This window comes from Gaoshiqia sp. US2 (genome assembly GCF_059705485.1).
Genome location: NZ_AP048550.1, coordinates 1326012 through 1383682 on the forward strand (window position 1 = coordinate 1326012; position 57671 = coordinate 1383682).

The 57671-nt window shown below is 46.6% G+C and carries 47 protein-coding genes and 1 pseudogene (2 of these 48 cut by a window edge); 21 read left to right on the forward strand and 27 right to left on the reverse strand.

Going from position 1 to position 57671, the window contains the following annotated elements; translation table 11 throughout:
- From katG to AC6H3C_RS05120, 4 genes and pseudogenes are all read left to right on the forward strand, one after another.
- Nucleotides 1–2052, forward strand: the 3' portion of a protein-coding gene (gene katG, locus AC6H3C_RS05105; protein ID WP_497519599.1) for a catalase/peroxidase HPI. The gene continues 162 nt to the left of window position 1, outside the view; the window shows 2052 of its 2214 coding nt (coding positions 163–2214); the start codon falls outside the window, past its left edge; its stop codon occupies nt 2050–2052.
- 555 nt (nt 2053–2607) lie between these two features.
- The gene (locus AC6H3C_RS05110; RefSeq protein ID WP_497519600.1) at nt 2608–3090 is read left to right on the forward strand and encodes a VOC family protein; all 483 of its coding nucleotides are present in this window, start codon (nt 2608–2610) and stop codon (nt 3088–3090) included.
- Nucleotides 3091–3143: 53 nt separating this feature from the next.
- Nucleotides 3144–3815: an HAD family hydrolase gene (locus AC6H3C_RS05115; protein ID WP_497519601.1), complete on the forward strand. Its 672-nt coding sequence runs from the start codon at nt 3144–3146 to the stop codon at nt 3813–3815.
- A gap of 118 nt (nt 3816–3933) precedes the next feature.
- A pseudogene (locus tag AC6H3C_RS05120) lies at nt 3934–4149 on the forward strand (DUF4172 domain-containing protein); the annotation flags it as partial.
- Between the two features lie 242 nt (nt 4150–4391).
- Here AC6H3C_RS05120 and sucD read toward each other — a convergent pair.
- Both sucD and sucC read right to left on the reverse strand, forming a co-directional pair.
- Nucleotides 4392–5273 carry a succinate--CoA ligase subunit alpha gene (gene sucD / locus AC6H3C_RS05125; RefSeq protein ID WP_497519602.1) on the reverse strand — a complete coding sequence of 294 codons (882 nt, stop codon included), beginning with the start codon at nt 5271–5273 and terminating at the stop codon, nt 4392–4394.
- A 41-nt stretch (nt 5274–5314) separates the two neighbouring features.
- The gene (gene sucC, locus AC6H3C_RS05130) at nt 5315–6448 is read right to left on the reverse strand and encodes an ADP-forming succinate--CoA ligase subunit beta (protein WP_497519603.1); all 1134 of its coding nucleotides are present in this window, start codon (nt 6446–6448) and stop codon (nt 5315–5317) included.
- Between the two features lie 272 nt (nt 6449–6720).
- Here sucC and AC6H3C_RS05135 point away from each other — a divergent pair, with 272 nt between their 5' ends.
- Both AC6H3C_RS05135 and AC6H3C_RS05140 read left to right on the forward strand, forming a co-directional pair.
- Nucleotides 6721–7332 (forward strand): SIS domain-containing protein, encoded by a 612-nt coding sequence (locus AC6H3C_RS05135; RefSeq protein ID WP_497519604.1) that lies wholly within the window; start codon nt 6721–6723, stop codon nt 7330–7332.
- Between the two features lie 67 nt (nt 7333–7399).
- Nucleotides 7400–7942 carry a hydrolase gene (locus tag AC6H3C_RS05140; protein WP_497519605.1) on the forward strand — a complete coding sequence of 181 codons (543 nt, stop codon included), beginning with the start codon at nt 7400–7402 and terminating at the stop codon, nt 7940–7942.
- A gap of 24 nt (nt 7943–7966) precedes the next feature.
- On the opposite strand, the gene AC6H3C_RS05145 is transcribed toward AC6H3C_RS05140, so the two are convergent.
- Nucleotides 7967–10546: a T9SS type A sorting domain-containing protein gene (locus AC6H3C_RS05145; RefSeq protein ID WP_497519606.1), complete on the reverse strand. Its 2580-nt coding sequence runs from the start codon at nt 10544–10546 to the stop codon at nt 7967–7969.
- A gap of 277 nt (nt 10547–10823) precedes the next feature.
- On the opposite strand from AC6H3C_RS05145, the gene AC6H3C_RS05150 reads away from it, so the two are divergent.
- Nucleotides 10824–11198, forward strand: a complete 375-nt coding sequence (locus AC6H3C_RS05150; protein ID WP_497519607.1) for a carboxypeptidase-like regulatory domain-containing protein — start codon at nt 10824–10826, stop codon at nt 11196–11198.
- 126 nt (nt 11199–11324) lie between these two features.
- On the opposite strand, the gene AC6H3C_RS05155 is transcribed toward AC6H3C_RS05150, so the two are convergent.
- The 8 genes from AC6H3C_RS05155 to AC6H3C_RS05190 all read right to left on the reverse strand — a co-directional run bounded on the left by AC6H3C_RS05155 (nt 11325) and on the right by AC6H3C_RS05190 (nt 21237).
- Nucleotides 11325–11798: an FKBP-type peptidyl-prolyl cis-trans isomerase gene (locus AC6H3C_RS05155; protein ID WP_497519608.1), complete on the reverse strand. Its 474-nt coding sequence runs from the start codon at nt 11796–11798 to the stop codon at nt 11325–11327.
- A 20-nt stretch (nt 11799–11818) separates the two neighbouring features.
- Nucleotides 11819–12376 carry a c-type cytochrome gene (locus AC6H3C_RS05160; RefSeq protein ID WP_497519609.1) on the reverse strand — a complete coding sequence of 186 codons (558 nt, stop codon included), beginning with the start codon at nt 12374–12376 and terminating at the stop codon, nt 11819–11821.
- A 58-nt stretch (nt 12377–12434) separates the two neighbouring features.
- Complete coding sequence (locus AC6H3C_RS05165; protein WP_497519610.1) at nt 12435–13613, reverse strand: quinol:cytochrome C oxidoreductase; 1179 nt, start codon at nt 13611–13613, stop codon at nt 12435–12437.
- Between the two features lie 6 nt (nt 13614–13619).
- On the reverse strand, nt 13620–14138 hold the full coding sequence (locus AC6H3C_RS05170; RefSeq protein WP_497519611.1) for a DUF3341 domain-containing protein: 519 nt from the start codon (nt 14136–14138) through the stop codon (nt 13620–13622).
- A complete protein-coding gene (gene nrfD / locus AC6H3C_RS05175) occupies nt 14131–15501 on the reverse strand; it encodes an NrfD/PsrC family molybdoenzyme membrane anchor subunit (protein ID WP_497519612.1) in 1371 nt (456 codons plus the stop codon). Before nrfD ends, AC6H3C_RS05170 begins: the two co-directional genes overlap by 8 nt.
- A gap of 16 nt (nt 15502–15517) precedes the next feature.
- Entirely contained in the window at nt 15518–18493 is a 2976-nt protein-coding gene (locus tag AC6H3C_RS05180) for a 4Fe-4S dicluster domain-containing protein (RefSeq protein ID WP_497519613.1), read from the reverse strand.
- 22 nt (nt 18494–18515) lie between these two features.
- On the reverse strand, nt 18516–19868 hold the full coding sequence (locus AC6H3C_RS05185) for a cytochrome c3 family protein (protein WP_497519614.1): 1353 nt from the start codon (nt 19866–19868) through the stop codon (nt 18516–18518).
- A 253-nt stretch (nt 19869–20121) separates the two neighbouring features.
- A complete protein-coding gene (locus tag AC6H3C_RS05190; RefSeq protein ID WP_497519615.1) occupies nt 20122–21237 on the reverse strand; it encodes an AI-2E family transporter in 1116 nt (371 codons plus the stop codon).
- Nucleotides 21238–21357: 120 nt separating this feature from the next.
- Between AC6H3C_RS05190 and AC6H3C_RS05195 the strand changes: the two genes are divergently transcribed.
- The gene (locus AC6H3C_RS05195; protein WP_497519616.1) at nt 21358–22110 is read left to right on the forward strand and encodes a LytR/AlgR family response regulator transcription factor; all 753 of its coding nucleotides are present in this window, start codon (nt 21358–21360) and stop codon (nt 22108–22110) included.
- Nucleotides 22111–22115: 5 nt separating this feature from the next.
- Entirely contained in the window at nt 22116–22880 is a 765-nt protein-coding gene (locus AC6H3C_RS05200; RefSeq protein ID WP_497519617.1) for a LytR/AlgR family response regulator transcription factor, read from the forward strand.
- A gap of 8 nt (nt 22881–22888) precedes the next feature.
- Here AC6H3C_RS05200 and AC6H3C_RS05205 read toward each other — a convergent pair whose 3' ends face one another.
- Both AC6H3C_RS05205 and cmk read right to left on the reverse strand, forming a co-directional pair.
- Nucleotides 22889–23740, reverse strand: a complete 852-nt coding sequence (locus AC6H3C_RS05205) for a 4-hydroxy-3-methylbut-2-enyl diphosphate reductase (protein ID WP_497519618.1) — start codon at nt 23738–23740, stop codon at nt 22889–22891.
- A 74-nt stretch (nt 23741–23814) separates the two neighbouring features.
- A complete protein-coding gene (cmk, locus tag AC6H3C_RS05210) occupies nt 23815–24546 on the reverse strand; it encodes a (d)CMP kinase (RefSeq protein ID WP_497519619.1) in 732 nt (243 codons plus the stop codon).
- Between the two features lie 103 nt (nt 24547–24649).
- Between cmk and AC6H3C_RS05215 the strand changes: the two genes are divergently transcribed.
- Entirely contained in the window at nt 24650–25522 is an 873-nt protein-coding gene (locus AC6H3C_RS05215) for a hypothetical protein (RefSeq protein WP_497519620.1), read from the forward strand.
- Nucleotides 25523–25540: 18 nt separating this feature from the next.
- Here the strand turns inward: AC6H3C_RS05215 and AC6H3C_RS05220 are convergent, their stop codons facing one another.
- The 6 genes from AC6H3C_RS05220 to AC6H3C_RS05245 all read right to left on the reverse strand — a co-directional run bounded on the left by AC6H3C_RS05220 (nt 25541) and on the right by AC6H3C_RS05245 (nt 29737).
- A complete protein-coding gene (locus AC6H3C_RS05220; protein ID WP_497519621.1) occupies nt 25541–26044 on the reverse strand; it encodes a YkgJ family cysteine cluster protein in 504 nt (167 codons plus the stop codon).
- The gene (locus tag AC6H3C_RS05225; RefSeq protein WP_497519622.1) at nt 26016–26933 is read right to left on the reverse strand and encodes a DMT family transporter; all 918 of its coding nucleotides are present in this window, start codon (nt 26931–26933) and stop codon (nt 26016–26018) included. The genes AC6H3C_RS05220 and AC6H3C_RS05225 overlap by 29 nt, the downstream gene beginning before the upstream one ends.
- A 12-nt stretch (nt 26934–26945) precedes the next feature.
- On the reverse strand, nt 26946–27635 hold the full coding sequence (locus tag AC6H3C_RS05230; protein ID WP_497519623.1) for a DUF6048 family protein: 690 nt from the start codon (nt 27633–27635) through the stop codon (nt 26946–26948).
- Nucleotides 27586–28044 (reverse strand): DUF6452 family protein, encoded by a 459-nt coding sequence (locus AC6H3C_RS05235; RefSeq protein ID WP_497519624.1) that lies wholly within the window; start codon nt 28042–28044, stop codon nt 27586–27588. Before AC6H3C_RS05235 ends, AC6H3C_RS05230 begins: the two co-directional genes overlap by 50 nt.
- Before the next feature lie 77 nt (nt 28045–28121).
- Nucleotides 28122–28997, reverse strand: coding sequence for a cation diffusion facilitator family transporter (locus AC6H3C_RS05240; RefSeq protein WP_497519625.1), 876 nt, complete (start codon nt 28995–28997; stop codon nt 28122–28124).
- 167 nt (nt 28998–29164) lie between these two features.
- On the reverse strand, nt 29165–29737 hold the full coding sequence (locus AC6H3C_RS05245) for an RNA polymerase sigma-70 factor (RefSeq protein WP_497519626.1): 573 nt from the start codon (nt 29735–29737) through the stop codon (nt 29165–29167).
- A 652-nt stretch (nt 29738–30389) separates the two neighbouring features.
- Here AC6H3C_RS05245 and AC6H3C_RS05250 point away from each other — a divergent pair.
- From AC6H3C_RS05250 to AC6H3C_RS05290, 9 genes are all read left to right on the forward strand, one after another.
- Nucleotides 30390–31385, forward strand: coding sequence for a FecR family protein (locus AC6H3C_RS05250; RefSeq protein ID WP_497519627.1), 996 nt, complete (start codon nt 30390–30392; stop codon nt 31383–31385).
- Nucleotides 31386–31509: 124 nt separating this feature from the next.
- Nucleotides 31510–34923, forward strand: a complete 3414-nt coding sequence (locus tag AC6H3C_RS05255) for a TonB-dependent receptor (RefSeq protein WP_497519628.1) — start codon at nt 31510–31512, stop codon at nt 34921–34923.
- Nucleotides 34924–34963: 40 nt separating this feature from the next.
- The gene (locus AC6H3C_RS05260; RefSeq protein WP_497521255.1) at nt 34964–36241 is read left to right on the forward strand and encodes a RagB/SusD family nutrient uptake outer membrane protein; all 1278 of its coding nucleotides are present in this window, start codon (nt 34964–34966) and stop codon (nt 36239–36241) included.
- 35 nt (nt 36242–36276) lie between these two features.
- Nucleotides 36277–37401, forward strand: coding sequence for a SusE domain-containing protein (locus AC6H3C_RS05265; protein ID WP_497519629.1), 1125 nt, complete (start codon nt 36277–36279; stop codon nt 37399–37401).
- Between the two features lie 9 nt (nt 37402–37410).
- Nucleotides 37411–38553 carry a SusE domain-containing protein gene (locus AC6H3C_RS05270; RefSeq protein WP_497519630.1) on the forward strand — a complete coding sequence of 381 codons (1143 nt, stop codon included), beginning with the start codon at nt 37411–37413 and terminating at the stop codon, nt 38551–38553.
- A 69-nt stretch (nt 38554–38622) separates the two neighbouring features.
- Nucleotides 38623–39753, forward strand: a complete 1131-nt coding sequence (locus AC6H3C_RS05275; protein WP_497519631.1) for a glycoside hydrolase family 76 protein — start codon at nt 38623–38625, stop codon at nt 39751–39753.
- Between the two features lie 130 nt (nt 39754–39883).
- Nucleotides 39884–40255 carry a hypothetical protein gene (locus AC6H3C_RS05280; RefSeq protein ID WP_497519632.1) on the forward strand — a complete coding sequence of 124 codons (372 nt, stop codon included), beginning with the start codon at nt 39884–39886 and terminating at the stop codon, nt 40253–40255.
- 21 nt (nt 40256–40276) lie between these two features.
- Nucleotides 40277–42406, forward strand: coding sequence for a GH92 family glycosyl hydrolase (locus AC6H3C_RS05285; protein WP_497519633.1), 2130 nt, complete (start codon nt 40277–40279; stop codon nt 42404–42406).
- A gap of 105 nt (nt 42407–42511) precedes the next feature.
- A complete protein-coding gene (locus tag AC6H3C_RS05290; protein ID WP_497519634.1) occupies nt 42512–43942 on the forward strand; it encodes a glycoside hydrolase family 125 protein in 1431 nt (476 codons plus the stop codon).
- A gap of 129 nt (nt 43943–44071) precedes the next feature.
- Here AC6H3C_RS05290 and AC6H3C_RS05295 read toward each other — a convergent pair whose 3' ends face one another.
- The 8 genes from AC6H3C_RS05295 to nadB form a co-directional block, all read right to left on the reverse strand.
- Nucleotides 44072–44998, reverse strand: coding sequence for a glycoside hydrolase family 43 protein (locus AC6H3C_RS05295; RefSeq protein ID WP_497519635.1), 927 nt, complete (start codon nt 44996–44998; stop codon nt 44072–44074).
- 279 nt (nt 44999–45277) lie between these two features.
- Complete coding sequence (locus tag AC6H3C_RS05300; RefSeq protein WP_497519636.1) at nt 45278–47392, reverse strand: peptidylprolyl isomerase; 2115 nt, start codon at nt 47390–47392, stop codon at nt 45278–45280.
- Between the two features lie 91 nt (nt 47393–47483).
- The gene (locus AC6H3C_RS05305; RefSeq protein WP_497519637.1) at nt 47484–48758 is read right to left on the reverse strand and encodes a hemolysin family protein; all 1275 of its coding nucleotides are present in this window, start codon (nt 48756–48758) and stop codon (nt 47484–47486) included.
- 4 nt (nt 48759–48762) lie between these two features.
- A complete protein-coding gene (gene lptC / locus AC6H3C_RS05310) occupies nt 48763–49344 on the reverse strand; it encodes an LPS export ABC transporter periplasmic protein LptC (protein WP_497519638.1) in 582 nt (193 codons plus the stop codon).
- A complete protein-coding gene (locus AC6H3C_RS05315) occupies nt 49334–50938 on the reverse strand; it encodes a tetratricopeptide repeat protein (RefSeq protein ID WP_497519639.1) in 1605 nt (534 codons plus the stop codon). Before AC6H3C_RS05315 ends, lptC begins: the two co-directional genes overlap by 11 nt.
- A 346-nt stretch (nt 50939–51284) precedes the next feature.
- Nucleotides 51285–52010 carry a type III pantothenate kinase gene (locus AC6H3C_RS05320; protein WP_497519640.1) on the reverse strand — a complete coding sequence of 242 codons (726 nt, stop codon included), beginning with the start codon at nt 52008–52010 and terminating at the stop codon, nt 51285–51287.
- Nucleotides 52007–52852, reverse strand: coding sequence for a carboxylating nicotinate-nucleotide diphosphorylase (gene nadC / locus AC6H3C_RS05325; protein ID WP_497519641.1), 846 nt, complete (start codon nt 52850–52852; stop codon nt 52007–52009). Before nadC ends, AC6H3C_RS05320 begins: the two co-directional genes overlap by 4 nt.
- Nucleotides 52849–54420: an L-aspartate oxidase gene (gene nadB, locus AC6H3C_RS05330; protein WP_497519642.1), complete on the reverse strand. Its 1572-nt coding sequence runs from the start codon at nt 54418–54420 to the stop codon at nt 52849–52851. Before nadB ends, nadC begins: the two co-directional genes overlap by 4 nt.
- 328 nt (nt 54421–54748) lie before the next feature.
- Here nadB and AC6H3C_RS05335 point away from each other — a divergent pair, with 328 nt between their 5' ends.
- Both AC6H3C_RS05335 and AC6H3C_RS05340 read left to right on the forward strand, forming a co-directional pair.
- Entirely contained in the window at nt 54749–55912 is a 1164-nt protein-coding gene (locus AC6H3C_RS05335) for an efflux RND transporter periplasmic adaptor subunit (protein ID WP_497519643.1), read from the forward strand.
- A gap of 1 nt (nt 55913) precedes the next feature.
- Nucleotides 55914–57671, forward strand: partial view of an efflux RND transporter permease subunit gene (locus AC6H3C_RS05340; RefSeq protein WP_497519644.1) — the 5' portion only. It continues 1467 nt past the right edge of the window; 1758 of the gene's 3225 nt are visible here — the first part of the coding sequence; it begins with the start codon at nt 55914–55916; its stop codon lies off the right edge, out of view.

Below are 57671 nucleotides of genomic sequence, written 5' to 3' on the forward strand. Positions count from 1 at the left end.
GATTTCAATTACGCTGAAGAATTCAGAAGTTTGGATCTGGCAGCGTTAAAAAAAGACCTTCACCAGTTAATGACCGATTCGCAGGACTGGTGGCCCGCAGATTTTGGGCATTACGGACCGCTTTTCATCCGTATGGCCTGGCACAGCGCGGGCACCTACCGTACGGGCGACGGACGCGGCGGCGGCGGAACCGGTCAGCAACGGTTTGCACCGCTTAATAGCTGGCCCGACAATGTCAACCTCGATAAGGCGCGTCGGCTGCTCTGGCCGATCAAGCAAAAATACGGACGAAAAATTTCGTGGGCCGACCTGATGATCCTTACAGGTAATGTTGCCTTGGAATCCATGGGATTTAAAACCTTTGGTTTTGCCGGTGGTCGCGAAGACGTATGGGAACCGGAGGAGGACGTGTACTGGGGATCTGAAAGCAAATGGCTGGAAGGCAATGAACGGTACTCCGGTGAACGCGATCTTGAAAATCCGCTTGCTGCTGTGCAGATGGGATTAATCTATGTAAATCCGGAAGGACCTGAAGGAAACCCCGATCCAATTGCCGCGGCGAAAGATATACGCGAAACCTTTGCCCGCATGGCTATGAACGACGAAGAAACCGTTGCCCTGATTGCCGGTGGCCATACCTTTGGCAAAACCCACGGGGCCGGCGACGCCGCCCATGTTGGACCTGAACCCGAAGCTGCCGGCATCGAAGAACAGGGTTTAGGCTGGAAAAGCACATTTGGGACAGGAAAAGGAGGCGACGCAATTACCAGCGGCCTGGAGGTGACCTGGACCACCACCCCCACGAAGTGGAGCAACAACTTCTTTTGGAATCTGTTTGGCTATGAATGGGAACTCACCAAGAGCCCGGCGGGGGCGCATCAGTGGCAGCCAAAACATGGTTCGGGTGCGGGCACAGTGCCTGATGCCCACGATAAGTCGAAGCGTCGTGCGCCGGCCATGCTGACTACCGATTTGGCCCTGCGGTTCGACCCGGCTTACGAAAAAATATCAAGGCGCTTTATGGAAAATCCGGATCAGTTCGCGGATGCTTTCGCCCGGGCCTGGTTTAAGCTTACTCACCGGGATATGGGACCAAAAGCCCGTTATTTGGGTCCTGAAGTTCCTGCGGAAGAGTTGATTTGGCAAGATCCCATACCTGCTGTAGACCATGAACTCATTGATGAAAAAGATATTGCAACGCTAAAAGCGAAGGTATTAAGCTCTGGTTTGCCGGTAGCGCAACTCGTGTCGGTTGCCTGGGCATCGGCATCCACATTCCGTGGTTCCGACAAACGAGGAGGCGCCAACGGCGCCCGTATTCGTCTTGCTCCTCAGAAAGATTGGGAAGTAAACAGTCCGGCCCAACTAAAAAATACGCTGGGTATCCTTGAGGGGATTAAAAACGAATTCAACCGCGCCCAAACCGGCGGTAAAAAAGTTTCTTTGGCCGACCTGATTGTATTGGCAGGTTGCGCCGGTGTTGAAAAAGCGGCAAAAGATGCAGGTTTTGTTGTCAACGTTCCCTTTACCCCCGGGCGTATGGATGCATCGCAGGAGCAAACGGATGTTGAATCGTTTGCCGTATTGGAACCTGCCGCCGATGGGTTCAGAAACTATTTGAAGAAGAAATACACGGTTTCAACCGAAGAGTTGCTGGTTGACAAAGCACAACTGCTTACCCTTACGGCTCCTGAAATGACCGTACTGGTTGGCGGGTTGCGGGCGCTGAATGCCAACTGGGACCATTCGGAACTTGGGCTCTTCACCAATCGCCCGGAAACGCTGACCAACGATTTCTTTGTCAACCTGCTCGATATGGGCACCGTTTGGGTACCGGTTTCGGAGTCAAATGAGGTATTTGAAGGCCGTGATCGGACGACAGGAGCCGTGAAGTGGACAGGAACCCGGGTCGATCTGATCTTTGGATCGAACTCCGAGCTCAGGGCGCTTGCCGAAGTTTATGGAAGCGCTGATGCCGGGCAGAAGTTTGTCAGGGACTTTGTAGCTGCCTGGGACAAAGTGATGAACCTGGATCGTTTCGATCTGGCCTGACCAATCGCCATTAACAGCGGCAAAGCTGAAAAAATAGGATCTAAGCAAAAGGTTGTCTGAAAAGGGCAACCTTTTTTTGTCAGAACCAGGGTTGAGACCTCTTCCGATTAAGGTTTAATTGCCCGGGGGGTCCGTTTTGCTGAACTTGTTTCTGCATCTGTTGCATATGCAGCCCAGGCGGAGGGAGTGTGGCGCCAGATCCAATTATCCGGGAAACTCATTTGTATTATGCGGAAAATGCGTTTGTGTTTTGCGGGAAATACAATCGTATTATCCGGTTATTCCGAAAGATTCTCCCGTTGCTGCCAATTTACACTCTGACAGGCATTCATGAACTGCCGGTTCGGAAACCGTCGCACCCGATTAGGGTTAACCGTTTGTTTTTTAAATTGATTCCAAATTAGCCGCGCAGTAAAATTTATTACGTCAGGTTTTGTAATTTGGAGGAGGACGAAACCGGAAAATTCCGGCCAGGTTGTTTGATTTGAGGCAATTGATATAAAGAATTCTGTTACATAGATAAATAAATTCTTACGTTCTCAAAAAAAGTCAATTATGATAAAATTTGCTCATACGAACATTATTACAAACGACTGGAAAAAACTTGCAGACTTTTACATAAACGTATTTGACTGCAAGCCACTTTTACCTGAACGAGATTTAAAAGGCAACTGGCTTGACAAAGCTACGAATGTTGAAAATGCTCATTTAGTTGGTATTCATTTGGCGCTACCTGGTTATGAAAACAACTTACCAACACTTGAAATATTCCAATATGACAACAACCTTGACAATCTGGAAGGATTTACAAATAGAAAAGGATTGGGGCACATGGCATTTAAAGTGGACGATGTGCAGGAAACACTAAACAGTCTTATTCAAAACGGTGGGACGCAATTAGGAGAAGTCGTTGAAACAGAAGTCAGCAATGCCGGGTATTTAACTTTTGTTTATGCGAAGGATATTGATGGAAATATAATTGAAATACAAAACTGGAAAGACCATCGGACAATGAAAAACGTAGATAGAAATAAATGATATACCAATCAAAACACTGGAGAGGATATAACGATTTTTAACAAAAAAGGATTATGAAAAACGGAGGCGTAATTTTTGATTTTAATGGAACGTTATTTTGGGATTCTGAATATCAGGAAATCTCGTGGGATAAATATTTAGAGAGCCATAATATTAACCTGACAATGGCTCAAAAAAAAGAATATATACATGGAAGAAACGGGAAAGATACACTTGAGTTTTTATTTAACCGAAAATTAGATGATTTGGAAGTTGAACAATATACCGAAGAAAAAGAACGTATTTATAGAGCTGAATGTCTTAAACACGAAATGAAACTTGCACCTGGAGCTATAAAACTTTTAAATTATTTGAAAGCACAAGAAATACCAATTGCAATTGCAACAGCCTCAGGAAAAACAAATGTGGATTTCTTTATCAATAAATTAAACTTACTTGATTATTTCGCTGAGGAGCATATTATCTACAATGATGGAAAAATAAAAGGGAAACCTCATCCCGACATATTTGAGAAGGCAATCTGCAAATTGGGTGTAACCAATTCGGAATCAATTATCTTTGAGGATTCTTTTTCCGGCATTCAAGCGGCCATTAATTGCAATGTGGCAAATGTTATCATTGTAAACTCCACAAAAGAGAATTATTCAGAATTCAAATTTCCGATAATAGAACATTTTGACGAATTTGACCGAAATCTTCTGACTTGTTCTTGTATGGAAAAATAAAATACGAAACACGCGGTATAGCTAATGGCAGGAGCATTGTGCCAAAATTTAAAGGTATGACACCTTATGCTCTCGCGGTGGAAAAACACACTAATCGCCGCATGATAGTTTTTCTGCTAAAGAAGAAGCCACACTTACCGCCTTAACCTTAGACGTAGTAAAATCATCAGACATAGAAGGCGAATGGCTCAATTATGAACAAGTACGTTCGTCGATTGCAAGGCGTTTGGGTATCAACACAGCAGGACTCGTGCCGAGCAACCGCCACATCGAAGCAGTGGTAGAAATGATGCTCGATGCCACTGGCTATAATAGAAAATTGCCGGGACAGTAGGTTATTCACGGGTTGTGGCTCGTATCAAGCGCAGTGTATCTTGCTAGATAATCGCTCCGCATTCCCTAACCGAGTAAAGAGGAATTGAAACAACTGATAGAAAATAAAGAATAGAAATGATTCCCGGTTGAACTACACCCGTCGGGATCAGGACGTTCAGGTTGAACGGCATCTGAAAAAAAAATCCCGCCATTGGGCAGGATTTTTTCATATCCGGAATACCCGGTGTATGTTCAATCTGGTTAAACAGTCGTTTTTGCCAGTTTTTCTTTTAACAAACGGGGTATTTCTGAGGGTTCTTTGGCTACCGGAACACCGGCGTTGGTAAAAGCTTTGATTTTTTCCTCGGCTGTACCCGACCCGCTGGAGATAATGGCTCCGGCATGGCCCATCCGTTTGCCCGGGGGCGCTGTTTGTCCGGCAATAAACGAGACAACCGGTTTGCTCACATGTTTGGCAATGTAGTCGGCGGCCTGTTCTTCGGCGTCGCCGCCAATCTCTCCGATTAGTACAATGGCCTCGGTTTCGGGGTCGTTTTCATACATCTCCAGTAAATCGAGGTAATAGAGTCCGGCCACCGGGTCGCCGCCAATTCCAACCACGGTGCTTTGTCCCATACCGTTCAGGCTGAGCATATTCACTACTTCGTAGGTCAGTGTGCCGCTGCGCGACATCAGGCCGATGTTTCCCTTTTTGAAAATCATACCCGGCAAAATGCCGATCAGGGCCTCGTCCGGGGTAATCAAACCCGGGCAGTTGGGGCCAATCAGCCGGGTGCCGTTTTGTTTCAGGATGGGTGTTATCCGGATCATATCCAGGATGGGTACTCCTTCGGAAATGGCCACCACCAGCCCGACTCCGGCATACGAAGCTTCCAGAATGGCATCGGCGGCGAAAGGGGCCGGCACAAAAATAATGGAAACATTGGCCCCGGTAGCCTGTACCGCTTCTTCAACCGTATTGAAAACAGGGATGCCAAGAATGTGCTCGCCGCCTTTACCCGGCGATGTTCCGGCAACGACCCGCGTACCGTATTCTTTCATCCGTTTGGCATGAAACTGGCCGTCGCGGCCGGTAATTCCCTGCACCAGCAGTTTGGTATCTTTATTTACGAGAATGCTCATAACTTTGTAATTATAAATGATGATTGATGATTGTGCCCGGGTTAACGTTTACTGAGTTCAATGGCTTTCTGGGCAGCTTCGCTCATTGTACTCACGGTTGGCAAGCCGGTCTGGCTGAGCAAAGCAAGGCCTTCTTCGGCATTGGTTCCACTTAAGCGCACCACAATGGGGATGTCGGTCCGAATCTGGTTCAGCGCTTCAATTAAACCGCGGGCCACATCGTCGCAGCGGGTAATTCCTCCGAAAATATTAATCATCACCGATTGAACGTTTTTATCGGCCAGCAGGATGTTCATGGCATCCACCACTTTTTGCGGGTTCGAACTGCCTCCGATATCCAGAAAATTTGCCGGGTTTCCGCCATACAGTTTGATCATATCCATCGTGGCCATGGCCAATCCGGCTCCATTCACCATACAGCCGATGTTTCCGTCTAACTTGATGTAAGACAGTCCTTTCTCTTTGGCGTCAATTTCTTTCAGTTCATCTTCATCCGCTTCGCGCATGGCCAGGATTTCCGGCTGACGGTACAGGGCGTTGTCATCAAAATTCATCTTCCCGTCGATGGCCAGAATTTGCCCATCAGGAGTTAGCACCATCGGGTTAATTTCGGCCAGGGTCGAGTCGGTTTCGATAAACAGCTTGTACAGCTTGCTGAACATATCGGCTGCTTTCCGGGCCAGTTTGGCATCGCCGAACAATTTGAGGGCGATGTTCCGGGCCTGAAAATCCAGTAAGCCGGTCAGCGGGTTAATAGAAAACTTGTGGATGAGTTCCGGACTGGTTCTAGCCACTTCCTCAATTTCTACTCCGCCCTCGGCGCTGACCATCAGGGTTACCGATTTCGAGTTCCGGTCGTTAATCAGCCCCACGTAGTATTCTTTTTCAATATCAACCGCATCGGCAACAATCACCTTCTCCACGGTGTAGCCCTTGATATCCATTCCCAGGATTTGTTCAGCGGCCTGAACGGCAGCCTCTTCGGTTCGGGCCAACTTAACACCGCCCGCTTTTCCGCGCCCTCCGGCTAATACCTGCGCTTTAATCACAACCAGGCGATCCAGGTTTTTTACTGCCTCTTTTACTTCCCCTACTGAGTGGCAGAGTACGTGTTTCGGTACGGGAAGGCCATATTTTTTGAAGATTTCTCTGGCTTGGTATTCATGTATCTTCATAATTAAAAATAATTAGATTAAAGGTTAGTATCCTTACCTGTTAAAAGTATTAAAACATGCAGATAAATAGAAATATTCATCTCGTCTTTTCGGCCTATTTTAAAACATATCAACAACCGTCTTCCCGAATTGTTTGTACAATAGTTCAATAAAGAGTGGACATGATAAATTCGTAGTTGTGAAGTTTAATACCGGCCCTGGTATAAATTGGTAAAATGCTTGAAATCCCTAAAAAATGGAGTAGTTTTGCACAAATTTCTAATCCGTAAAACATGATTGAGGAAGTTCAGAAACTAATTAAACACGAAGCTGAAGCCATTCTTAACATCCCTGTTTCGGGTGATTTTGAGAAGGCCGTTAACCTGATTGAAAAACGTGTTCATAAGCTAAACGGGAAGCTGGTTGCCAGCGGGATGGGCAAAGCGGGACAGATTGCCCTGAATATTGCCACCACCTTTAGCTCAACCGGAACGCCGGCTGTTTTTTTACACCCCAGCGATGCCCAGCACGGTGATTTGGGAGTTATTCAGCCCAACGATATTTTGCTTTTAATTTCCAACTCGGGCAAAACCCGGGAAATCCTTGAGTTGGTCGATTTGGCCGATAACCTGTATAAAGATTTACCCATTATTGTGATCACCGGGAACCCCGAGGGGGAACTGGCTCGATTGGCCGACGTTACCTTATTCACCGGAAACCCGGCCGAAGTCTGTATCCTTGGTCTTACGCCAAGCACATCGACCACCACGATGACCGTGATTGGCGACGTTTTGGTGGTGTTAATGATGAGACGGATTGGTTTTTCCAACGAGGAATATGCCAAACGTCACCACGGTGGTTACCTGGGCGATAAATCGCGCAGCCAGTCGCGGCTGAAAGGATGAGGAAGGGGATTGAAAGGATTGAGGGACAGGTTCATATAATACATGAGAAAAATCAAGAAAACAGATTATGCGCATTACACGGGAAAATACGGTAGGATTGGTCATTGACATTCAGGAGCGCCTGCTCCCGGCAATGGCAGAGCAGGAATATTTAATCAGTAACTGTAAAATACTGGTTGAAGGCTTGCAGTTGTTAGGCATTCCGCTGATTGTTACTCAGCAATATACCAAAGGTTTAGGGGAGACGGTTGAGCCGATTCGTTCAATCATTAGCGATTTTGACCCCATTGAAAAAAGCGCGTTCAGTTGTTGCGACGAAGCTACGGTTGTTGACAGGCTGAAGGCAAAAGACGCTAAACAGGTCATTATCTGCGGGATTGAAAGCCATGTATGCGTTTTGCAAACAGCCATCGACCTGAAAGATGCCGGCTATGTGCCTGTTGTCGTGCTCGATTGCGTTTCATCACGCTCGATGGATAACGTGGATCTGGCCGCGGAACGATTTCGCTACGAAGGCATTCTGATGACTTCGTATGAGTCCGTTTTATTTGAATTGACCCGTTCGTCAGCTGCTGCCGAGTTCAAAGCCATTTCAAAACTGGTGAAATAGGGAGCTCGTTGGTTTTGGGCCAGGTTACTGAGCAACTAACACCAGCTTTTTTGAGATAAATACCCCGTTGATATGGGCCCGGAGAAAGTACATTCCGGCCGGATGCCCGCTTAGGTCCAGATCAATGCGGTTCGATTCGTGAGAAAACGAAGCAGTCTTGGTAAATAGCTGTTGGCCGGTAAACGAATAAACAGCCAGTTCGGCCTGACCTCCTTCCATACTGGCAACAGTCAGGTGAAAAATACCCCGCGACGGATTGGGGTAAACCTCAATGGAATTGCTGAGCAGCTTAATCACCAGGTCGCCATAATCGCCGTTATGTCCGTCAACCTGAAGGTAATACCTTTTCGCGGGGTTAACCCGCAAGTTTTCAATGGCGGCAGCGTTCCCTCCGCTCAACGAATGATCACTTGCAGCCATGAACAGGTAATCAGAGGTTTTCCCGGATAACAGATCGGCTGCCGATGAGGCTTCGTAAACGGCAATCTGGCTGTCGAAACCTTCCGTTTCGATAGTTACCAAACCACTCGACAGCCCCTGAAAGGTGAACCAAACGGAATTATCGAGCGCCTTGATGCCTGTTGGAGGGCACCAGTTGTTTTCGACCAGACAACCCGATGTTGCGGGAGCAGGCTCTTTATCTTCAACCGTTCCGCATTCGTTTGAGAAACCTGCGTTTCGCCCCGGATACAGCGTGACGGCATGTGCCACATCATCATTAACCGGCATGTTGACATGGAGCAAAACAGCAGTGGTCTCGGAACAATCGCCATGACTCCCGGTAACGGTCACATAAGTATCAAATGGGCCATAGGGCCTGACTTCATCTTTCAGCGTCAGGCTTAAGATATGGCCGGTGATCTCAATCGTAAAATGATCTTCGGCACTCACTTCAAATTCAAAAAAAGAAGCGCCTTCGGCAACGAACTCATAGTTTTTCAGTTCGTGACCGCATAAAAACAACTCGCCTGAGAGCCCTGAAAAGGCAACCGGTAAGGTTTGGTATGCCTGCACCAGGTTTTCGTAGGAAACGAAATCAGAACCATTGTTATTTGAGGCAAGCAGCGAAATGCTGTAAAGCCCTTCTTCGGTAAAACGAACTACCGGATGCTGCGAATTTTTCGTTGTTCCTTCAATAAACTCAAAGGTTGCCGGCTGTATCTGCCATTCCCAGCCGGTTGGATTATTTTTTGTTCCGTCGGTCAGGTATACCGGCGTATTTAAACAGGCAACCGACACATCGGCCGTAAAACCGGCATCAGGAACACTGTAATAGTTCCAGCCGTCGAGCTGAAGTGTTCCGGTATTGTCGGGGTCTAACCAGGCCTTCAATTGCATGGTCGTGGTCGCGCTGTTGTTCCACGAAACAGAAAATTTGCCAAATAAAGAGCCGTTATCATCGCCGCCGTGAAGCTGACCGATGATGCGTTTGTTTTCGTCAAACAGCGGGGCGCCCGACGAACCGCCTTCGTCGACCCCGGCATCATATTTCACTTCCCAATGGGTATGCGGTTGTGATATGGAGTTGTCGTCCCAGCGTACGGTGTAGTTGTAGCTAACCGGAGAACTGTAATCCAATGCAATACATTTGGTGCTTCCCTGGGGGTGATGGATACAGGTACCCGAGGCGGCTGTATTCCCGCCCGCATTCCAGCCGCCCAGGTACGGATGATACGATTCGGGTGGATATTCTGAAAGTCGCAGCAGGGTAAAATCGGAAGCCGTATTGGTGCTCACCAGGCTGGAACCTGAGAGTGTCTGAAACTTTGAACCGTCGTTGCCGGTGCAGGTAGAGGTCTCGTAATTAAAATAGGTGACCAGCGTGTTTGCCGAGCTTTGGGACGAAATACAATGATTGGCTGTGAGAAAATAGGGTGTTCCGTCTTTACGCACGTTATTGACCAGAGCACCGGAGCAATAATAGGAATATCCATTATCACGGAAGGTCATTAAACAAACCGACTGTTTCTCGGTTTGCCAGTCGGCCCCTTCGGGACAATTAATTTGAATCCTCGAATTCAAGGATGCCTGCACATCGCGGTATGCCGTTGATACCGAACCGATTACCAAGCCGCCGGTATAAGCCGTGTTGTTGGGTTCGTTGTATTCGATCACCAGGCTGTTTCCCTGAAATTCGGCCAGCGCCAGATGATTGCCGTCCTGATGATTGGCGCGGGTAAATGCCCCCATCAGTTGGCTGCGATCGGAATTATACACGTAGACTCCGGCCCCTTCGGGCAAGTCAAACGTTTTGAAAAATATGCCCAGCGACCGGGCGCCCGGGCAACTAATTTCATATTGCCAGGCAGTCACCAACTGAAGTCCTGTTTTTACTCCTTGCTCCCGGATATCGATTTCCAATTCGTGTGCAATCCCGTACCTGTTCGAAATACCCAACCGGACATCTTCTTCGAGGTAAAAATCCGCTCTCACCGAATCCAACACACTGAAAGGGATGGCTTTGGCCGATTTTGTCGTGAACCGGAAACTGGCAGGCAGGCTCCCGTCCGAAATTTGTCCCATTGCGTTCCCGCTCATCAGCAAAAGCAGCATGTAAAAAACAGATATCTTATGAATAACGCTAAACGTTTCTAATTTTCTCATACATTATAACCTTCTTCTTCCGGATAAAGCCCGGAATAAATTTAGGGTGACTCCCCGGTTTTTCCCTCGTTTCGAAATCATTTCGTGGATAGAAAAAGAGTCTGTCCGGATTACTTCTAAAAAAAACAATTGAGCAGCAAAAAAAGATGACAAGCTACCAATTTTTGCAATGGTACAAAAATATTGCGATCGTCCTTCTTGCTAACAATTATTTAACATGGAAAACGCAACTATTTTTCGGTATCAGCTGTCTATCATGATAGAAAACAGAACAGCTATGAGGGTTATCATCCTTTTTTTAAGTTTATTACTTTTCCCATTTACACCAACCTTGGCAGGCAAGGCCGTGACAAAAAATATCAGCGGGAAAGTAATTGATAAAGAAACGTTAAAACCGCTTTCCGGCGTATGCGTTTTATATGCCGATGACAGCCGCAGTATCGGAACCATTACCAATATCGACGGCGAATTCAGAATGTGGAACTTACCTGACACGAATAAAGAGCTGGTCATTAGTTTTGACGGGTATCAAACCCTGACCGTTAATTTGAATCAGGTAGAGGATCTTTCGGAACCACTGATCATTGAACTTCTGGAGAATGAAAAGGACATGAAAGTCGTCACCATCAATCAGCGAAAAAAGATCAGGTGATCGACATAAGGCTTGGGCATACCGTGAATTTTGATCTCTCTCCCTTACTTTCAGCGTGTAGCTGATTTTGTACAAAAGAGATGATTGTATGATTTGCCGGCGATTCCCGGATCTTCACGACTTTGCTTATTCCGGTAGTTCTTCGGGAAGAGCTTCCCTGACCGAGATAATTTTTCCTGAAAACACGAGGTCTTTTCCGGCCATGGGATGGTTGAAATCCATCGTAACCTGATCATGTTCTATCCGGATGATTTTGCCGTAAAGCTGATTACCCTGCCGGTCGCCCATTGGAAAGACGTTTCCAACCTGCACAACCTCATCATCAATGCGGCCGTCTTCTTCGGCGAAAGTTGATACCGGCAAATCCACAATAGCTTTGGGATCGACCGGGCCGTAGGCTTCATCGCGTGTGGCATGAAAATGGAACGAATCGCCCGGCGACAACCCCAGCAGCTTACGTTCAAAGATATCCAGGAGCAACTGGTATCCAAAGAGGAACTCTTGCAGTTGTTCACCCGAAACATCCTGTAAAATCATTCCGTTTGCTGCATTGGCAACGGTATACTGAACGCGTGCTATGGTATTTCTTCTGATTTTCAAGGGTTAAAAATAGAAAGGGGTTAGTTGTTTTTTGCCAATTCTCTTACGTAATGAACAATCTTCCACCGGTTCTCGGGGGCAATTTGTCCGCCATGCGGACCCATTAGCCGGGAAGCCGATCCGAGAGTGATGACATGATAAATTTCGCCGTCGGGTTTTTCTTTCAGGTAATCATCAACCAACGAACGTGGTTTGGCCAGAAACATTCGGCTGGTAAACAAATGCCCGTTTCCATCGCCCGTCTCCCCATGACAGTTCATGCAAAATATTTCGTACTGCCTTTTTCCCTCGGTCAAAACTTCGGGTGTCAGTTCAAGCGGGTTCCCGATCTCTTTTCCGGCCCTTTCCTGTTCTTCCAGCGAGCCTGCTTCGTACGGATAGGGTTTGAATCCCCGGGGAATCGTCCCTTCAGCCGGCAGGCGCATGGTACTCCCGTCTTCGAAAACAGGATTTTCGGAGTAGGTTTTATAAGCAGGCGAGTAGGCCATGTCGGGGAAATAGGTATAACCGGGGCGGTTCTTATTTTTGGTACAAGCCGCTGCTAAAATCGCCAAAAGGATAAACAAGTATCGTTTCATTTCTAAAAATTTCAAAGTTAGTTCAACAACCAATGTCTGACATTTAATATCTAACCTCTTAATACTGCGTATGGTATTCAAGACTTTCTTTATAAAAGGGATGCTTGGCAGGTACCAGCGGAGCTTTCGTCAACGAGCGGAAAACGACCAGCAGGAACAGCCCGGCATATCCGATTGTCATACCGATCTCCGGCAATCCGATTCCCGCTTTTTCGCCGCCAACGACTCCCGGCATAATCAATTGGTACAAGTCGAGCCAGTGTCCGATAAAGACCACAACAGCTACCGGCAACAGAATCAACGAACCGCGTTTTGAATTTCGGGTCATCAAAGCAAAAAACGGGATAATAAAATTCAGGATTAGATTGATATAGAAGACATTGCTGAAATGTTTGTGCCTTTCGTAAAAATAAATGGTTTCTTCGGGAATGTTGGCATACCAAATTAGCATGTATTGAGAAAACCACAGATAAGTCCAGAATATGCTGAAGCCAAACAGGTATTTTCCGAGATCGTGAATGTGTTCGCGGTTGATGTGTTTCATGTAACCCATCCGTTGCAAGATAAACAGGATGATAATCAAAACGGCGGTGCCGCTTGCCAGCATACTTGAAAAAACATACCAGCCATACAGCGTACTAAACCAGTGTGCATCGATCGACATCAGCCAGTCCCAGGCCGAAGTCACACTGGTAACGGCGAGGGCAACAATAAAAATCGCGGAGAGGACCCTCATTTTTCGGTAGTATTTTAAATCGCCGTGCAGGTCTAACCGAACGGAGTTTTTCCGGATGAAATAAGCCAGCGCTGTCCAGACGACAAAATAAACCAGGAAACGGCCGTAAAAGAACGGCACATTCAGATAAGCCACTTTTTTTAATAAAATTTCATCCAGGTGGTCTTCGTGAGTCCATTCGTAGAGCAGATGTACTCCGCCAAACACAAAAAGCAATAACAGGAGCAATCCGGCAACCGGAATAAAAGTGCTCATCGCTTCGCCGATACGCTGAATACTGGCGTGCCAGCCGGATTCGGCAATGGTATGCGCCGCCACAATGAATAAACCGATCAGTCCGATGGCCAGGAAATAGTAGGTGTTCAGCAGCAGATTTGCGGCTATCCGTTCGCCACTGGTTCCGGTAAAATAACTGATTGCCAGCGAAAGAATACCAATCCCGATCATCGCCAGGGTGATGGTGGAAAATTTTTTGGTCAGTGTGAATGATTGATTCTCCATGGCATGTTATGCTTTTAATGTGATTCCTTTGGCGCCGGCTTCGGCAAGCGCTGTTTCAATTTCTCTGATATGTTCTTCGGGGCTGTTGTGGTCCACTTTTACCACGACCAGAAACCGGTCGTCGGTGCTTCGTTCATCGTGAAGCGTTGGCTTGGCCCCTGGCCCGAGTTTACTTGTGACCAAAAAGGCAATGACCATTGCAAAAGCCGCAAAAAGCACTGTTACTTCAAAGGTGACCGGGATAAATGAAGGTACTGCGAAAAAAGGTTTCCCTCCAAAGTTGAGCGGATAGGCTGAGGTAAAAATCCAGGTCTGGAATCCAAATCCGGTGACTGCACCGATAGCTCCCGCCCAAAAAGCAACCCGAGTCAGGCGCGACCGCCGTATGTCGAGCATCTTATCCAGCCCATGGACAGGGAAGGGGGTCAGTACATCAATAATTTGCAAGCCTTTGGTCTTTAGTTGCCCGATGCCCTTCAACAAATCTTCCTCATCCAGGTAATAAGCCGTCATATATTTATTCATGGTCGTTCAGTTTTTGTTTTTCGCCCGAAGATTTTAAAACACTTTTTATTTCCGATACGGCAATTACCGGAAATACCCGGATAAACAGCAGAAATAAAGTAAAGAACAGCCCCAGCGTACCGACATACAGACCGACTTCAACAATGGTTGGTTTATACATGGTCCAGCTCGAAGGAAGGAAATCGCGATGCAAAGAAGTGACAACGATCACAAAACGTTCGAACCACATCCCGATATTCACAAAAATGGAAATGACGAAGGTGAAGATCACGTTGCGTCTTAGCTTTCTGAACCAGAATAGCTGAGGGGTGATCACATTACAGGTCATCATGATCCAGTAAGCCCAGGCATAAGGACCGAAGGCGCGGTTGAAAAAAGCGTAAGTTTCGAATTCAACCCCCGAATACCAGGCAATGAAAAACTCGGTCAGGTAAGCAATGCCTACAATCGAACCGGTTAAGATGATGATTTTGTTCATCGACTCAATGTGGTTCACCGTGATGTAATTTTCCAGGTTCAAGGCTTTCCGTGCCACAATTAACAGGGTGAGCACCATGGCAAAACCCGAAAAAATCGCTCCCGAAACAAAATACGGCGGAAAAATGGTGGTGTGCCAGCCGGGTATCACCGAGGTGGCAAAGTCGAAACTCACGATGGTGTGAACTGATAATACCAAAGGTGCAGCGAGGCCGGCGAGGATTAAGCTGACGGTTTCGTGTCGCGACCAGTGCCTGGCCGAGCCGGTCCATCCGAAGCTTAAAAAACCATAGATGGCTTTCCTTATCTTAGTTTTGGCCCGGTCGCGTACGGTGCCCAGGTCGGGTATCAGCCCAACATACCAAAAAATTAGGGAAACAAAGAAATAAGTAGAGATGGCAAAAACGTCCCACAACAAGGGCGAGTTAAAGTTAACCCAAACGTCGCGGGTGTTTGGATAGGGGAAAATGAAAAAACCCAGCAACAGTCTTCCCATGTGAATCAAGGGGAAAAAGCCGGCGCACATCACGGCAATTAAGGTCATGGCCTCGGCCGAACGATTGATACTGGTCCGCCATTTTTGTCGAAAAAGCAGGAGAATCGCCGAGATAAAAGTTCCGGCATGGCCGATACCGACCCACCAGACAAAATTGGTGATTCCCCATCCCCAGCCTATGGTTTTGTTCAGGCCCCATTCGCCGATCCCGTAAAAAACAGTCCGGTAAGTGGCCCAGGCGCCAAACAAGGCTGCCAGTCCGGCCAGTATTATTCCGATATACCAATATTTGGAAGGTTGTCCGGCCATGGGTGACAAAATATCATCGGTCACCTGTTTGTAGTTTTTATTTCCCCGGATTAAGGGTTCTCTGAGCGGAGATGTGTACATTCCTTATTCGATTTAGTTATACGCTTTTGTTTTTCACCCTGGTCAGGTAGCCTACCGATGGCAAGGTGTGTAATTCTTCGAGCAAATGATAGTTTCGTTCGTCGGCGAAGAATTGCGATATCCTGCTTTCCTTGTTATTCAAATCGCCAAATACAATGGCATCGGCCGGACAGGCCTGCGCACAGGCGGGAACCACTTCGCCATCCTGCAGCTTACGGTTTTCTGTTTTTGCCGTCAGTTTTCTTTCCTGAATACGCTGAATGCAGAATGAGCATTTTTCGATGACGCCTTTGGCGCGAACAGTGACATCCGGGTTCAGTACCAGGCGGCGCAGATCGGTTGTCATTTCAGCGGGGTCTTTTGTATTTCCCGGCATAGCATCGGCGCCGGTATAATCGTAGAAATTGAATCGTCGTACTTTATACGGGCAGTTGTTGTTGCAATAACGCGTACCGATACAGCGGTTATAAATCATTTGGTTCACCCCTTCGTTGCTGTGGGTGGTGGCCGCTACCGGGCAAACATTCTCGCAGGGAGCATTGTCGCAATGCTGGCACATCACGGGTTGGCGCACCAGTTCCGGATGGTCCGGATCGCCTTTGTAGTAACGGTCAATTCGTATCCAGTGCATTTCGCGGGCTTTAATCACCTGTTCTTTGCCGACAACCGGAACGTTATTTTCGGCCGAACAAGCCACCACGCAGGCGTTACATCCGGTACACGAATTTAAATCGATGGCCATTCCCCAGTGAAACCCGTCAAATGTCCGTTGTTCGTACAACGATTTCAGGTGGGCTTTCAGTTCTTCGCGTTGTTCATTCCCCGAAGCCGGGTTGGCCAGGTATGCTTCCAGCGAGGTCTCCCTTACCAGGTTACGTCCTTCCATGGAATGATGCGATTGTGTTCGCGCCAGTGGATAATTGCCGGTTACCTTTTCAATTTTTACATCGGGCAGCCAATATTGTTTGGAGCCATTTTGGGTCTGAATAAGCGGAAACGCATTTTTTCCAACGGTACCCGTGGGGATGCCCATGTTTGGCCTGCCGTAACCTAAGGCTACCGAAACTGTCTTATATTCCTGTCCGGGTTGAATAACTACCGGTATCGGGACAAAGTCGTTGATCATGATCAACTGCTCATCTTTCAAACCCATTTCTTTTGCCAGTCTGGGCGATACGGCAGCATAATTGTCCCAGCAGATTTTTGTAACCGGGTCGGGAAGTTCCTGCAGCCAGGGATTATTGGCGTGTTTGCCTGTTCCCACGCTGATGTTGGTATAAAATGACAGCTCAATGGAATCATTTCCGGCGGGGCCCTTGAATGGCGACAATATGGCTTCGGTCCGTTCGCTGTTAAAAGTCAGCAGATCTTTTTCCTTTTGTCCGCTTTCAAAAACTCCGTCGTGCAGCTTTTGATTCCAGAAGTCATCAAACGAAACTTCTTCAGAAGACAGGGGATAGAAATTTTCTTCCCAATACTTACGAATATAAGCATGGAAGTCAGGCGTTTTACCGGCCCATTTTAACAAACTTTCCTGCGCGGCGCGCGTTTTGAAAATTGGCCGGATCGTTGGTTGTGCCAGCGAATAACTACCCGATTTTATTTCGGCATCGTTCCAGGCTTCCAGGTAATGATGGTCGGGGCAGATGTAATGCACATGGGCCGAAGTTTCTTCGGCCAATACGGGCATAGCAATTTTTAGTCGGACATTTTTCAGTGCGCTGACAAATTTTTCGGCCTGAGGATAATCGTAAGCCGGGTTGACATCATACAGGATCAAGCCTTCCACTTGCCCGTTTTGCATCTCGTTGACCAACCGCTCCATATCTTCATCCCTGCCTTGCCTCAATTTCAGATGTACATCGGTACGGATGGCCTTGCCGTAGTTTTCCAGCAGCTCATTGACGGCATTGACCAGCAATTGTGTTTCCACATCGTTGCTTCCGCTAACGACCAGCGATCTGCCTTTTTTCCCGGATAATTCGGATGCAATGGCTTTCACATCAACCGGCGACGCCGGAACTGTTGGGCTTGGCAAACCATTCAGTTTCATTAACTCATGGTACAGGTTGGCGATGATGATTTTTTCCTGCGAAGGCTTAATCTGATAGCGTTCATCAGCGTTGGAACCGGTTAAAGACATGCCGCTTTCAAAATGAATATGGCGCGACATCTGTTTTTGTCCGCCATCCAGTTTCCGGTTTTTCACGTACTGTTTGGTAAATTCGACCGGAGAAAGCCAGGTGCCGAGAAAATCGGCATCAAAACTGACAATCAGTTCGGCTTTACTGAAGTTATAGGCCGGAATAAAGGCTTTTCCGAATGTTTGCTCATTAGCCCTTAACATGCCGTCAGCCGAAATCACGTCGTACTGAATATGCTCGGCGCCGGGGTATGCATCCATAAATTCACCGATTGCGGCCCGTGTTGACGGGCTGATGATGGTTGTACTCAGGATTACCACTTTGCCGCCCCGGTCTTTTATCGCATCCAAAAGCAGTTTGATTTTATCGTCGGCTTCTTCCCAGCTGATTTCCTTCCCCTCGTAAGCGGGGCTTTTATGTCTCTTATTGTCATAAAGGCCGAGGACCGAGGCCTGCGTACGGGCGTTTGTTCCGCCCCGGGTGACCGGAGAGAGGCTGTTGCCTTCGATTTTGATGGGGCGGCCATCGCGAACTTTCACCAGGATACTGGCGTAATCGATTCCGTCGAAATAAGTTGAAGCAAAATAACTGGCTTTGCCGGGGATGATATTTTCGGGCCTGATCAGGAAAGGGATGGCTTTTTGAACCGGCTGCTCGCAACTGGCGGCGATGGCTGCCGAAGCTACCGTAAAGCCGAATAGTTTCAGAAAATCCCGTCGGGAACTGCCTTCGGCTTTTGCTTCCTGTTTCATTTGAAGAATCGACTTCCGGTCGCCTGCTTCCCCGCTGGTTGCCTGCCGAGCATCGAAAATCAGATCGTCCAGGCTTTTATAATATTGCTCATTCATTACGAATAGGTATTGTTATCGGTTAATAATGGCACTTCATGCAATCTGTTCCGCCAATCATATCGACAGTTACTTTGTTGATCTGCCCTGTTTTGATTTGTTCATGAAGCTTTTCATAGGATTCATAGAAATTATTGCTGGCAAACTGCACTTCTTTGGTTTTGTGGCAGTTGAGGCACCAGCCCATGCTCAGGTCGTTCACCTGCCTGACGACGTCCATCTTTGCCACATCGCCGTGGCATTCCATACAGTCGAGCTTTCCGGCGTTTACATGCTGGGCATGGCTAAAAAACACATGATCGGGTAAGTTATGTATCTTAATCCACTCGATGGGAACTTGTTTCTCGTTGGCTTCGATGACTTTGGTAATTTCAAATTTTCCCGAACGAGTGCCTTCGCGGACGACATTGTGGCAGTTCAGGCAGAGATCGGCGGGAGGAATTCCGGCCGATTTGCTATCGTCGACGGTGAAGTGGCAGTACCGGCAATCAATCTTGTTTTGTTCGGCATGCACCTGATGTGAAAATTTAACAGGTTGTTCCGGCTCATAATCAAGGGCTCTTCCTATCCTGACACTTTCTTCATAAATGATCTTTACCTGGTAGCCAAAAACACCCAGGAATATCAGCAAGGGGATGGCTTTGTATTTGATTTTTCGGAAAATCAGCAGTTCGAGCAGTGCCCAGACAACAACTAAAGTCAGGAAAATGAAAACAAGCAGGCTATTGATATTGGGTTTTAAGGGTGACGGCCCGCGCATGGCCAGCTCATCAAGGTAAGCCTTCATTAAGCGGAGATCGGCTTCTTCGTACTGATATCCCTGGTGAACCTGTTCCATCTTGTTGCCTGTGGGTTGCATAACTACCTCCTGAAATGATGCAAAATCTTTTTCAACATATTTGACGGCGATATCCATAGCCGAAGGATTCCAGTTTAAGGTATCCGAATGGTACAGGTTATGACACGACACACAGGATGGCTGTTTGTTGCTGTGGGGCAACAGCCCTTTAAAGAAACGTTCGCCGCGTTTAATATGCTCCGCTTGATGACGCTCTTCGGCCGAACTTAACCACTCTTCTCCTGTGGCTTCGTCCGAAGCAGGCTCAGTTGTTGTTTCGACGCCGGAGCTGTCGGCAGAATCCATTTCAGCAGGTGGCGCCTGTTGTTCAGCAGGGATGCTGTCGGCTGAATCGGCTTCACTTTGTGTGTTTTGCCCGGGCACACCAGCGGTTTTTACAGAATCAGTTTCACCTTGGGGCGTTTGAATTTCGGCAAGAGCCGTTGCGGATATTACAAAAACAAAAATGGAGAGAATAAACAGAAAGACCTTCCGGGAAAAACCGGATTTCTGTGATACAGAGAAAATTATGCTCATTCTAAAAGGTTTAGTAAATTTTTCTTATCAAACAGATTTACGCAACTCATCAGAATTAACAAACTTCCTTGTATTAGGTTTTCAGCTCTGTGCTAAAAAATAGTTTAACGGCTTCCGGAAATTTGTGGAATAAGGTATTTTGGTTAGAAAGAGATAGGTATAATAAATTGATTAATAGAATTATACGCGAGATGTGATTCTGTTGCTTATTTATAAGAACAATTGATCATTCTGTTTGAATAGAAAAAATCTATCAGTTATCCAGACTTTCTGTAAGTTTCCGCACGATTTTCAGGTTGTCCAGAAATTCTTTGGCAATTACCCGGCAGATGGTATAAGCCGGGATGGCCAGGAACATACCGATAATTCCGGCTACCATTCCGGCGGCCAGGATTACCAGGAATATTTCCAACGGGTGTGCTTTTACACTGCTGGAATAGATGAGCGGCTGAAATAAAATGTTATCGATTACCTGCACTGTGATGAATACCAGCAGCATTAAGCCAAGCAGGGGGAGGGTGTAGGCCATGAAGTCGGCATGAACATTAATGGCCACGCCAATCACGAGCCCCAGGATAGCCCCCATCCAGGGACCCAGGTAGGGAATAATATTAAACATACCGCAAAAAAGCCCGATGGCAACGGCATGGCTGAATTCGATCCCGATCAGGCTCAAACCGAGGGTAACCAAAAGTCCAACCATGATGACTTCGAGTACCAGGCCGATAAAATAACGTTTTAACAGGTGATGAACCGAGTGGATGACTTTTTCCACTTTTCCTTCGTATTCGGAAGGGATCATCAGCAGGATACTGTCTTTGAACATATTTTCATCCTTTAAAAAGAAAAAGGTGATAAACGAGATGGCAAACGATGCAATGAAAAGTCCTCCGAGCGTACCGGCAATAAATCCAAAAATATTGGTCAATTGAGCAAACCCGATCTGATTGGCAACTTCACTCCGGATATAATCCAGAAATAGTCCGTTGTTTGTCTCTGCCGGCGTTTTGCCTGCAATAATCATTATTTCTCTCAAGGGTTCCTCGATTGCATTTAAAATGGTTTCGGGCCTGATGGATGACAGTTGCTCGAACTCGCTGATTAGTAACGGAATCAGAAAGCGCAATGCGGTGATGAAAACAATCCACATCCCGATTAAGGTTATCATGGCCGCCAATCCGGCGCTAATCCGGAATTGCCTGATCCTGACCTGTTGCAGCAGCCTGACCAGTGGACGCCCGATCAGGGAAAGTACGGCAGAGATAAGAATGTAAGTGACGATGGCGCTGAAATACCATATTAAAAAAATAGTCAGTAAAACGCCTGCCGTAAGCAGGATATACCTGGCTTTTCCCTGGATTTGAATCATAAATCACGTTTTTATGCAAATATATGGGATAATTTCTGTTAAAGATATTCTGAATACCCGAAGTATTTTTTTGTGCATGATAGCACATTTTTTGATAAATTTGTAATTGCGCTTGTGAGTATGAAAAAGGTAAAATTAAAAGCACTTATCGTTGACGATGAAAAGGATGCCCGGGATTTGCTGAGGTACTATTTAATGAGTTGTCCCGGGATATCGGCCATTGAGGAAGCAGATTCAGTGGAATCGGCTCTGTTTAAATACCTGGATCTTTCGCCGGATATTGTTTTTTTAGACATGATCATGCCCGGAAAGTCGGGTGGCGATTTGATTGAATTACTAAAGAAAAAGGATCCTGATTGCAACATCGTGATTGTCAGTGCGCACGAAGAATCTGCTTTAACGGCCATTGAAAACAATGTATATGATTTTATTCTGAAACCTTTGACTGCAAAGAAGCTGGGAAATGTGATTGAAAAGTACCAGGTGAAAAAGAATATTCGCTTGGATGAAAAGCTGAACCGGGTGTTGGATAAATATGATGATGGCGTTAAAATCAGGATTTCAACGGTCAACAGTCATATCCTGGTTGATCCGGCTGATATCTTATATTGCGAGTCAAATGGGTCATATACCTCTATTTATTTGGAAAATGGAAGGCGCGCGACGGTGAACACCAACCTGGGACGCCTTGAGAAAATTCTTCCGTCACAGCATTTTATCCGGCTGTCCAGGGCATACCTGATAAACATGGACAGGCTGATACAGGTTAAACGGGGAGATAAATCCTGTATTTTGCTCGCGAGAGACCGGCAGGTAAAACTGTACGGGTCGGCCAGGCAAATTAAGATTCTTTGTGAAATGGATTTTGATTAACAACAATGATTAACAGAAACACGACAGCAATCATTATTGATGATGATAAAGATGCCATTTCGTTATTGGAAATTTATCTTCATGCTTTCGATGAGATTGAGGTGATTGATTCGACCACCGATCCCCAGCGGGGAATTAAGTTATTGAAAAGGAAGGTCCCCAATTTGGTATTCCTGGATATTGATATGCCCGATCTGGATGGAATGGAGGTTGCCGAAGCCGTGAAAGAGAACGAATTGCCTACCGAAATCATTTTTACCACAGCCCATGCCCAGTATGCCTACAAATCCCTTCATGTTGAGCCTCTTGGCTACCTGGTAAAGCCTTTCGGGCCGGAAGATCTGATCTCGGTGATTAACCGCTATCATGCGAAGGTAAAACGCATGGAACTGGAACGGCGGATGCATTTATTCATGAGAACGACCAAAACGATCCCGCGGGTAAAATTTACCACGCGCAGCGGTATTATTTTCATTAACCCCGACGATATAATGCTGATGCGCGCCGAATCGAACTACTGCCGTATTTTTTTGAAAGACGGACGGGAAGAATTGATTACCACCAATATTTTTAAAGCCGCCGCCCGGATCGATTCTCCGGAAATCGTTAAAGCCAATCGGTCGGCCTACGTCAATGTGCAATATCTGAAACAAATCGAAAAACGAACGAAGATTTGCACCTTAAAGTATAAAGACAAAATTCTGGAGGAGCCTATTAACAGCTCCAGCCTTTCCTTTTTTGAGAAACTGAATTGTTTCCCGATTAACTAAAACTTGAATTAAAGCTGGCGGATAACCGAAGCAATTTCCTCCATAAGCCATTGCGGAGTAGATGTGGCCCCGCTAATCCCGACAGATTGATAGCCTTTAAACCACGCGGGATCCAGTTCATCTTTGCTTGAAACAAAATAACTGTTCGGGTTGGTTTGTTTGCAGATGTTGAAAAGCAGCCGGGCATTCGAACTCTTTTGGCCGCCCACAAAAACAATGACATCGTGTTGCGATGAAAAACTCTTCATGCGCGGAACCCGGTTGGCCACCTGGCGGCAAATCGTATCTTTAATGTCGGTTTTTGCCCGGGCCTGTTCTTTGATCTTATCCGACAGCTGGTGGAAAGAATCCAGTGATTTTGTGGTTTGTGAAAAGAGAATTGCCGGTTTATCCGGATCAATTAATTGAAGATCCTGTTCATTTTCAACAATGATGGCCTGGTTGTCGGTTTGTCCGTTCAGTCCGCATACTTCGGCATGTCCTTTTTTTCCGTAGATGATCACTTGTCCGTTTTGTTGCTGCATTTCGTGGTGGGCTTTTTTTACCCGTTGCTGCAGTTTCAAAACGACCGGGCAGGTAGCGTCAATCAGTTCAATTTGATTGGCTTTGGCATATTCGTAAATTGACGGAGGTTCGCCATGTGCGCGGAGCAATACCCGGCAATTTTTCAGCGTAAAAAATTTCTCATGATCAATGGTGACCAGGCCAAGGGCTTCCAGCCGCGAAACTTCCATGCCGTTGTGGACAATATCTCCCAAGCAGTATAGCGTTTCATCCGACTGCAGGCTGTCTTCCGCTTTTTTAACGGCATTGACTACGCCAAAACAAAAACCTGATTTCTGATCAATTTCTACTTTCATGAATTAGCTTCCATTTCGTTGCCAGCCGGCAAAATCAAACCCAAATGCACACACAAATTCCCCATCGTGGGCGGCTAACGGCCAATGATTTCGTTTACCTTTTGCAAGGCCCAATTCAATTGTTCTTCGCGGTTCAGGTAGCTGTTGTCGAGAACAAAAGCATCGTCGGCCCGGCGGAGCGGACTCGCTGCGCGGTTCGAATCAATATGGTCGCGCTCTTGCACGTTCTTTAGAATCTCCTCGAAGCTAACTTCCTGACCTTTGGCGATCAATTCGTCATAACGGCGTTGTGCCCGGACTTCAGGACTGGCTGTCATGAAAATTTTCAGTTCAGCCTCCGGAAAAACAACCGTGCCAATATCCCGTCCATCCATCACGATACCTTTGTTTTTGCCCATCGCCTGTTGTTGTTTCACCATTTCACTGCGTACTTCGCGGATGGTCGCTACAGGGCTGACATGCCCGGAAACCGGCAACTGACGGATTTCGTCCTCGACGTTTTCGCCGTTCAGGAAGGTTTCAACCTGGCCATTGGCCGGGTTAAGCCGAAATTCGATGGTGATTTCAGAAAGCCGCCGGATCAGTTCCGCTTCATTTACGCTGCCGTTGGCCGCCAGCTTATTCCGCAGCGCAAACAGGGTAACAGCCCGATACATGGCCCCGCTGTCGAGGTAAATATAGCCCAGCAGCCTGGCCAGTTCTTTGGCAACGGTGCTTTTTCCGCAGGAAGAATGGCCGTCGATGGCAATCACAATCTTCTTGTTGTTCTTTTTATTCATGTCAGCAAATATATTACTTTTGATCATAAATAGCAGGTTTCCATCTAAAACTAATCGATCCGTTGGCAGATGTTGAAACAGCTTAAATCGGACAATAAGTTTAAACAGAATCGTTACCAAAAATGAGCTTATGAAGAAAAAAATGATCTTCTCCCTGATGTTTTTCCTGTTTCTTTTAAGTTTTAGGGCAACTGCCCAGGAAGAACAAAAAATGACTGAGATTTACCAGGTTGAAACCAGGGATGGAAACATCTACCGGGGGAAACTGCTCAATGAAAACGAAAACGAAGTCAAATTGGAAACCGGCATGCTGGGTGAAATCACGATAAAACGGGCCGATATTAAGCGGATGGAGATACTCGGTAAGGTCAAACAAGTTGGGAGCGATTACTGGACAGAGCACCCACAGGATGTCCGGTACCTGTGGACTTCGAGCGGCTACGGGTTGCGCAAAAGCACAGGATATTATCAGAACGTGTGGATCTTCTTCAATCAATTTGCCTATGGCGTAACCGATTGTTTTTCGGTTGGGCTGGGCTTTGTTCCCTTGTTCCTTTTCGAAGGGTCGTCAAGTCCGTTTTGGTTAACGCCCAAATTTTCGATACCGGTCGTTGAAGACAAATTTAGTCTGGGGTTCGGCGGTTTACTGGGAACTGTTGTCGGCGAAGACCATACCGGATTTGGTATTCTGTATGGCGTGGCAACCATCGGGTCGCGGCAAAAGAACCTGAGTTTCGGTGCCGGTTGGGGCTATGCTGTCGGCGAGATTTCCGAAAAACCTGTTTTTAATGTATCGGGAATGATCCGTACCGGCCGTAAGGGCTACCTGTTGACCGAGAATTATTTCTTCGACGCCGATGAAGGATTTGGCGCCATGTTATCTCTTGCCGGACGTTCTATCATCGGGCATAAGGTGGGGATTGATTACGGCGGGATGATTCCTGTTGGCGAGGATGTCGGATTGAACATCGTCCCGTGGTTGGGCCTTACGGTTCCGTTTTGAGAAAACCACGCGCAAACACTACCATTCCATCGTTGTCAACTCCTCGGTGATGGCGAATACCACCGGACAAATCTCACAGTTTTTGTAAGTCAAATCAAGGATCTGGTAAAAACGGGTACGGTCGGTATGCGGATACTCGCGACAAGCGCGCGGACGGTTTTCGTACACGCAGCAATGCTTGTCGGCCATCAAAAAAGGACAAGGCGTTTTCCCGAATACAAAATCATGGTCCTCGTCAATCGTTAAATAGTGTCCGATAAAATCGGCAGGTTTCATTTTCTGGCTTTTGGCCAGGCGTTCCGCATCCTTATCCGTTACAATCGGGCTGATTCCTGAGCAGCAATTGGCGCAATCAAGGCAGTTAAACTGGTCAAATGCTTCGCGATGCAACGCATGAACGATTGCATCGAGATTTTTGGGCTTTTTTCTTTTTAGTTTCTGAAAAAGCGCCGAGAATTCCTGCCTGCGGTTGGCAGTCATTTCTTTTAATTGCTCAGCCCTGAAATATCGGATAGTCTCCATTCTTTCGTTTCCTTAGTCTAATTTGAGCTAAAAATAAACCGGTGATGACCACGGCTATTCCGGCCATTTTTTGTCCGTTGATCTCATCTCCCAGAATCAGGTACGAAAAAATGGCTACGAAAACCGGCATCACATTGACAAACATGTTTGACTTATTAATGCCAAGGTGACGAATGCTGTAGGTGAAAAAGATAAAACCGAGAATAGACGCGAAAATGGCCAGCTTCACGATGGCGGTAAACGCTTCGGCATGAAAGGGAGTTTGAAAGGTTTTCCCGGATTCGAAAATGAGCCAGAACGGCAGAAACATACCCACCCCAAACAGGTTTTGATACGCGATGATGGTGTACCCGTTGTAATGGTGGGTTAATCTTTTCAGAATGACGGCGTAGCCAATGGTTGACAACACGGCCAGAAATTCGAGTGAAATCCCGAGCGGCGAGGCCGACAGCCCGGTTGACAGGTCGAACACCACCAGCGAAACCCCCAAAAATGAGATTAACAATCCCACAAAGTTGGTCCAGCCTAATTTTTCCTGATAAAAGTACCATGCCGCCAGCGGTGTGACCAGTGGGATGGTGGCCACGATTACAGAGGCGACGGTTGGAGAAACGTATTTCAATCCAAAACTTTCACCCATGAAATAGAGGAAAGGTTCGAAAAACGACAGTAAGATCATCCAGCGCAGATCGCCTTTTTTCAGCGGTTGCAGTTTGCCGGTAAGTTTGGCAAAAATGAACATGATGCCTGCCGATAAAGCCAGGCGGATTAGCACCACGGTCATGGGTTCGTAGGCTTTGTACGCTACTTTAAACCAAACAAATGAAAAACTCCAAAAGAACATCGCGAGCAGCGCTGCCCCGTAATATTGTAATGTTTTGTTTTTCACGACAGCGATCGTTTATTTTTTAAAATTAAAAGGGAGTTTGTAATAGATCGAATAGGTAAAATCGAAATTAACGTTGGCGTCGTTGTTCCCGTATCCCGGGGTGAAATATACCGGCGGCATAGCGTACTCCTTTTGTGTGATCATCACTTTTGTCCGGATGGTCCACCCCATGAAAAAGTTATTGAAAATTTCGCCTTTCATCCCCAGAAGAAACTCAATCCAGTGCGAGTGGTAATTTTGCGACCCGAATCTGCCGGTTTCTTCTCCCCAGTAGCTGTCAATCCGGTAGTTGCTTACCTGTTGTTTGGCCAGGCCAAATCCGTAACGAAACCCCGCATAGAGAATATCCATATCCTCCTTGTGTTCTGCGGTCAGGAAATTATAATCGATGCCCAGCCGCGAATACGATCCGGAGCTGTTGTAAGTCACGTAGTCCTGGCTAAGTTTAAACTTTTCCCAGCCGGTCTCAACCACGGTAAACAGGTTGGGGAGCATTTCCATATCGGCGCTCAACTCGGTTCCGTAACGGTTTCCCTTCGTCCACAAGTCCTGGTAAGCCCGGGTTAGGTCCAGACCGACCCTGATGCCTTCCATCCGAACAAAATTGTCGGTTCGTTTGGGCATTCTTTTTTTCTCTTTCTCTTGCCCGAAGCTATTCAGTGTCAGTAGGAAGAGTATGGATGTATAGACGAATATTTTCATGCCAGAAGTTATTTACAGCGCTGTCTTTCAGAATTACCGAATCGATCCGGTTCCAGCTGTGTTCAATTTCTCTTATCCAGTATTCATAATAAAAACCGGTAACCATCGATCCGTACTTAAGTTCGGTATCATGGATGACGGTCAGGGTATCCGGGATCGAATCAAATAACATCACAAAAGAAGAACTTCCTGTTTTGCTGAGAGGCAACCAGATTTGCCGGGTTTGTTCCTGGTAAATCCAAATGCTGTCCCGATCGACCCCGTATACCGAGATCTTTGGTGAGCCGGTTGTGGTTGATTCGGAATACTCGACCCGGACTTCGAGCAGGGACTGTGGCGGAGGTTCGAAAATTTCTTTGCAGGCTGCTGCAGCAACAATCAGTATAAAAAGGATTTTAAGTTGTTTCATTTTTTCATTTTCCGGATTGCTAAAATAATCATATTCATGGGTAATTTACCGGCAGAGGCTTACTTTATTCGAAATAGTTAGTTCGTCGCCCCGATTAATGGCTCGGGGTGAATGGTCGTGACAAAGTTGAACCGGTTGTTGATGGCTTGTTCAATCCGGGTACAAATTTCGTGGGCTTCGTCCAGCGGCATTTTTGCCGGAAGTTTGATATGACAGCTTAATTCGCTGTGACTGCCGTATGCGTGCAAATGAAAGTGGTGAATAAACACCTCGGTGCCGGTCACCAGGCTAACTTCTTCCTTGATTGCTTTGACCAGTTCGGGATCGAGCTTTTCGCCCAACAGCGCTTTGATCTCTTTTGAAAGAATATCATAACTGGCCCAGGCGATCATGAGTGCAACAATAAAAGCCAGGGCCGCGTCGATCCACCACAGGTACCTTCCGGCGACAATACCGGCAAGGATGATGACGGACGACAGCGAGTCGGTGCGGTGATGCCAGGCATCGGCTTTTAAAACAGGCGAACCGGTTTTTCGGTACGCCCAAAAGGCATATTGGGCCAGCGCCTCTTTTGCCAGAATGGAAACGATGGTGACGGTAATGGCTATCGTACCAAAGTTGCCCGGTTCCTGGCTAAGGAGTTTTTTGTACGCGCTCAGGATAAAATCGAAGGCTACCAGGGCCAGTAAAACGCCAATAATGATCGCGGCAATATGCTCGGCCCTTCCGTGCCCGAAAGGGTGTTCGTCGTCTGCCGGTTTCCCGGAGATTTTTCCGCCAATCAGCACAATCACCGACGACACCGAGTCGGTTAAGGTGTGCCAGGCGTCGGCCATTAAAGCGATAGAGCCCGAAACCACTCCGGCCCAGTATTTTAACGCGAACAGTAAGGTGTTGGCAACAATAGAAATCCAGCCTTCCTGAATGATATACTTCGGATAATTCGGTTTCATGATAACGATTTTCAGGTTGAAATTAACAAAATCGCGAAATAAACCACAGCAACGGCGGCCTATTGTCATGTCAAATTTAAACTGATGGTCTGAATCAGAACAAGAGATTCACCCTATCGGGAAAATTAGACTTCTGCCTTCTGCCTGTTTACTGTTTTGACTTGACACTACGAAATAAACATCTCATAAAACAGAATAGCCAGTAACCCATACTCGTCTAAATTAGTTTTTAAAAATTTCCGGGCTTTGGTCAGGTGGTCTTCAACGGTTTTCACCGAAATGTGAAGTTCTTCGGCAATCGACTTGTTCGGATAACCTTTTTCTTTGCTCAACAGAAAGATACGTCTCCGTTGTTCGGGCAATTTCGAAATCAGTTGTTTGACTTTTTCGGACAACAGCTTGTAATCGACCTGGTTTTCGGTATCGGAACTGTTTTTTACCACCAGGTGCCGGAGGTGTTCCAGGTAATCTTTCTCCGAAATTTTCTTCCGGAAAAGCGATATGACTGTGTTTTTAGCCAGTGTAAAAAGAAACGCTTCGATGTTGGTATCGTTCTTCAGTTCGTTTCGGTTGTTCCAAAGCCGGATAAATACTTCCTGGATCACATCCCGCGCGTCTTCTTCCGATTTCAGGTAGCCAAGGGCAAAACGATAAAGCCGGCTGCTGTAGGCGCTGTAAATGTCGTTTATAGCATGTCTGCTGCCCGACTTGAGTTGATCTGCCAGTTTGTTCCCGTCCATTGTTTAGCTTGATGTACCAGGGGATAAATTTACTAAAATGTTTCATTTCCTTAGCAGTCGGCTCAGTAACAGATAGGGAAATCGCTTTTAGAATATTTTGCTTTCTATTATGAGCGCTTTTCTAACTTATTTGATGTGGAGGCCTCCCCGGACCTACCTTTAAAGGGCTAATCTTTATAAACAAAGATCCTTCCTGTTTTTCTTGCCCTGTAGGGGCAAAAGATTGGTAGCACCGGGGAAAGAATACAAGAGGAATACCGTCGGCGAAAATTCGTTGAACGAAGCAAACAAAATCCTTTCGGACGGAATGGCACCGTGTCATTTTGGGTAAAAAAACCACTCCTTTTTTCGTCCGGAGAAAGAACATTTCTTTTATGAACGGCAACTGCCGGACTTTTGTCCTCGTTACAATCTATTTTCATTTCTAAAAGATAAGTACAAAGAGTAGCCCTTTAAAGGAGGGTGGTTCCGGCCAACCGGAACCGGGTGAGTATGAAAGCCCGATGCTTCAAAAACCTTTAGGTAGTTGAAGGCGATTTCCTTTGAGTAACAACATGAAAAACACGGGAACACATTATTTTTTCAAAAAAAATAAATTTTGGAGCAGGGGTTTCTCTTCCTTTATACGTTTACCATTTCGAAAGCACGAATCATGAAAGATTTTTTCAAAAAATACCTGGAGAATAATTGTTCGGAAAACGAGTTCAATTCCGTCATTGAATTATTTTCTGAGCGCTCCGGACAGACTGAACTGGAAAGGCAAATGAAGGAACATTGGGATGAAGCGTCGTCCGGGGCGACGCTCCCCGACCTGACAGATACCCTCTATAAAATTCATTACGAGATAAACAAAAGCGACCAGGCGCCTGCAAAAGCAATGAAACTGCTGAACTACCTGACACGAATCGCAGCCATCTTATTGCTTCCTTTGGCTATTATCTTCGTCCTTAGCTTGCAAAAGAAAGATCAGCCGACAGCTGTTTTTCAGACGATTACAACACCGCTGGCTTCGCAAACAAGTTTTGAGTTGCCCGACGGATCGCTGGTGTGGCTCAACTCGGGATCGTCGCTTCGTTTTCCGAAAGAATTTAATGGCGATTCCCGGCTGGTTAGTCTGACCGGCGAGGCTTATTTCGATGTAAAAAAGGCCGACCGTCCGTTTAAGGTGCAAACAGCCCTGTTTTCGGTTGATGTGTTGGGAACCGCTTTCAACGTGATGGCTTACGAGCGCGAAGTTCCGGTGGTCACGCTGGAACGCGGAAAAGTCAGGCTCGAAACAAAATCAAAACATCAACAGGTGCTGGAGCCCGGTCAGCAGGCGGTAATCGATACCGTAAATCAATCGGTTACACTCGGAAATGTCGATCCCGCTTTGTTTTCATCCTGGGTCCATCATCGGCTGGTTTTTAGAAATGAGCCATTGGGGAAAGTGGTTAACCGGCTGGAGCGCTGGTATAATATCGATATAGAAATGACCAACAGCACATTGATGGATATTCCGGTGACGGCAAATATTGAGTTTGAATCCATCCGCGAAATCATGGAACTGATGGAGCTAACCATGCCGGTCAGGTATCAGTACAACAAAGAAAAACGAAAATTAGTGATTACACGAACAACAACAGATAAAACGGATTTGCCTATGTAACAGATTCTATCGGTTAAACGGCATAAAGCCGTAACATAAAAACAGGAAGCGGGAAAGCCGCGAACTTCCCCGCTTCGTCGAAAAATAATTTTTGCAAATTATTCATCTTTAACATTTCAAACTTATGAAAAAAAAGAGATTGAAGGAAATTCCCTGGGGATATTTCTTCTTAAAACTTCTTATGGTTATGAAGCTTAGCATTTTTATTCTTTGTCTGACTGTTTTTTCGGTTTTTGCAACCGAAACCTATTCTCAGTCGACAAAACTCTCATTGTCGATGAAAAACGCGAGCATTGATGAGGTTTTGAAGCGGATTGAGGATCAAAGCGAATTTCGCTTTTTTTATTCCGGTAACATCAATACTTCCGGGAAAGTGTCGATAGATACGCGTAATACCAATATCCAGGATATTTTGGATGAATTATTCGAAGAAACCAACATTGCCTATAAAATTGTGGGCAGGCAGGTTGCTCTTTTTAGTAAGAGTGACACCGAATTTGGTTTTCCGGGTTCACAATCAAAGCCGGTGAAGGGGAAGGTCACCAACGAATCAGCCGAACCGATTCCGGGGGTAACTGTTATGATAAAAGGAACGTCGACCGGAACGATTACCGATCTGGACGGAAATTACACCTTGAATGATGTGCCGGCCGACGCAACCCTGCTGTTTTCATTTATCGGGATGGCGTCAATGGAAGTTCCTGTTGGCGGTAAGTCGATGATCGATGTAAGCCTGAAAGAAGATGTGATTGGGGTTGAAGAAGTGGTGGTGATCGGCTACGGTACCCGGCAAAAGAAGAATTTGATTGGGGCGGTAGACCAGGTTCAGTCAACCGTACTGGAAAACAGGCCTGTGGCCAACACCATGCAGGCGCTTCAGGGAGCTTCGGCCAACCTGATCATTCAGCAAAAGAGCATGAATCCGAACGATAACAGCATGAATATCAACATCCGTGGAGTTAGTACGATGAGCAACAATGACCCGCTGATCGTTATCGACGGACTGATTTCAGGGACAGGAACCTTAAACAACCTGAACCCGAACGATATCGAAAGTATTTCGGTGCTGAAAGATGCCGGTAGCGCCGCCATTTACGGGTCACGTTCAGCAAACGGCGTTATTCTCGTCACAACCAAAAAAGGAGGCAAAACAGGAAAACCGCAGGTCAAGTTCAGTAGCATGGTTGGCTATCAGGATCCGGATATTTTATTTCAGCCGGTGAAGGGGTGGGAAAATGCCATGCTCCGCGACCAGGCGAACATCAATGTAGGGAATGCCCCCATATTTACTCCTCAGCAGATCCGCGACCTGTACGAACACCGTGGTGAAGAATACTGGTACCTGAATGAAATTATGCAAAAAGGGCTCCAGCAAAATTATAACATGAGTGTTTCTGGTGGCAGTGAGAATAGTACATACATGATATCAGCCGGTTATTTCGATCAGGAAAGTAATTTTGTCGGGAATTTTGGCATGAAACGTTATAACTTCCGTTCCAATCACACCACCGAATATGGCAGGTTTAAGCTCACTTCTTTAATGGCTTATACCAAGAGAAATGAAAATACAATAGCCGGTGGAACCGGAAATACGATTATCAATTCATCCCGCATTCCTCCCTACTACTATTATAAATTCCAGCAGGACGGCAAATGGTTGATTAACGACGTGATTGGCGACGACAATACAATGGCCCGCCTGAAAGACGGGGGCTATGAAAAAAAGGATGAAGATAACTTTATCGGTAGCTTAGGACTTGATTTCAGCATTATTGAAGGCTTGAAAGCAAAAGGGCTCGTAGGGCTTGACCTGACGCAGCACCACCGTTTCCGCAGGGATAAAAAAGTGCCGTTGTATTCATCTGCCGACCTTGAAACCCCGGTTTCATACATTCATTCCAACACGCTTACCGAGGACTATAACAGCAAAAGGTACACTCTGAGCACGCAGTTTATGCTGGACTTTGACCGGACGTTTAATTCAGTTCATCAGGTGAACGGATTGTTGGGCGTTTCCAACGAATCCTATACGTTTAAAGCAAGCCGTATTGCCTGGGAATATACCGACGAAGACCTGGGACTTCCAACGACGGACGAATCGGTTCAAAACAAGGATAACAAAAACAGCAACGGAGATACCGATCAAACCAGCATCACCTCTGTATTCGGACGTGCAGGATACAGCTATATGGACAAATATTACGCTGATGTTACTTTTCGGTATGATGGCTCGTCCAAGTTCGCCAAAGATCAGCGCTGGGGATTCTTTCCCTCGGTTTCAGCAGCCTGGAGAATTTCAGGAGAAAGTTTTATGGAACACTACAATTCCAATATAGGAGATTTGAAACTCCGCGCTTCTTACGGTGTGCTGGGAAATCAGAATGTTGATAACTATTCTTATCAGACGGTTTATCAGATGTACCAAAATACCTATGTATTCAACAACGAATCCGTACCGGGAACAGGATACACTTACGGCAACCCCTATTTGACCTGGGAAAAATCGGCCAACCTGAACATTGGAGCGGATGCTTCATTTCTCAAAAGCAAGTTGTACGTATCGCTCGATTATTTCAATAAGGAAACAACGGATATTCTGCTTTCGCCCGAGGTATCCACCGTGTTCGGAAGTAATGCGGCAAAGGAGAACGCCGGTAAAATGAGAAACCGGGGATGGGAAACAACCATTACGTATCGTCTGAAATCAAAAAATCTCGACCACCGGTTCAGCCTGAATGTTGCTGACTCAAAAAATAAAATCACCGATTTCGGGGGAAAAGAACGGATTGACCAGAATGACCAGTTGTATAAGCTGATCCGCGAAGGCGAAGCGCTGGGTTCTTATTTTGGGTATAAAACCGACGGATACTTCCAAAGCTACGAGGAAATTGCCAATAGCGCCCTTCCCGTTGGGGCTTCGGTTCAACCCGGAGATGTGAAGTATAAGGACATAAACAAAGATGAAGTCATTGATGATAAAGACCGTGTGGTCCTGGGGAACGCATTTCCAAGATACACGTTTGGTTTTACCTATGATGTTTCATTTAAAAACTTTGATTTTAGTATTTTGCTGCAGGGAGTGGGAAAACGCGACATGTATATTCGCGGTGAATTGATTGAGCCTTTCCATTCAAACTATTCCTACGCGATTTATCAGCATCAGCTGGATTTCTGGACGCCCACTAATCCCGATGCCAAATGGCCGCGCCTGGTAGCCCCAAGTTCTCCTTCTTCGTCAAACAATTGGGGGAAAGCGGGGTCGGACATCTACCTTCTGGATGGAGCTTACCTTCGCGTAAAAAACATCCAGTTGGGGTATACCTTGCCAAAACGATTAACGTCAAGGATGGGAATTCAAAAGTTACGTGCAAGCCTGAACGCTCAAAACCTGCTGACGCTCTCCAAAAACTCGTTTATTGATCCGGAATCTTCTGAATTCGGAAATAACATGGGCGGAATAGCCGGCGTGGGGGCGAACAGCGCCCGTAACTATCCTGCATTGATCTATTATGGATTTGGATTGGAATTGGAATTTTAACACTCGTACACCATGGAAAAAAAGATAAGAAAATACAGCTCTGGAGAACGTTGATGTTGTTCCCAATATGAATGAAACGCTGAAGGCCCGGATGAAGGCCGAAGCCCGATTTATCCGCGCGTTCCTGTTCTTCAGGCTGACAAGTCAGTACGGCGATGTCCCTTTGTTCGACCACAACCTGAGCCTGGAGGAATCTAACAATATAGCGCGCTCGTCTAAATCCGACGTGATCGATTTCGTCAGAAAAGAGCTTAACGAAGTTGCAAACATGCTTCCCGTTAAGGAAGAATATGCCTCTTTTGATAATGGCAGGATCTCAAAGGGCGCAGCCATGACCCTGTTGGCGCGGACCTATCTGTATGAAAATGACTGGACAAATGTGGCTTCCATCTGCGAAGGTATCATGGATGGCACATACGGGCAATACAAGCTTTTCCCCAGTTATTCAGGCCTGTTTATGCCCGAAAATGAATACAATGACGAAGTAATACTTGATCTTGGCTATGTTTTGATCCAAAGAACATGGAGTGAGTTTTACGATGCCATTCCTATTTCGGTGGGCGGACGAATCAATGCTTTCGCCCCGACACAGGAACTGGTTGATGCCTATATCATGAAAAACGGGAAACGTATTAGCGATGCAAATTCAGGATACAACGAAGACAATCCTTACGTGAACAGAGATCCGCGTTTTGAAGCCACGATCGTTTACCACGGGTACCAATGGACAAAAGGCGATGGAACAAAATCTACCATCTATATTAAACCTGGTTCTTCGGGCGAGGCGGGCGCATCTAACCTGGACGAGTACGCGGGCCCGGGACAGAATTCAACCGGAACAGGATATTACCTGAGGAAATATTTCGACCCCACCGCACCGATCGGTATTGCAGCAGGCCTGAACCTGATCCTGATGCGGTATGGCGACGTACTGCTGATGTATGCAGAGGCTAAAAATGAACTGGGACAAATGGACGAAAATGTTTGGAATAAGACCATCAGGGCGCTCCGTGTCCGGGCAGGTTTTACAGATGCCGACGCCTTGAACTATCCGGCTGGAAACCTTCAGGAAATAATCCGCCGCGAACGCCGTTGCGAGTTGGCCATCGAAGGCCTCCGGCTTTTTGATATCCGTCGCTGGAAAACAATTGAATCAGTTATGAACGGAAATCCTCGCGGAGCGAAGTTCGCAGCTGGCAATACCCAGTATATCCAACTGGATCAGAGGAAATTTAACAGTGAACGGGATTATCTGTTCGCAGTTCCTCAATCGCAAAGGGATATTAATAAAAACTTAACTCAAAACTCTGGCTATTAATGATTTAATAATCAGTATCTAAAATTAAACTAGGTATGAAAAAAATATTGATCAAACTGTTCATCGTATCTGCTTTTATCTTCGCTTTTATCGCGTGCAGCGACGATGGTGAAGTAAGAGATTTGGGTGTAACGGCAGTCGGTTCGCTTTACGAACCTGACAACGGAAAGACAATCACACTCCAGGCTTCAGCTTCGGCTACTTTATATTTTGAGTGGGAACCGGCCAGGGCTGAAGACGGCGGGATGGTTTTGTACGAAATCGCCTTTGACGAAGCTGACGGAGATTTCTCCAACCCGCTGTTTGTTACAGCGGCCGACAACAACGGCGGCAGCAATCATGCTACCCTGACACATAAACAACTGAATAAAATCGCTGCCATGGCGGGTATTGAATCTGCTCAGCAAGGAACGCTCAAGTGGACTGTTTTTTCATCAAAAGGGATTAATCCGGTGAAAGCCGAAGAGGAACGGACGCTCTCGCTAACCCGCTTGTCCGGGTTGGCAGACATTCCCGACAATTTGTACATCACCGGTGCGGCGACCGAAAACGGCGATGACCTATCCAAGGCGCTTGCCATGAAAAAACTTGCTGACGGCGAATTCGAAATTTACACGAAGCTGACACAGGGGGAAACTTTCAAATTTGTAAGCGCCAGGACGGGAACTCCGCTTGAATTCTCTTTGTCGGGAGAACAGATTGTGGTAGAAGGAACTTCTTCCGTTTCCAAAACCGGAGTCTATAAATATTATCTCGACTTCAACATCGGCTCGTTTACCACCAAGGAAGTTACCAAAGTCAGCCTGTTTCTGAACTGGTCGCAGATGAAGATTGAATTACCCTATAAAGCGAATGGCGTGTGGGAACTGACCAGCCATACCATTACCGGCCTTAGCGGCAACGATAATACAGACGACCGGTACAAATTCAGGATGGAAAGTTCTGCAGGAGAAACCGAATGGAGGGCCGCTAGTAACGACAGCAAACCAACCGGCAACGAAGCGTATTATTACATGGTTGAAAGAGCGAACGTACAGCAATGGACAGACAACCAGATATGGAAAACCCCGGCAACCGATGGATGGAGCGATAAAACATACGATATTACATTCTCCCTGAATGCCGGAGGTTCTTACACGCATAATTTGGTAATTAAATAACCTGAACAAATGAGAAAGATATTGATCAGATTAACAGTGATAGCCTCTTTGCTTTTCGCCTTAGTCGCGTGCGAGGACGACGGAGGTAATTTGGATACCCGGCTGACTGCAGTCAGCACATTGATCGAACCGATGGACGGGAAAGAAGTAACGTTGGAGACTTCAGTAGGCGCTTCTACCTATTTTGAGTGGGAATATTGTAAGGTGGAAGAAAGCGGCACGGCGCTTTATCAAATTGCCTTTGACCAGGCGGACGGCGATTTTTCCAATCCTGTTTATTTAACTCCTGCCGATAACAACGGAATGTATAATAATGTGACCATTACGCACAAGCAGCTGAACAAAATAGCTGGCATGATGGGCATCGGCTCTTCGGAAACAGGAACATTCAAATGGACCGTTTTCTCTTCCAAGGGCCTTAAATCGGTGAAAGGTGCAGAGGAACGCAGCATTACCATTACCCGTCTGGCCGGTTTCGCTGATCTGCCGGTTGATGTTTTCGTAACAGGCGAAGCATCTGAAGGGGGCAATGATCTTTCCAAAGCGCATCAAATGAAAGCGGTAGCCGGAGGCGAGTTCGAGACCTATACCCAATTAACTGCCGGCGAACCATTTTATTTCACCGACGGCACTTCCGGTGCTTCCCGGACATTTTACACCGACGGAGGCTTGGTCAAAGAAAACGGCACTTCTACTGTTGCAACAACCGGCGTTTACCGGATTACGCTCGACTTTAACACGGGCGCCTGCACCTACGCTCTGGTGACAAGGATCGGTTTCTACTTCTCTCCTGAAGGGAAGATCTTGTTTGACCTCCCGTACGCCGGAAACGGAATCTTCCGGGCCGAAGACCAGACCGTCACGTTCAAACAGGAAGGCTGGGGCCGCGACGAACGGTACAAATTCAGAATGTTCGTGAAAGAAAACGGAGGAGCAGATGCCGAAAAAGAACTCGAATGGGGCACGCTGAACGGAACCGATTCCAGGCCTACGGCAACCAGCCCGGCATCGTATTATTATCTTAGATTAATAACCAATGTTACCCAGTGGGATAATAAATGGAAACTGATGGGCGATTTTGACGGTGTTCCTGCAGATTATACCATTTACTTGCAGGCGGGGCAACCCTATACGCATTCAATAACAAAATAAATTCGGATAAACACAAAACGGCCGGGAGCAATCCAATGCTTCCGGCTGTTATTTAAAACAAAAGAAATTATGAGAAGATGGCTGTACACGGCATTACTACTGCCTGCATTTTTGATATCATGCGGCGATGACAATAACGTCGTCCCGGAACCGGAAGAAGACGGAATAGACTGGAACGAAGCGGCAGACCTCAGTAGCATGTCTTTGGCCAATTCGTTCTGGAATGCCGAAGGAAAGTGGTTTTACTACGACAATAACGCAAAAGCCGACTGGAATTATTGGCCGCAGGCTCATGCGTTGGACGTTCTGACAGATGCCTGGCTGCGGACGAACGATGCCAGATACCGGGCATATTTTGATCAGTGGTACCAGGGAGTGAAGGCCAGAAACGGCAATACCTTTGAAAACGAATTTTACGATGACATGGAATGGATTGCCCTGGCCACACTGCGGGTCTGGCAGGCGACCAACGATCCCAAATTCAAAGAGGCTACCTTGCAAATATGGGAATACATCAAAACCGGCTGGAATGACAATGCAGGAGGAGGCATCTCCTGGAAAAAAGGAATGGAATACAGCAAAAATGCCTGTTCCAACGGCCCGGCGTGCATCCTGGCTGCCCGCCTGTACCAGGAATTCGGGGATGCAAGCTACAAAGAATGGGCGCTTAAAATCTACAACTGGGAAAAATCGACCCTGGTGAATATGAATAACGGCATGGTTTACGACCACATCAACAGCGAAACCGGGCAAATCAAAACCGACTGGGTATTTACTTACAACCAGGGAACGTTCATCGGCTCAGCAGTTGAGTTGTATAAAATTTTTAATGAAAAGGCCTATCTGAATGATGCAGTCGTGGTTGCCAACTACACAACCAGCAGCCTGACCAGCAACTCTGTCCTTAAAAGTGAAGGAACCGGCGACGGCGGCCTTTTTAAAGGAATTTTTATCCGCTATTTCACCGACCTGATCCTCCAGGACCGCCTGGATGCTTCGGCCAAAAAGCGTTACATTCAGTTTATCCGCTATAATGCTGAAACCTTGTGGACGCAGGGAACCACCAAACCGGCCATCCTGTTCGGCCCCAACTGGACGGTAAAGCCGGGCTCTGTTACCGGACTGACCGAACAGCTCAGCGGTTGTATGCTCATCGAAGCGGCAGCCTTGCTTCAAAAAGAAGGTTTGATTAACCCTTGATGATGAAAATGACGAAAAAGGAAAAATCAGCCTTCAACGAAATTTAACTTGAGTGTGAGTGGACCAGCGCTCCATCTTGTATCAGGATTATCAGTACATGTGCAATGACCTAAACCAACTAAATCAAATCATGATTCAGATTAACTTGACTTATTCGCGAATGGAGCGAAGGTGGTTATTTCCAGTGAAATTACTATTGGCAGTAATGTTTGCTGTTTTTTTTCTGACTGGTTTAGCCCGGCCCAAAGCCCCGGCTCCGGCGAAGAACGCCAACGGGCAACCGGAGAGTAAGCAGGAAGAAAATCAATTCAAAATGGCTAAGGATCAGAATGTGCTCATGCTGACCTATTTTCGACAGCGTTATCCCACCCGAATTGAAATCGATGCTGAAGGAAATACCGTTGAAGTTCCCTTGCCCGATCCGATGTTCGTTGCCAGCCTGCATGTTGCTTTGACAGCCGACGAGGCCCGAAAATTAATCGATACCTATCATGTTCATTAAACCGGAAATAAACGAAATACGATGCTTAAAAATACGATAACAATTTTACTCCTGCTGATTTTTTTTAGTTGCACGGAATCTCCGAAAAAACTGACCGACTATGTCAACCCCTTTTTAGGCACTGCCACATTATGGGACAGTATAGATATTGGTTATAAACCGACCCACCGGACCTGGGGCGCCGAAGTCTTTCCGGGATCATCGTTGCCCAATGCCATGGTCCAGTTAACGCCTGTCACCAAGTTTCGCAGCGGTTCAGGCTATCAGTATGAAGACACCGTCATTTACGGTTTTGCCCATACCAGCAAAGGGCATTGGAACTTGTGTCATATCCCCTTGTTGCCGGTTACCGGCGATATCGATCCCGGCGATTTTCATTCGGTTTTCAGGCACGAAAACGAATCGGCCGGGCCGGCTTATTACCAGGTTTTTCTCGAACGATATGAAATCAATGCCGAACTAACCTCGACCCTGCGTTGCGGATACCACAAATACACCTTCCGGACAGGCCAGCCGAAGAAGCTGGCAGCCAGCCTGAACCGGTCAAATGAGCGGGTGCGGGAATGGAAAATTGAACAGGAAGGTAAAACTGATTTTAAAGGTTATCAGGACACGGGTTACAAGGTCTTTTTTTATGCAACGACCAACCACACGATTAAAAATATCGTGTCGTCGGGCAGCGGACGTGATGAAATTTCGGTGCTGAATTTCGAAGATTCGTCCGGCCCCCTGGAAGTGAAAATCGGACTTTCGTTTGTGAGCGCCGAAAATGCAAAAGAAAACCTGGAGAAAGAAATGCTTGGGAAAAGTTTTGAGCAAGTTCGTCGTGAAGGCACACAAACCTGGGAAACATTACTGTCGAAAATTAAGGTTTCCGGAGGCAGCGAGAGGCAAAAAGGCTTGTTTTATTCCTGCCTGTACCGTTCGTTTCTGTGGCCTGCTTTACGAAGCGATTGTAATGGCGACTTTACCGATGTCAACGGGGAAGTTGTGAATAAAGGTTTTGATTATTATACTGAACCTTCGCTTTGGGACGATTACCGGAACAAGCTGGTTTTGCTTGGTATGATTTCCCCTCGGGTGACCGAAAATGTCATCAAATCATTGATAGACAAAGGCGAGAAAACCGGCTTTATGCCTACTTTTTTTCACGGCGACCATGCAGCCCCCTTTATTGCCGGGAGCTACCTGAGAGGGATTCGCGGATTCGACGTTCAAAGCGCTTATCATTTGCTGCTACGCAATGCAACCATGGAAAACACAAGCAGGCCCCGGATTATGGAGTATATAGAAAAAGGCTACATCCCCGAACCCGACCTGGAAAATCCCACACTTGAAACAGTAGCCGCAGCAGGAGTCACCAAAACGCTGGAATATGCTTACGATGATTATGCCGTAGCGCTTTTGGCCAAAGAATCAGGAGACACCGCCAATTACCGGATGCTGATGAAACGGACGACAAATTATAAAAACATGTTTGACCCTTCAACCGGACTGATGCGGGGGAGACTGGCCAATGGCGAATGGATCAGGGATTTCGATCCGGAGTTTATCTATTACGAATACATGTACCGGGAAGCCAATGCCTGGCAGTCGTCCTTTTTTGCCCCGCATGGTACGGAGGGATTGATCGGTCTTTATGAGAGTAAAGATGATTTCGAAAAAAAGGTTGATGATCTTTTTTCAATTCCCTACAAGGGAGCAGAAGCCTATAACATATCGGGTTTTATCGGGCAATATTGTCATGGCAACCAACCTGACCACGGTTTCCCCTGGCTGTATTATTTTGTAGGAAAGCAGGAGAAATCGCAGGTTTTGCTCGACAGTATTATGGATCGTTTCTACGACATGGGGAAAGAAAAGCTGGCCTATGCGGGCATGGACGATGCCGGTGAAATGTCGTCGTGGTATGTTTTCACGGCCATGGGAATTTATCCGTACTCCCCGGCCGATCCTGAATATATCGTTTCGGTTCCGCTTTTCGACAAAATTGATTTCAAGCTGGATGATAAAACCGGCTTTACAATTCAGAAGGAAGGAACGGGGAAGAAAATCAGTAAAATAAGCTACGATCAGCAGGCGGTTGACGGTTATTTCATCCCGCACGAAAAATTGAAAGAAGGGAAGATACTGATGATCGCGACGGAGTGACCAGTGACATCAAGAGCGTGAGCCGGCAGGTTCCGGTGTTTATCGGAATAGCGATGTTTCAGGCTGATTTCTTCTGCCGGCAATTTGAAACTTGAAACTAATAATATGACAACAAGACGAAATTTCATTAAAACAGGCACATTTACAGTAGCCGGATTGGCGGTAGCAGGATCCGGAGCATTTGCCTCTGTAAGCAAGGCGAGTTATGTAACCAACCGGCCAGCTGTTGGAAAACGTAATTTTACATCGAAAGCGGTCGAAAAAACAATAGCTGCTACCAAAGCCAAACTGAAAGACCCGAAACTGGCCTGGATGTTTGAAAACTGTTTTCCAAATACATTGGATACAACAGTTGAGTACGAGAAGGTTAATGGCAAACCAGATACCTTCGTAATTACGGGTGACATTCATGCCATGTGGCTGCGCGACTCTACCGCGCAGGTTTGGCCATACCTGCCGCTGGCCAACGAAGATCAGGAACTGAAATCGTTGCTGGCCGGGGTGGTTAACCGTCAAACCCAATGTGTACTGCTCGATCGGTATGCCAACGCGTTCAATAAAACCAAAGAAGAAGAAGTGCACTGGATGAGCGACCTGACAGATATGAAGCCAGGTTTGCACGAACGCAAATGGGAAATCGACTCCCTGTGTTATGCCGTTCGCCTGGCTTACAACTACTGGAAAACAACAGGAGATACATCGGTTTTCGACAACGACTGGCAAAAAGCCGCCGCTTTGATTGTGCAAACCTTCATTGAGCAGCAACGCAAAGATGGTTTGGGACCCTATAAATTTCAGCGGGAAACACCTCAACAATTAGATACCGTGTCAAATCACGGATATGGCCGCCCACTGAAACCGGTGGGATTAATTAACTCAACTTTCTGCCCGTCGGACGATGCAACGACTTTTGGCTTTTTAATTCCTTCCAACTTGTTTGCCGTGGTTTCGCTGCGACAAATGGCCGAAATTAGCCGGAATGTTACCGGTGATCAGGCCTTTGCCGGCCAGTGTTTAAGTTTGGCCGATGAGGTGGAAGCCGCCATTAAGAAATATGCCATCGTGAAACATCCGAAATACGGCAAAGTGTACGCCTTTGAAGTGGATGGTTTCGGTAATGCCACCTTTATGGACGATGCCAATGTGCCGAGCCTGTTGGCCCTGCCTTATCTGGGGCTGGTTGACAGAAATGATAAAATCTATCAAAATACGCGTAAGCTGGTTTGGAGCGAAGATAATCCCTATTTCTTCAAAGGCAAAGCAGCCGAAGGAATTGGAGGCCCTCACGTGGGTTACGACATGGTGTGGCCGATGAGCATCATCATGCGGGCGATGACCAGCACCGACGATCACGAAATTGCCTGGTGTGTAAAAACGCTTCGTGATACCGATGCCGGCACCGGTTTCATGCACGAAACATTTCATAAAGATGATCCAGCTAATTTCACCCGTTCGTGGTTTGCCTGGGCCAATACCTTATTTGGCGAGTTAATTTTGAAACTGGTCAACCAAGGAAAAACCGAACTGTTGGGATAGTTTATCGCACACGGCATTCGACCGGTTGGGCCGAGTTAAAATAAAAGGATCTAAGGTTGTATCGAAATGCTGGAGAAACGGGGCATATGCCTCCTTCCGAACAGCGGCTTTTCGATACAACCTTAATTTTTATTCCTGAAGCAATCGGTTCAGAACCGATTCACTGGCCTGGAAAACGGTGCCGTGGCGTGTACCTTCGGGAAAGCTGATGGAGTCGGTGACGGTTTCCCATGTTTTCAGGTCTTTTGAGCGAACGGCGCCCATGTGGTGACGGGTGTATTCGTCGTAATAAACCACCCAATACCCGCCGACAAAAGCTACGGTTGGCCCTTCCGCCCAATCGGGGCTGATGGGTTCTCGGAACAACTTATAGCCTTTGGTAAGCGAGTTGCTTGTGGCCATACGGATGTGCTTTTTGGGCGGATTCCTGGTTTCATCTTTCAGGAACATGACGTATAAACCGCCGATTCGCTTAATAACGGCATCAATCACATTGAAGCCTTCGTCGTACAGCAATTTTGTTTCGCCGAAAGTTTCAAAATCTTTCGTGGTGGTATAATACATGCGGTGGTTGTACTTGTCGTCGCCCTGCGTGTCGCCTTCCTGAAAACGTCCGGGGATGGTGCTGGCCCAATAAATCAGGTATTCTTTGTTCTTTTTGTCGTAGAAAATTTCCGGCGCCCAGCAATTTAAAACCTCCGGTTCGTGTTGCATCACGGGAATGAACTTTTGCTCCGACCAGTTGATCAAATCGTCCGATGAGGCGTAGCCAATCCCGTGGTCGTTCCAGCTGACAGTCCATACCATGTGAAATTTTTTGTCGGGTCCCTGGATGATGCAGGGGTCGCGCATCAGCTTGTCGTCGGCCACGCGGGGAGCCAGAAACGATTCGTTGTTTTTCAGGGCTTCCCAGTGATAACCGTCGTAACTGTAGGCTAAGTGAAGTCCGTCCTGCCCGTTATCCTTAAAAAAAGAGAACAGGTAAACCTTTTTCTCTTTTTCCTGACAGCCAATAATTAAAACAAACAGTAAAAGTGGTAATAGTAGTTTCTTCATGACAACATGTTTTTCTCAAATATAAACATTCGGTGAAAAAGGTGAAAACAACCGGGAAATCGCTTTTGAAAAAATTTACGGTTCACCGTTCATCGTTCACGCTACCCGCAGCCTGAAGGTTTTACGCTGCCGGTGAAGGCGCTGAAACGGGACGGCGAAGTAGTTTAAACAAGACGGTGAAGTTGTCGTAACACGATCTTGATCTTCTCCAGGTGAGGTTTACAGAAAATAAAAAAGCAGGTGGTTAACCTGCTTTTTTAACTATTTGGTTATTCTGTATTAATAGAATTTTGCGCGTTTGTCTTCAATCTCGGCCAGTTTCCGTTGCGCTTCGTAAGCCTGGAATGAGGCGCGGTAGCCTAACGACTGGGTGAGGGTTTGTTTCTCAGCCAACACGTTCGTCTGGGTACCTTCGGCAACGGTAACTACTTTTACCAGGTAAACGGCATTGTTGCCCTTAACCGGGGCCGAAATTTCATCCTGTTTCATGCCGGCTACGGTACCAACAACGGCAGGTTCGACACCCAAAGCGGGAACCGAGTACATCGAGAAGTTGATTCCGTTGACATCACGAACTTCAGTTCCCAGTTTTTCGGCAATGGCATCCAGGTCTGTTCCGCTGGCAGCCGCTTTCATTTTTTCAATCAGGGCTTTGGCTTTATTTTCTTTTCTCACAGCCAGGTCAACGCGTAAACGTGCATCTTCAAACGATGAATAGCCTTCTTCAAGCACTTCTGTTAAGGTAGCGATGACAAAATTATTGCCAAATTCAAAGATAGTCGATCCTTCATTGTTTACGAGGATATCGTTGACATCAGACTGGTAAGCGGCGCGAACCAGTGAACGCGAATATTCCAGTCCGGTGATCTGACGGTCGTTTTCGCCCACGCGGGCAATCTTTTTCGTCAGGCTTTGCGCGCTGACCGAGTTCGAGAAGTCTTTGCCATTCCGGTTTTCGCTGGCAAATTTACTTGCTTCGGCATATATTTTCTGATAGGTTTGCGTGCTTGGTTCAACGTTCCGCGCCAGGATGGCCAGGCGGACTTGTTTTACCGCTTTTCCTTTTTTGGTCGGTTGAATCAGGTGAACGCCAAACTGGGTGGTTGCCACGTAAAGTTTATTGACATCGCCGTTAAATGCGGCATCTTCAAAGGGTTTAACCATTTGGTTCCGTCTAAACCAACCTAAATCTCCGCCTTTAATGGCCGATCCCGGATCTTCGGAATAGGTGCCGGCCAATGTTTCGAATTTGGTGCCTTTTTCAATCACTGTTTTCAAACTGTCGGCCAAAGCCAGTGCTGCTTCGTAGCTTCCCGCTGTTTCGGGACGGATCAGGATGTGGCTGGCCTGCACGGAATCGGGAAGATCTTTGAAATCGTCGATTTTTGCCAGTTTATAGGTGTTGCCTTCTTTGTAAGGGCCATAGATATCGCCGATGTTACCGTTGAAGGCAAATTCGCCAAGTTCTTCGGTCAGGTCTTCATTTTTCAGGTAGATGTTTTCGAAACGAACATCCGAGTTTACATTGATATAGGCTTCATTTTCAGTTGCCGCTGCAAATTCATCTTTGGCCTCTTCAATCCATTTACGGGTATTCACATCGTCTTCGTTTGAAGCCGTTACCGGGAAAACAATGTATTCGATGGTGCGCGATTTGTCTTGTTTGTAATCGTCTTTGTGGGCATTGTAATAAGCTTTCAGTTCGGCGTCGGTTACTTTCACCGCGCTGTCGGGCATCGAGCTGTACGGCAGGCTGATGTATTGAATATTGGCCGTTTTATTTTTTTCGGCCAGGCTTTTTTCAGTTTCGGCAGTGGTTACATAAAGCCCTTGTTTGATCAGGTTGTTGTATTTTGTCTGAATACGGTCTTTTTTAATCTGCTCTTCAATGTATAACCAATAGGCTTTTTGCTGGGCCGTGGCGCCAAATTCGAGCGATCTCAAAAACTGAAGGATGGCCGACTTGTCAACCTGGCCGGTGTTTGGGTTGGTAAAAAGCTGCTGGATGATCGGATGTATGTTGGATCCCTGTACGAGGTCGAACAGTTCTTCTGATGTTACGGTCAGTCCAAGATCGTCAAATACGTCTTCCATCACGATTTCCCGGACCACTTCCTGCCATACCTGTTCGCGGATTTGGGTCCAGGTGTTATCATCCAGTTGGGTTTGGCCGCTGTTCATTTTATAAATCTCAGCGGTTTCTTCAATCCTTTTCTGGAAATCAGGATATTGAACAGATGTTCCGTTAATACTTGCAACTTCCATCTGTGAAGGTCTTAATAATGAGCTTCCTGTGTTTAAGATATCTCCCAGGATAAAAGCAACAAGCGCCAGACCGATAATAATCGCTACTAATAAACCAGCACGATTTCGAATACTCTGTAGGGTAGCCATTTACTGATAATTATGAATTTTTTGTACTTAATTTTTTCGAGCTACGAAGATAATCATTTTAGGTATTAATCTGTATGATTCACTCTTTATTTTAGGTGTTATCCAATATCTTGAGGTTTACCAGCTCGATTCGGGTATTGGATGCTTTTAATATTTTAAAACGAAAATGGTCGATGGTGATCACGGTGTTTATTTTGGGAATACTTTCGTAATGGAACAGGATATAACCGGCCAACGTTTCGAAGTTTTCGGTTAACGGAAAGTCGAGGTTGTATTTTTCGTTCAGGATGTCCAGGTCCAGACGGGCCGAGAGGATATATTCCGTATCGCTTAACTTGCGGTCGACCAGGACGAGCGTATCATGTTCATCTTCAATCTCGCCGAAAATCTCTTCCAGAATGTCTTCGCTGGTAACCAGGCCCGAGGTGCCGCCAAACTCGTCGACAACAAGAGCAATACTGCGGTGTTGCTGGATGAATTTTCTGAAAAGCTTGCTTGCCGGCATGGTTTCGGGGATAATCAGCAGCTTATTCAGGTTGGCGCTGATGGATTCGGGGTTGGTAAAAATACTCGAATGGTGAATGTAGCCGATAATGTTGTCAATATGATCCTGATAAAAGAGGATCCGGGAATAACCGGTTTCAATAAATTTTTGTTTAAGCTCTTCCAGGCTCGAGTTGTTGATGTCGAGAGCAACCATTTCGGTTCGGGGGACCATGATCTCACGGATTTTTACCTTCGAAAACTCCAGGGCATTTCGGAACAGTTTAATCTCTTTCTCGATGTTTACGTCTTCCTGTACCGAAGGACTATCGGGTTCGTTTACAAAATGATCGAGGTCGATCCGGCTGAAAACGATACGTTCTTCTTCTTCGTCAATGGCCGCTCTGAAAATTCCGTTCAGTAACAGTTTCGAGATTCCCATAGTAATCTTTGTCACGGGGTAAAAAAGGTAATAGAACAAGATGAGCGGAAAAGCAAAGATGCGTAAAACCAGGTTGGGATTAATCCGGAACAAGGTTTTGGGTAAGAATTCGGCTGTAAACAGAATGATCAGGGTGGAACTGATGGTTTGTAAAAACAGTACCGCGCCGGCCGAACCGGTTAACCGGTAAAACGAAGGTTCGAGCAGGTTGGCGAAGGCCACACCATAAATCACCAGGGCAATGTTGTTGCCAACCAGCGTAGTGGCAATGTACTGACCCGGGTTTTTGGTGAAAACGCTTAAAACACGGGAGTTTAACGAATCCTGTTTTTTATCGAGCTCAAGACGGAGTTTATTGGCCGAAACAAAAGCAATTTCCATCCCCGAGAAAAAAGCTGAAAAAAAAATGGTGATGACTATGGTGAATATCAGTACTTCCATGATTTTATTCTGCAACGCCGAGGTAGAGTGTGCCTTTTACTTTTTTTATTTCCCAGTTTGACATGTCCTGATCTGATTCGAATCCGATGCCCGTGATTATTTGATCAGTACGAATGATTTTTACAAATTGTTCGGAATAAAATTTCCCTTTTGCTTCTTCCCAGATCAGTTCTTCCGTTTTCAGAGAGTCTCCGGCCTGGTTGATTGCCACAACATTATTTTTGGCGATCCATTTCTTTTCTCTCGTGTAATATAAAGCATAATCGGATGTGATGACCGAAACCACCTGCATTTTTTCATTGAATTTTTCTATCTCAATCCCTTCGGGGAACTCGGTGAACGGAATTTTTTCCTGGTCGTACCGCAGTAATCGCGGCGTAATGAGCTTAAACCGGACAATGGTGGAGTCGGAATAAATCATTTCAAATAACTCGGCATCCATCGTCGGCAGCTTATCCCCGGCAGAAAATTCTTTGATTTTTTCAATTTTATTGGCACACGAAAAGAAAAGCATTGCAATTCCCGTCAGGAGAATTGCAATGCTTACATGAGAATATCGCGTTTTTTTTAAACGATTACTTTGCACGGATTTTTGTTGATTCGTTGATCCAGCTTCCAAAGGTATAAGTCTGACCGTCCTGTAATCCCTGGAAGAATAAGGTTTCTTTGTCGGGGAAATACACTTTGTATGTGTTGATTTTGGCGTTGGCTGCTGCAAAAACATCCGGGTCAACACGTTTTGCTTTTTCATAATAATCTACCGCCAGCCAATACATGGTTTGATGAGCAAACTCATCGTCGCCGTAGTTTTTGCTGTACTGGGCGTAAATGTCGCCAAGCAGAATCAAGGTGCGTCCTGAATTCGGATTGTTCTCCAGCGATTTTTTGGCATAATCGCGGGCTTTCTGGAAGGCGTGTTCTTTTACGAAGGTAAAGATACCCATCTCATAATAATATTTGGCCAGCAGCTCTTTATCGGTTTCCGAAGCAATGGCATTCTGGTAATATTCTTTTGCCCGGTTAAAATCGTCGCGTTTTACAAACAGGCGAGCCATGTTAAAGGCAGCTTCTGCCGATGGTTCCAGGCTGTACAGCTTTTCTGATGCGCGGGCGAAAAGCTCGCTTTCGGTACAATCCTGCCGGTCGAGTACGCGAAGCATTTTCTTCAACTCATCAATATCGAGCGCTATTTGGTCAAATTTGGGTTTATACAGGGCAATCAAGGCATCGCAATCGGCGGCGCCGCTGGTTTGGAACAATTGATCGACCAACGTTTTTGCTGTGGTGAATTTTTCGCTGCCCGGTTCTTTGGCCAGGTTGGCATCCAGAATCGCCGAAGCGGTTTCGTAATTTTGAGCAACGGTTTCTTTCGGTAATTCGCCCATGATAAACAACCGTTTGGTTGCCTGCATGAACACCACCAGTACGGCTACTTCCGTTTCATTCTTTTCAAGCTTAATGGCCTCATCCATCTCGCCGTATCCTTTTTTAAGGATCGATTTCAATTGTTCGTCATCCAGATTTTCATTGGCGAGTTTGTATTTCAGGTAGTCGGTGCTTTTGCGTCCGAGAACGAAGCCTTTCTGATCAAAATATTTGATCCGGCGGTCGTAAACAAGCATTAAACTGTCGATGTATTTGTCTTTTGTCGCCCAGTCGGTGGTGTTATTGATCAGGTCTTCGTACATGTTGGCCCCGTGAATGTAAATGTTGATCGATGACTTTGGATATTTGTCAAAGATTTTTTTCCAGGGGATGAGGGCCGACTTATAATCTTTTTGTTTATAAAACTGATCATACATCGTGTATTCGCTCATGAAATCGGTCACCTTGGCCTGAACCAGTTGCTGGCTGGTACGTAAGTCAACACCTGTTTCCGCCTGTTCGGCAGCCTGCCCAGGAAGCTCGCCGTCGAAGCTGAAATCGATCACGGTATTGGTATTTCCTTCAATATCGAGTCTTTTTGATTCGTCGATGAAAGTAAACTTGATGTATTTACTTTTACTGTCAACCGTAACTGTATATTTTCCGTCGAAACTGGTCATGTAAGGCGTACTTGAACGGTGTGCTTCAACGGTTACCCCGGCTGCAGGTTTTCCTTCCCGGTAAACGGTTCCGGTAACCTGCCGTTGTTGGGCAAATGCCGAAATGCTTGTCACCACAGCCAAGGTGAATGTCAAAATTTTAGTTTTTAATAGCAAAGATCTCATCGTTTGAAAATATTATAAATGGTACGTTTAAATCTCAAATTCAAATATTTCGTTTTTTTTACGAAACAGAGGTCAAAGATAAACTTATTTTGATATAGTTTTTACGTAAAAATCAAATAGTGAATCTTATGTAGGGGGCAAATTTAATCGTTAAAATCATAAATGACAAAGAACGATTTACTGAAGTGGCTTTGGCAAAACTCATGCCAGAGTGGCAAAAGTGACGGGAGATACCATGTACAGCCGGTTTGGGTCAGCCGTTCCCCGGATTATTTTTTGTTTTTTTAACGATCGGCAGGTGATTTTTGTCTTTCGTTTAGCTGTTGTATTCCAGTATTTTGTTCAATCCGATCAAGGTCAGGTTGAAATGGATGAGGTAAGGTTTTGTGAGTTTCTTGTCGAAGAAGGGGGCATCTCCGCCGGTAATAATTACCTTCAGGTTTTTGTAGCGGGCATGGTACAGATCAATGTAATGCTGCACTTCGAAGATCATGCCCAGCTGAACGCCGGCCCTGATCGCCGATTCGGTATCGGTTCCGATAAGCTGAAATTCATCGCCGGGGCTGATGAGGGGGAGTTTCCCGGTGAACTGGTGAAGCGCTTTGAAGCGGGTTTTCAGTCCGGGCGAAATATTTCCGCCCAGGTATTCGTTGTTTTCCGAGACCAAGTCGAAGGTGACGGCTGTACCTGCATCAATAATCAACACCGGATGAGCCGGGAACAGGTCTGCTGCGCCAATGGATGCCGCCAGCCGGTCGAGGCCCAGTGTTTCGGGCGTTTGGTAGCGGTTAATCACCGGAACCGGCGTTTGGTGGTTCAACTCGATGAACCGGTCAAAAGCGGTAGTCAAAAATTCGCGGACCTCTGCGGGGTAATCGCGTACAGTGGACAAAATCGCCTTGTTCAATTGCGGATGTTCATCTTTCAACAGCTGAAGGTGTTTCACTTCCAGGCTGTCGAGCGGCACATTGAACATGAGGTCGCGGTCGTTGAAGAGGGCCAGCTTGATGCGGGTATTGCCTATATCAATCACCAGGTTCATAACTCAATCCGTTGGCTGATGTCTAATGCCTGCACCGAGTGGGTGAGCGTGCCGATGGAAATGTAGTCGACACCGGTGGCGGCAACTTCTTTCAGCCGTTCGAGCGTCATGTTCCCGGAGGCTTCCACTTTGGCCCTGCCATTGATGAGCTGTACCGCCCGGGTCATGGTTTCGGTGTTCATATTGTCGAGCATGATGATGTCGGCTCCGGCATCCAGCGCTTCCTGTACCTGTTCCAGGCTGCTTGTTTCCACCTCGATTTTTATATCAGCGGGGACTTTGCTTTTTATCTGGTTGACAGCGGGGGTAATTCCTCCGGCCACATCAATGTGGTTGTCTTTAATCATCACCATATCAAACAGGCCGATGCGGTGGTTGCTTGCTCCTCCGGTTTTTACGGCATATTTATCCAGCAGTCGGAACCCGGGCAATGTTTTACGGGTATCGAGAATCACTGTTTTGAACGCTTTGACGGCATCGGCGTATTGGGCCGACATGCTTGCAATTCCTGACATGCGCTGGAAAAAGTTCAAAGCAGTGCGCTCGCCGGTTAACAGCGCCCGGTAGCTGGCTTCGAAGCGGACAATGATGTCGCCCTTTTTTACCCGGTCGCCTTCTTTTACTTCCGGTTTCCAGTCCAGCTGTTTATCCAGTTTGCGAAAGACCATCTCCGCAACCGGCATACCGGCAATTACGCCATCGGCTTTGGCAATCATGTAGGCTTTTTTGCGGGTTTCAGCCGGAATTAAATTGTCGGTTGTGATATCGCCCGTGGCCACATCTTCGTCCAGGGCAAGCGAAATCAGGTGTTCTGCTGCTTCAAGTTCTTTTTGATTCATCATTTTTTTATCGGAATAAATTCAGGGTCTTTATTTTTTTGCTGGACAATATGTGCCCGGAAATCAGGATCTTCCTGGTTGTAGTCGTCCCGGATGTGTCCGCCGCGACTTTCTTTTCGCAGTAAGGCGCCGGTGGCGATCATTTCACAAATTATGGTGATCTGGTGTGCCTTCAGGATGTTGTATTCCCGGATGCCGGCCGGGATGTGTTTTTTGATTTCCGCCAGGCGGTCCAGTACTTTGCGCAGGTCTGACTCGTTTCGCACGATACCGACAAATTCAGACATCAGGTCGGCAATTTCATTTTTTACACCAAGATACAACTCTTCGTATTCTTTCAGGTTCGAAGTGAACGGTTGTTCTGCGATTGCTGTTGTATGCCGGGGCAGCGAAGCCGCTTTTTCGCTGGCTCTTTTGCCAAAAACCAGACATTCGAGTAAGGAGTTGCTGGCCAGCCGGTTGGCGCCCATCACCCCGGTCGACGCCACTTCGCCGCAGGCAAACAGGCCGGGGATATTGGTTTCGCCGTGTAAACCGGTTTTTATTCCGCCAACCATATAGTGAGCTGCCGGAGCGATGGGCAACAGATCGCTGCTCAGGTCGTACCCAAATTCGTTCAGTTTTTTATAGATGTTGGAAAACCGGGTTTTAATCTGATCCGGATCGAGATGTTTTAATGACAGATATACAAAAGGGCTGTTATCCTTTTTCATTTGACGGTAAATGGAAAAGGCCACGATATCGCGGGGAGCCAGTTCGGCCAGGGGGTGAACATTTTTCATAAACCGTTCGCCCTGCCGGTTTAACAGCCAGGCGCCTTCGCCGCGCACGGCTTCACTGATCAGGAAAGCGTCCTGATTCTCGATACATAAGGCCGAAGGGTGAAACTGGATAAATTCCATGTCTTCCAAACAGGCTCCGGCCTCGTAGGCCAGGGCAATACCGTCGCCGGTGGCCGTGTGCGGGTTGGTTGTACGGCTAAAAATGCGTGATAAACCGCCTGTGGCCAAAATACAGGCCTGGGCCTGGAAGATCACATTTTCACCGGTTATAAAATCAATGGACTGCACACCGGTGCATACGCCTTCCTGTATAATCAGCCGGGTAACCGCAGTGAACTCATAGGTTTGGATGTTTTTTTGCTCAAGCAATTTTCTGAGCATGAAACAGGTCAGTTCCTTCCCGGTGGCGTCGCCGCCGGCATGTAAAATGCGTCGCTTGCTGTGGCCTCCCTCCAGCCCGAGAACAAATTCATCCCCGATCCGGTCGAATTGCATTCCCATCTCCACCAGTTCGAGAATCCGTTCCCTCCCTTCACGAACCAGGATATCAACGGCATCTTTTTCACACAGACCGCGTCCGGCAACAAGCGTATCGTGAACATGTAGTTCAGGCGAGTCATCATCGGCAATGACCCCTGCAATGCCGCCTTGTGCATAATAAGAGTTACTGGTGTCTAACTGTGACTTGGTGATGATGGCAACCGAGCCGTGTTTGGAGGCGTAGTAAGCAGCTGTTAAGCCCGCCAGGCCGCTGCCAACAATAATCGTATCAAAAGTCAGTTTCTGCATGAACGCTGCAAGCTATCGTTTCTATTGACCGGCAAAGTTATAAAAACTGTTTGATCGGGGGATGATTAATACCCCGGATGTTGTTATTTGTGAAATTTTGGTGAAATCAAATTCACGGATCATTTGTTATACAAAGAAGTTTTGATTACATTTTAGCTTTATTCAGAATTATTTACAAAATGCATGGCGGAACTTTGTAACGAAATGACGAATTTGCATACTGTTGGTGGATCCGGATAAATTCTTTTAGGGATTTTAAACGTGATAAATGGCATTTATCCATGTACCGATAAGAAGATAACATGTAACCCTTGTTAATCATAAAAAAATGAGCTGGAGGAAAATTATTTTTGTCATTATTGCATTGCTTGTGTTGTTAGGAGGATCGGCTGCTTTATCCTGGTTGTTTGTTTCCATGAAACCGGAACCACCAAGAGGGCCGGATCTAAATCTGAAACGATTTGTCAATGCTGTTCCGGTTGAGTATACCGAAGTCATTTCTCCCCTGAAACGGGAGGGACGTGTGGTGTCAGGCCATGATGTTACACTGGTGTCCGAAGCTTCGGGAAAAATTGAAAATGGCGCAGTGCCTTTACGAAAAGGAACTTCCTTTAAAAGAGGTCAATTGCTGGCCACTATTTACAAAGATGAAGCCGAGTTGGCCTTAAAGGCCCGGAAAAGCCAGTTTTTGAATGCTTTTACAAATATTCTTCCCGACATGAAAGTTGATTTTCCGGATGATTATCACACTTATTTGAATTACTTTAACAAAATCGAATTAAAAAGCAGCCTGCCTTCGCTTCCTGAGCCGGAAAGCGAAAAGCTGAAGATCTTCCTGGCAAGCCGCTCTGTTCTGAGTGAATATTACGATATTTTGCAGGACGAAAAGAACCTGGAACGCCGGTCGCTGTATGCGCCTTTTAACGGGACAATTTCGGAAGTTAATTTTGAGGTCGGCGCGTATGTGAATGCCGGTAGCCAGATTGCCCGGCTCATCCGTACGGATATGCTCGAAATTGAAGTTCCGGTTGAGAATGGCAACAGCAAATGGATCAGAATAGGCGATCAGGTGAAGGTGCTGTCCGGATTTTCAGATCATCCGCTGAAAGGAACCGTGGTTCGGAAAGCTGATTTTGTAGAGGCAGCTACGCAGTCCAGAAGCATTTTTGTTCAGGTACAGAACTTCTCAAAAGATGATTTGCTGGCAGGCGAATACAAGGTGGTTGAATTTCCGGGACAAAAAATTGCCAACGCGATGGAAATACCCCGTAGTGCCGTGTTTAACTCGAATGAGGTATTTACAGTGACTGACGGAAAACTCAAAAAGGCGGAAATCAACATCCTAAAAGTCAACGAAACCACCTTGCTCTTTGACGGGCTGGACGAAGGAATCATGGTTGTTGCCGAATCGCTCATCAATGTAAAAGAAAACCTGCCGGTTGAAATATTGGGACAGGCGGGTAATCCGGACCAACAAACAAAAAGAAATTAGCATGAAGCGGTTAGTCGAGATCTTCGTCAGGTTCCCGTTTTACGCTAACCTGATTGTGCTTTTCTTAGTGGTGGTCGGGGGCTTAAGCCTGGCAAGCATGAAATTGTCCTTCTTCCCCGAACGTCCTTCGAAAATTATTTATGTGCGTGTTGCCTATCCGGGCGCGTCGCCGGTTGAAATGGAAGAGGGCGTTACCTCCCGCATTGAAGAAGCGGTGCGGGGTATTCCCGGTGTTTATGAAATCACCTCAACCTCGGCCGAAAACTCAGCCAGCGTTCAGATTGAAATTACAGGTGAAATTGATATCGACGAAACCCTCATTGAGGTAAAAAATGCGGTGGACGGGATTTCTTCTTTTCCCACGGCCGCAGAACGACCGATTGTTTATAAGCAGCGTACCACCTCGCAGGCCTTATTTTTAATGGTTACCGGCGATCTCGACCTGCTCACCCTGAAAGAATATGCCCAGCAGGTGGAAGAAGATTTTTTGTCATCGGGTTATATTAGCCAGATTAATCTGTCGGGCTACCCCGATTTGGAAATCTCTATTGAAACCAGGGAAGAAGATCTCCTTCGTTACGGGATTACGTTCAGCCAACTCCAGCAAGCTGTTTCGCAAAATAATCAGGATATTTCGGGAGGGCAGTTGCGGTCGGTCGACGAAGAAATGCTGATCCGCCTTCGCTCCCGAAGCGCCGATCCCAATAAGATAGGGAATATCATTGTTAAGGCCAATGCCGACGGCAGTGTTATCCGGCTCAGGGATATTGCCGATGTGAAAATGAAATTTTCGGATGTCACTCCGAACAAATCCCTGGAAAGGGGCAACCCGGTTATCTGGATTTCCGTGTCAAAGCTGATCTCTGAAGACTTGCTGGATATCGATCGTTATGTCCGGGCCTATGTCCGGGATTTCAACGAAAAGAACAAAGGGGTTAAACTGGTGATTAACCGCTCGTTCCTTGATTTATTAAAAGCCCGGCTCGATTTGTTGCTCGTGAACGGCGGACAGGGACTGACCCTGGTGTTGCTCTCGCTCGCGATCATGCTGAGCCTCCGGCTGTCATTCTGGGTGGCCTGGGGAATTCCGGCCTCTTTTTTGGCGATGTTTATCGTGGCCAACCTTTCGGGAGTTACCATTAACATGATTTCTTTATTCGGGATGATCCTGGTGATCGGTATTTTGGTCGATGACGGGATTGTCATTGGTGAAAACATCTTCCAGCATTTTGAAATGGGTAAACCTCCGATCCAGGCGGCTGTCGACGGAACGGTGGAGGTGATCCCGGCCGTGCTGACATCGGTTGCGACGACCGTTGTCGCCTTTTCTCCCTTGTTTTTTATTTCCGGTCAGATGGAAATGATGTACGAAATGGCTTTCATTGTATGCGTGAGCCTGACCTTCTCGCTGTTTGAAGCGTTCTTTGTGTTGCCGGCACATTTGGGAAACGAGCATGTATTAAGCGCGAAAAGCCTGCATAAAAAAGAGAAGGGGCTAAAAAAATATACCGAACGGTTCTTTGCCTGGTTGCGCGACTATGTTTACGACGGGATCCTGCGCCTGGTCATCGAGTGGCGTTATGTGGTTATTGCTGTCCCCGTGGCCATGTTGTTGATCACGGGAGGTTTAATCGGCGGACATATTATTAAAACAACTTTTTTCCCGAGGATGGAGTTTGATGCGTTTAATATAAACATTGCCTTTACGCCCGGGGCGGGAGAAAATAAGACCATTGCCTACCTCGAACAGTTTGAGGAT

Bases quoted from the DNA above. Each gene is read 5' to 3' on its own strand.
- AC6H3C_RS05110 (WP_497519600.1), top strand. From the start codon at position 2,608: ATGATAAAATTTGCTCATACGAACATTATTACAAACGACTGGAAAAAA.
- AC6H3C_RS05115 (WP_497519601.1), top strand. From the start codon at position 3,144: ATGAAAAACGGAGGCGTAATTTTTGATTTTAATGGAACGTTATTTTGG.
- sucD (WP_497519602.1), bottom strand. From the start codon at position 5,273: ATGAGCATTCTCGTAAATAAAGATACCAAACTGCTGGTGCAGGGAATT.
- sucC (WP_497519603.1), bottom strand. From the start codon at position 6,448: ATGAAGATACATGAATACCAAGCCAGAGAAATCTTCAAAAAATATGGC.
- AC6H3C_RS05135 (WP_497519604.1), top strand. From the start codon at position 6,721: ATGATTGAGGAAGTTCAGAAACTAATTAAACACGAAGCTGAAGCCATT.
- AC6H3C_RS05140 (WP_497519605.1), top strand. From the start codon at position 7,400: ATGCGCATTACACGGGAAAATACGGTAGGATTGGTCATTGACATTCAG.
- AC6H3C_RS05145 (WP_497519606.1), bottom strand. From the start codon at position 10,546: ATGAGAAAATTAGAAACGTTTAGCGTTATTCATAAGATATCTGTTTTT.
- AC6H3C_RS05150 (WP_497519607.1), top strand. From the start codon at position 10,824: ATGAGGGTTATCATCCTTTTTTTAAGTTTATTACTTTTCCCATTTACA.
- AC6H3C_RS05160 (WP_497519609.1), bottom strand. From the start codon at position 12,376: ATGAAACGATACTTGTTTATCCTTTTGGCGATTTTAGCAGCGGCTTGT.
- AC6H3C_RS05165 (WP_497519610.1), bottom strand. From the start codon at position 13,613: ATGGAGAATCAATCATTCACACTGACCAAAAAATTTTCCACCATCACC.
- AC6H3C_RS05170 (WP_497519611.1), bottom strand. From the start codon at position 14,138: ATGAATAAATATATGACGGCTTATTACCTGGATGAGGAAGATTTGTTG.
- nrfD (WP_497519612.1), bottom strand. From the start codon at position 15,501: ATGTACACATCTCCGCTCAGAGAACCCTTAATCCGGGGAAATAAAAAC.
- AC6H3C_RS05180 (WP_497519613.1), bottom strand. From the start codon at position 18,493: ATGAATGAGCAATATTATAAAAGCCTGGACGATCTGATTTTCGATGCT.
- AC6H3C_RS05185 (WP_497519614.1), bottom strand. From the start codon at position 19,868: ATGAGCATAATTTTCTCTGTATCACAGAAATCCGGTTTTTCCCGGAAG.
- AC6H3C_RS05190 (WP_497519615.1), bottom strand. From the start codon at position 21,237: ATGATTCAAATCCAGGGAAAAGCCAGGTATATCCTGCTTACGGCAGGC.
- AC6H3C_RS05195 (WP_497519616.1), top strand. From the start codon at position 21,358: ATGAAAAAGGTAAAATTAAAAGCACTTATCGTTGACGATGAAAAGGAT.
- AC6H3C_RS05200 (WP_497519617.1), top strand. From the start codon at position 22,116: ATGATTAACAGAAACACGACAGCAATCATTATTGATGATGATAAAGAT.
- AC6H3C_RS05205 (WP_497519618.1), bottom strand. From the start codon at position 23,740: ATGAAAGTAGAAATTGATCAGAAATCAGGTTTTTGTTTTGGCGTAGTC.
- cmk (WP_497519619.1), bottom strand. From the start codon at position 24,546: ATGATCAAAAGTAATATATTTGCTGACATGAATAAAAAGAACAACAAG.
- AC6H3C_RS05215 (WP_497519620.1), top strand. From the start codon at position 24,650: ATGAAGAAAAAAATGATCTTCTCCCTGATGTTTTTCCTGTTTCTTTTA.
- AC6H3C_RS05220 (WP_497519621.1), bottom strand. From the start codon at position 26,044: ATGGAGACTATCCGATATTTCAGGGCTGAGCAATTAAAAGAAATGACT.
- AC6H3C_RS05230 (WP_497519623.1), bottom strand. From the start codon at position 27,635: ATGAAAATATTCGTCTATACATCCATACTCTTCCTACTGACACTGAAT.
- AC6H3C_RS05235 (WP_497519624.1), bottom strand. From the start codon at position 28,044: ATGAAACAACTTAAAATCCTTTTTATACTGATTGTTGCTGCAGCAGCC.
- AC6H3C_RS05240 (WP_497519625.1), bottom strand. From the start codon at position 28,997: ATGAAACCGAATTATCCGAAGTATATCATTCAGGAAGGCTGGATTTCT.
- AC6H3C_RS05245 (WP_497519626.1), bottom strand. From the start codon at position 29,737: ATGGACGGGAACAAACTGGCAGATCAACTCAAGTCGGGCAGCAGACAT.
- AC6H3C_RS05250 (WP_497519627.1), top strand. From the start codon at position 30,390: ATGAAAGATTTTTTCAAAAAATACCTGGAGAATAATTGTTCGGAAAAC.
- AC6H3C_RS05255 (WP_497519628.1), top strand. From the start codon at position 31,510: ATGAAAAAAAAGAGATTGAAGGAAATTCCCTGGGGATATTTCTTCTTA.
- AC6H3C_RS05265 (WP_497519629.1), top strand. From the start codon at position 36,277: ATGAAAAAAATATTGATCAAACTGTTCATCGTATCTGCTTTTATCTTC.
- AC6H3C_RS05270 (WP_497519630.1), top strand. From the start codon at position 37,411: ATGAGAAAGATATTGATCAGATTAACAGTGATAGCCTCTTTGCTTTTC.
- AC6H3C_RS05275 (WP_497519631.1), top strand. From the start codon at position 38,623: ATGAGAAGATGGCTGTACACGGCATTACTACTGCCTGCATTTTTGATA.
- AC6H3C_RS05280 (WP_497519632.1), top strand. From the start codon at position 39,884: ATGATTCAGATTAACTTGACTTATTCGCGAATGGAGCGAAGGTGGTTA.
- AC6H3C_RS05285 (WP_497519633.1), top strand. From the start codon at position 40,277: ATGCTTAAAAATACGATAACAATTTTACTCCTGCTGATTTTTTTTAGT.
- AC6H3C_RS05290 (WP_497519634.1), top strand. From the start codon at position 42,512: ATGACAACAAGACGAAATTTCATTAAAACAGGCACATTTACAGTAGCC.
- AC6H3C_RS05295 (WP_497519635.1), bottom strand. From the start codon at position 44,998: ATGAAGAAACTACTATTACCACTTTTACTGTTTGTTTTAATTATTGGC.
- AC6H3C_RS05300 (WP_497519636.1), bottom strand. From the start codon at position 47,392: ATGGCTACCCTACAGAGTATTCGAAATCGTGCTGGTTTATTAGTAGCG.
- AC6H3C_RS05305 (WP_497519637.1), bottom strand. From the start codon at position 48,758: ATGGAAGTACTGATATTCACCATAGTCATCACCATTTTTTTTTCAGCT.
- AC6H3C_RS05320 (WP_497519640.1), bottom strand. From the start codon at position 52,010: ATGAACCTGGTGATTGATATAGGCAATACCCGCATCAAGCTGGCCCTC.
- nadC (WP_497519641.1), bottom strand. From the start codon at position 52,852: ATGATGAATCAAAAAGAACTTGAAGCAGCAGAACACCTGATTTCGCTT.
- nadB (WP_497519642.1), bottom strand. From the start codon at position 54,420: ATGCAGAAACTGACTTTTGATACGATTATTGTTGGCAGCGGCCTGGCG.
- AC6H3C_RS05335 (WP_497519643.1), top strand. From the start codon at position 54,749: ATGAGCTGGAGGAAAATTATTTTTGTCATTATTGCATTGCTTGTGTTG.